Origin of the sequence: Niallia sp. FSL R7-0648, from assembly GCF_038007005.1 — a bacterium.
Taxonomy (GTDB): domain Bacteria; phylum Bacillota; class Bacilli; order Bacillales; family Cytobacillaceae; genus Niallia; species Niallia circulans.
Map to the genome: position 1 here is coordinate 3,228,042 of NZ_JBBOWE010000001.1, position 57,671 is coordinate 3,285,712.

The window sequence follows — 57,671 nt, forward strand, 5'->3', positions numbered from 1 at the left end:
GCCTTATAAAAGAGATCGAGCTTGTTAATGAGCCCATAGTGGAAGCAAGTTTATTTGTTCCTAACGCAATCTGCGGCGGCAATCCAGTGAACAATAGAGCCGGTAATGAGATTAGTCCGCCGCCGCCAACTACGGAATCGATAAATGCTGCGATAAATCCAGCGGCAATTAAAAAGAGTAGCATACCAAGATGTAAGTCTTCCATAAAAGCTCCTTACTTTAACTCGTTTTTTCCAACATAAAAATTAATCTATGGTGAGATTTAAGCTAGCAGTCTTGAGGTTAAAAACCATATATCTTGCATAAACAACTTTGTTATTATTTATTAAGTAAGTACTTCTCGTTTTATCTTTACTTTATCACATTAAAGAAAAAAGGGAAATTCTTCTTTTTTAAAATAAATACAAAATAGTTCAAAGTTTTACCCTTTTACCCTATAATTATACAGGATATTTATTTTAGAGCAGTCATATACACACTCTATCTTATTTTTATCGCACATATTATTGCTTTTTTTGTGAGAAAGGACAAAATTCGATGCACATCTATTCAATTGTTTTAAGTGTAATTATTATACTTAATATCATTTTTGCTTTTCTTGTTATCTTCTTCGAAAGAAAAGATCCTATTGCAACATGGGCATGGCTAATGGTGCTGACCTTTATCCCCATTCTTGGGTTTATCTTATATTTACTTTTCGGGCAAAATCTACGAAATAGAAAACTATTTCAATGGGATGGCCGAAAAAAACTTGGCATAGAGCCAATTTTAGCTTCTCAACTGTTGCAAATAAGTTCTAATCAATTGCGGACAACAAATGAAGTCATTAGAAAAAACCAAGATCTTATTTATATGAATTTATTTAATAATGATGCAGTACTTACGGAGAATAATGCTGTTCAGATATTTACAGATGGTCATAAAAAATTCGATCAATTATTTGAAGATATCAGAAATGCTAAAAAATCTATTCATTTACAATACTATATTTTGAAGAATGATGGGATCGGCTCCGATCTTATTAGCTTACTTGTTGAAAAGGCAAAAGAAGGAGTAGAAGTACGCTTATTATATGATGAGCTCGGCTCAAGAACGTTACGTAAAAGGGTTTTTAAAGAGCTGCGGGCAGCTGGTGGCTTTGTTGAAGTTTTTTTTCCTAGTAAATTTCACCTCATCAATTTGCGATTAAATTATCGCAATCACAGAAAATTAGGAATTATTGACGGGAAAATCGGCTATATCGGCGGCTTTAATGTTGGTGATGAATACTTAGGACTTCACCCGAAATTTGGATATTGGAGAGATACTCACTTACGTATTGTTGGTACAGCTGTTTATGCCATTCAAACAAGATTTATTCTTGATTGGAATCAAGCTTCTCATCTCCATGAAATTCAATATTCGCCTGAATATTTTCCTGGTAAGATTGAAGAAATTATTGGTAATATCGGAATGCAAATCGTTTCAAGCGGACCTGATTCAGAGTGGGAACAAATTAAAAATGGTTATATAAAAATGATCACGTCTGCTAAAGAAAGTGTTTATATCCAAACACCTTATTTTATCCCTGATGCCAGTTTGCTCGATACCTTAAGAATTGCAGCTCTTTCAGGAATAGACGTTAAAATTATGATTCCTAATAAACCGGATCATATGTTTGTTTACTGGGCCACTTATTCTTATATTGGAGAAATGTTAAAAGCAGGAGCAAAGATTTATATATATGAAAATGGATTCATCCATGCAAAAACAATTTTAGTCGATCGAAAAATCGCTTCAGTTGGAACTGCTAATATTGATATGAGAAGCTTTAGACTCAACTTTGAAGTAAACGCCTTTATTTATAGTGAACAGATTGCTAATGAGCTGACAGACGATTTCTTAAAGGACATGGACTTATCCACACATTTAACAGCCGACCAATATTCAAAAAGGTCCTTATGGATCCGTTTCAAAGAATCATTTTCAAGGCTTCTTAGTCCCCTTTTGTAGAGCTTAATATTTTGGTTATTATGTTTTAAAGATAAATCAATTTTATGAATAAAAAACCCAAACAATATACGGAATTTTTCATTAGCGTTTCCGTACAATTTGTTTGGGTTTCTATTTGGTTGGAATGTTTATTTCTTTTTTTAAGCAAAAACCTGTTTTAATTCTTCTTTATCTTTGCTTAACCAGAAATTCATCAGCTTTTTTGCACCTTCTAAATCATGTAGTTTTGCTTGACCGCATTGTGTTTCATTAGCTGCTGGAATTTCAGTAATTTCAATTGCCGTTTTCATCGTTGCCTCTAATAAATCGATAATTTCCTCAACGGTTGGTTCCCCACTTACAACTAAATAATAGCCAGTCTGACACCCCATTGGAGAAATATCAATAATATCAAAATGATTGTACTTTTCTACATGTGCGCGTAAATTAAAGGCAAGTAGATGCTCTAACGTATGAATAACATCTGGCTTCATTGCCTGCTTATTTGGCTGACAGAAACGAATATCATATTTATTAACTACTCCATCACTACCAACTTTGTGTACACCACAATGTCTTACATATGGGGCTTTTACGGCAGTATGATCTAATTCAAAACTTTCAACTGAAGGCATAAGTCATCTCCCTTTCTTCTTCTATCTTTATTATATCTAAAAAGCCGAGTAATTTCATCAACTTAATATATATAATATTTTTCCAGTGGGAATTTTGTGTTAAACAGTGATTACTTTTACTCCTCTCTTCACCCATGTTATACTACATGCAAAGAAGGAGAGGAAACAGCATAATGAAATACGTCTTTTTATTTATTATCCAATTTTATCGCAAAGTAATTTCTCCAATAAAACCGCCAACTTGCCGTTTTTATCCAACCTGCTCTAGTTATGGCTTAGAAGCGATTCAAAGATTTGGCGCTTTTAAAGGAGGGTACTTAACCATTAAACGAATTCTTAAATGTCATCCCTTTCATCCAGGTGGTCTGGATCCAGTACCAGAAGATTGGCACTGTAGAAATCATCCTCATTCGCCAAAAGAGAAAAATTAATAACCGTCTATTACCAAGTCTAATTTTCCAGTCTTTGGATCTATCACTAACCCATGAACTGGAACGCCACTTGGCAATAGCGGATGCCTTTTAATCATTTCTACACTATGGGTAACACTATCTGATACAGAATCAAAACCTGTCAACCATTTTTCTAGATTAATTCCAGAATGTTGTAAAGTTGCAAACGTTTCGTCTGATATGCCTCTTTCTTTCATTTTTTCCACCATGCTATCTGAATGCAATGCACTCATCCCACAGTCATGATGACCTATTACCATCACTTCATCAGCTTGCAGCTCATATACTGCAACCAAAATACTTCGCATAATACTTCCAAATGGGTGAACAACTACTGCTCCTGCATTTTTTATAATTTTCACATCTCCGTTAGAAAGATTTAATGCTTGTGGCAAAAGTTCTAACAATCTTGTATCCATGCAAGTTAGAATCACCATTTTTTTATTGGGAAATTTACCTGTAATAAATTTTTCATATTTTTGTTCCCTTACAAATTCTTCATTATAGACTAACATATCTTGTAATAGGCTCATTTTTGCACTCCTTAAAAAATTCAATTCATAAAATACAAATAATTTCTGTTCTAAAGAAAGAGTCTCCTTATTAATAGTAATGAAAATTTGCCTAATATACAAATTTGAAATAGATGATACTTTCCAACATTGGTACTTCTTTTCATTTGTCCTATGTATGTAATTCCTCCAACCTTCTAATAATACTAAAGTGCAATGACTGTTAACAGTCTCAATTGCATCCTATGTGCAAATAGAAGACATCTCCTAAAAAGGCTTTGGATTAACAACTTAAGAAAAGGAGTGGTATCCTATGGCAAAAGACGTACTTTGTGAAGTAAGGAATTGTACTTTTTGGGAAAAAGGAAACCGTTGTGGAGCCGACCAAATTTATGTTGTAAGTAATGTGGGAAAACATGCGGATACAAGTTATGAAACAGACTGTAAGACATTTGAACCTGAAAATAGCTTAAGCTAAACTTATGGAAATGCAAAGAGGAATCCCAATCAAAACTACTAGGGATTCCTTTTTTTATCGATCTAATCGTACCAAATCAGCATCAGGGTGCTCCCCCTTTATTATTAAATCCTTCAATATGGTCGAACCGAAAGCACTATAAACTGTACCATTTCCTCCAAATCCTAAACAATAATATAAATTCTTTTGCTGTGGATGTTCGCCAATAAAGGGAATTCCGTCCTTTGATTCTCCAAATGTTGCTCCATATACATAGTCAGCTTTTAGTTGCAAATGGGGAAAATGTTCTTTAATACGAACTAATAATCTATCCGCATATAATTGTAAAATCTGATCGTCTCTAGGCGCTTCCATTATTTCTTCATCTAAACCACCCGCTATTATCCTTCCATCAAGGGTTGTTCGCATATAGAAATACGGACGTTTGGTTTCCCAAATTAAACACCGATCCTCCCAATGTGGAAAAGAAGATACTGGGTTTGTAACGATTGCAAACGTTCTATTTATTTTTGTAGGTATGTCTATTGCAAAATTATCTAAATCATACCCAGTTGCATACACGACATGCTTTGCCTTTATACTTGAATCGCCATTGTTAAACAACCAGCAGCCATCTTTATTCTGAGGCTTTGAAACTTCCGTGTTTTCAAAAACTTGAACATTGCTCTTTTGTGCAGCCTCTTTTATTAAGGAAATAATAAACCTTTCTGGGTTCACTTCTGCGTCCCCACTTGTTCTTATTGCCGCATGTTTATTAAATCCATATGCTTTATAAATCATATCCTTTTCTAAAAATTCTACTGGGAATTTATACTTTTTTAGCATCTCATATTCTTTTCTTAGAGAAAATACGTCTGAATCTGTACTTGCGTAATATAAGCTTTGTCTATTTACAAATTGGACATCTTCGTGTAAGGAACTTGCGATACTTTTCAATTCCTTCATCCCATTAAGGCATAATTCGTAAAATCGAACAGCATCTTCTTCCCCAATACTTTCTGCAAAGGAATGCAGCATTTTATCATTAGAATACTGCAATAGCCCTGTGTTGGCAGCAGAGCTTCCATTGCCAACACTACCTTTATCCACTAGAATCACCTGAAGCGATTCCTTTGCAAGCATATAAGTTAATAAGGCGCCTGACATTCCAGCACCAATTACAAGCACATCACAAGTAACATGATTATTCAACTTTGGATAAACGGGTCTTTCATGAACCGTTGTTGGCCAATATAATGATCCATGATATAAGCTCATACGTACACTTCTTTCATTGAATTTTTTTACTAGTAGCCACAACAACATGAACTAGTTAAAATTACAAAGATAAGTCCGATTGTTCCTCTATCCATTTTCTTAATTCTCTTCTGACTATTTTTCCTGAGGCATTTCGTGGAACTTCTGATATAAAAAATACTCTTTTGGGGATTTTATATTTTGCTAAAACGTTTGTACATTTTTCGATAATTGTATTCTCTTGCATACTTTCATCTGTAACAATAAATGCAATCGGTACTTGTCCCCATTCTTCATCAGGAATCCCTATCACTGCCGCTTCTTTTATCCCGTCCATTTCAGTCAGTACAGCTTCGACTTCTGCTGGATAAACATTTTCTCCACCCGAAATAATTAAGTCTGACCGTCTATCTAACACATAGAGAAATCCTTCAGAATCTATATACCCTATGTCACCGGTAAAAAACCAGCTATCTTGTAAATGATTCTCTTTATTTAAATAGCCTTTTGATACATTCGGCCCACACACTTTAATTTCGCCTACCTCATTTGATCCTAAACGCTCTCCTGCTTGATTAACAATTTGTAATTGAGCAGGAAAAAGTGGCTTTCCGGCTGAACCAATTTTTCTAATACTATCCTCTGGCGAAAGGGTAACAATTTGTGAGGCAGTTTCCGTCATTCCATATGAATAATAAACAGAAATCCCTTTATTCATACATCTAGTCAGCAGTTCTATGGAGGCTGGCCCCCCACCTAAAAGCATATACCGAAAATAAGGTGGAAACTTATCATGAGCAGCCTTTTCGATTCGCTCTAGCATCGTGGTGACAACCGATATAATCGTTACTTTTTCTTTCCATAAATCCTCTAATACCCTCTTTTCATCAAAGGAATCATGCAAAACGACTTTCATCCCATAAATGATACTTCTCATTAAAATCGAATATCCACTGATATGAAATAATGGAACGGTACATAACCAGGTATCCTTTTCATATAGGCCTGCATTCAACGTATTTCCCACGGCACTCCACCAGTGATTACCGTAAGATTGAATGACTCCTTTCGGAAGTCCGGTTGTTCCTGACGTATACATTATCGTACAAGTTTCCTCTAAAGACACTTGATCCTTTTCTTTTGGCTCAATGTAGGTACTTTCTGTTATATTTTCTTTATAAAATACAGTCATTTCTTTCTCTTTTTCAAGCAAAGCTGCCTTCTCTTTAAACGCTTCTTCTGAGATTAAATAGGAAACATTCGCATCGTTTAATTGATAAGCCATTTCCTTCGCTGTTAAGCGATTATTAAGAAGAACTGCCTTTGCTCCAATAATTTGCATAGCAAATAAGTGAAGTACAGTTTCTAAATCACTTTTAACAAGAAACCCCACATAATCTGTGTCATTTACTCCAATGGCTGACCAAATCCCTGCACGGTAATAAGCCATTTCATATAATTCTTTAAATGTTAGTCTTTCTTCTTTAAATACAATTGCCTCTCTATCTGGTGTTAACTGTGCTCTATTTTTAATAAAATTCGGAAGTATTTCTGTCATAATTTATTAACCCTCTTTTCTATACAAACAAAGGTGACACTATTATTAGCATGTCCATTAAAACACCATTGCTAAAAACGAGTGTCACCCCAGTATCTATTAATTAATACGAATGAATTGCGATTCCATCTCTTGGATAGCTAGCTTTTCATTCATCCTTTTCCATTAAGGAAAACGCGGGAATTGTCCAAAATCAGGTTTGCGTTTTTCCTTAAAGGAATCTCTTCCTTCTTTTGCTTCATCGGTTGTATAGTAAAGCAAAGTTGCATCACCGGCAAATTGCTGTATACCAGCTAAACCATCTGTATCTGCATTAAAGGCAGCTTTTAAGAAACGAAGGGCAGTTGGACTTTTCTCTAAAATCTCTTCACACCATTTAATCGTCTCTTCTTCTACTTTTTCTAACGGCACTACCGTATTTACTAATCCCATATCTAGAGCTTCTTGGGCATTATATTGACGGCATAAGAACCAAATTTCCCTAGCTTTTTTATGGCCAACGATTCTTGCCAAATAACCAGAACCATAACCAGCATCAAAGCTACCTACCTTTGGACCAGTTTGTCCAAAAATAGCATTATCTGCAGCAATCGTTAAATCACAGACAATATGCAGCACATGTCCTCCACCAATTGCATATCCTTTTACCATCGCAATGACAGGCTTAGGAATAACTCTGATTAGACGTTGTAAATCAAGGACATTTAGGCGGGGAATTTGATCTTCTCCTACATATCCACCATGACCCCTAACTTTTTGATCTCCACCAGAACAGAATGCTTTATCGCCTGCACCAGTTAAAATGATAACTCCTACATCACTATCATCTCTTGCCATTGCAAACGCATCAATTAATTCACTAACGGTTCTTGGCGTGAATGCATTATGTACATGAGGTCTATTAATTGTAATCTTGGCAATACCATTATATGTTTCATAAATGATTTCTTCATATTGTCTGCCAGCTACCCATTCCACTGTCATTCTTTTTCCTCCTTATTAATAGGGCTGAACATCAATGTCAGCTCCTTAAAAACTCCAATACTATTGTACCAAAAATTTCTGGTTTCTCCACATGAATTGCATGACCAGCATCATTTATAGTTAAATGCTTTATTTTTTTATTACAGTCAACCATTTCTTCAGCGATTTGACAAAACTTCTGATCAAGTTCTCCTGTAATTAACAATGTATCTATTGATAAGCGAGAAAGAGAGGACCAATACGAATTTTGTGCACCTGTCCCCATTCCTCTTAAACTATTTGCTAATCCAACTGGGTTATTAGCTAGCCGCTGCTTCCTAATTGCTTTCTTTGCAGCTTCACTCAGCTTCTTTTGACTTTCAAACAATGGAATTTCTTCCCATTTTTTCACGAAGTTTATTATTCCTTGTTCAAGGATAGAGTCTCCCAGTTTCTCATCTTGTATTCGTCTTTGCTTTCTCTCTAAATCCGTTTTTAAGCCGGGAGAGGAACTTTCTAGAATAAGTTTTTTAACTGTTTCAGGATAATTCATACCGTATGCTAACGCTAACCTACCACCCATCGAATAACCTAATAAATAAACAGAAGCCAATTGAAGATGATCAATAAGCGCTCTTAAATGAGTGACACTTTCTTGCATAGTATACTTTTCTATTTCTTCCGGCGAATCCGTCTTTCCATGACCAATAATATCGACCGTAATAACCGTATAGTTCTTCTTCCATAAAGGAATAAATGGCATCCAAGTTCCACTATCCCCAGTAAATCCATGTAATAATAAAAGAGGCTCTCCTTCTCCTTCAACCGTTACATGATAGCTTATATCCTGTAGTTTGATAAACATAGGCTTCACCTTTTTAATCTAATTGATCTAACATCTTTAGAATCCGATTCGTCATTTGCCGATGTTCTAAAAGATTATTTTCCCGATTAGTGCGTATTTCCCATACTCTTAAGCCCTCCGCGAAATCACTATCTTGGAATAATATCTCTAAATGATTCCAACTGTTAACAAGCTGATATTGTCCTTTATACATTTCCACTGCATGCTTAAAGTCAATATTTAAAGGCGTTCCAAATAATAATTCAAAATGTCTCGGCAATTCTACTTGAGGAAGAAATGAAAAGATTCCGCCTCCATTATTATTTATTAATATGACAGTGATTGGAAGCTGATATAGCTCAGAAAGGATTAATCCATTTAAATCATGGAAAAAGGTTAAATCCCCTACAATTAAAAAGAGCGGCTGCTTAATAACCCCCACTCCGAGCGCAGTAGATATCGTCCCATCAATTCCATTTGCTCCTCTATTTGCAATAATGGTTACTTGTTTTTTTTGTTTATGAAAAAAAGTATCCAAATCGCGAATGGGCATACTATTTCCTACAAATAAAACGGCCTTATTGGGAATCATTTCACCCAAGCAATGAAAAAGCTTTGCCTCACTCATTTCTTTAATTTCTGCTGTTTTTGTTAATTCCTTTTTGGTTTTTTCATTAATTTCTATCCATTTATTCAAATAGTGATTTATTGAGCAAGGAGAAACAAACGATGAAAGCTGTTCACAAAAATATCCTTCTTCACAATAAACCATTTCTGTTGTCAGTTGATTGGGATCACGGTAGCCGCTTCCCCCATCTATTACAATCTGTTTTGCCTTTTCATTTTCTCGTAAGAATATAGTTAATGGTTTAGAAATCGGCATGCTTCCAAAACGAATAACGATAACCGGTTTTAATAGTGATTTAATCCTTTCATTTCGCAAAAAAGTATCATAGGTGTCGATGACAACGTCCTTGTCCGCACTCTTACTTCGTAGTTGGGAAAGTGGATCAGCTATAATCGGAAAACCAGTTTTTTCAGCCAATTGAAGTATTTTTAAAGAAAAGTCCTCTTTATCGATTTCTCCACAGATGATAATCCCTTTTCTTTCCTCTTCCGCTTCCAGGCTTGCTGCTAAATCATGAAAATAGGAATCATGAATCGTAAACTCCCCGGTTTTAATCTGGATAGTTCTTGTTTCCTGGTCTTCTGAACGGTAGCGTTCTAAATTATTTAAATCAGGAATTAATGGTTCTCTCAATGGAATATTCACATGCACTGGACCGCTAGGATGCTGTTTTGCCATTGCTACCGCTCTAGCACCCACTGTTTTAGCATATCTTATCATACCTGGACTATTATCAGGTGTCGACATTTCCATAAACCATTTAACATGCTTTCCATAGAGATCTAATTGATCAATTGCCTGCGGTGCTCCCACATCACGAAGTTCATGGGGCCGATCTGCCGTCAGTACGATTAAAGGTATGCGAGAAATCTTCGCCTCTACAATTGCCGGAAAATAATTTGCAGCGGCAGTACCAGAAGTACATACTAATACAGTTGGTTTTTTGGACGCTTTCGCTATTCCTAAAGCAAAAAAGGCAGCTGATCTTTCATCAATATGAACATGCAGTTTTATGTCCTCTTCCTCTGCAAGCAATAAACTGATGGGGGTTGATCTTGATCCTGGACTGATAACAGCATGTTCTACCCCGTTTTTTACCAACTCAGATATTAGCGCATCCAAATAGGCAGTTAACTGTTGCTGATGACTCATTTTATTTTCCTCCTAACGCAGTTAGCATTGGCTTAAATTTAATTGCAGTTTCTACATACTCAGATTCTGGATCAGAGTCAGCTACAATACCGCATCCAGCAATAATGGTTGCGGCATTCCCATCTATTAAGCCCGAACGGATGCTTACTGCAAATTCTCCATTCCCCTGGTAATCAAGCCAACCGATAGGAGCACCATACATCCCTCTATCTAATCCTTCCACCTCTCTAATAACCTTTAAGGCTTCCTCTCGAGGGAATCCACCAAGAGCTGGAGTTGGATGCAATAAGCGAATAAAGGAAATTAAGGATTCTGTTTCTTTTACCTTCCCGCTAACTGGAGTATAAAGATGTTGAATATCTCTCATCTTCAAGATTTTTGGATTGGATGGCATTTCTACCGTACTACAGACTTCCTCCATAGCATTCTTAATCATTTTAACAACATAATTATGTTCTTCTCTATTTTTCGAATCCGAAAGTAAGGCTTGTGCAAAGGTATCGTCTTCTTCTTTGTTTTTTCCCCTCGCAATTGACCCGGCCAGACAGGTAGAAAAAACAGTTGGTCCTTCTTTTTTTACCAATCTTTCTGGAGAAGCTCCGATGAAACATTTGTTTTTTGCTTCTAAAGCAAAAATATAACCATTGCTTTGTTGTTGTATTAAATTTTTAAGAACAAACTCTGTCTCAACATCATTAGAAAAATGCACTTGAGTAGCACGTGCTAACACTACTTTTTTTAAATCTCCATTTAACTCATTTATTACTTTATTAACTTTATCCTTCCATGTTTCTTGATCTATTTCAGTAATCTTTTCAATCAAAGGCAAAGTTGTAGAAAATGCTTCTACTCTTTGATACCTAATAGAATGCTTTTTTAACTCTTCTTTTGCATCATCCTTTTTATCTGATTGAATCATTATATTAGTAGTAATAAATTGACTTCCATTTATTTCACTTAACATAAATTGAGGTACGTAAAAATGTGCTTCCGAGAAGCCATCCCAGACTTGTGTTTTCTCTTTTAATGGATCAAAGGAGAAACCACCTAAAAGGACTGGTCCGATCCCTATTTCATTATATTCATTAAATACTATTGCATTGTCTAACAGCTGTCTCCATTTTTTTTCTACAAATGAATAAGAGTTCTCCCCTAATGAATACTCTATCCCTTCACAAATGCCGATTCCTACAAGCATGTTTTTTTCAGAAGGGTCCTTCCAGAAAAAACGTTTTCCTTTATAAGAACTGTAATTTGAAAAAAACTCCAGAATATCTATTTTCTTTTCTAGTTTCTTCACTTCACTAACTAAGATAGTAGGAGAATCACTTTCCTTTATTATTGTTTGTACCATTATTCCTTTGCTATCATTCATCCCTTTGTAAATCCCCCTAAAACTAATCAAGAATATACGCTTGATTATATTGGTTCAAAGATATACGCCACTTACTATTTTAGCATATTTTACGATACACCTGTCTTTAATATTATGTCAATCATAGTGAATTCTTAATGCACTTTTCAACTATTTATTTTTCTTAAGAAAACGATAACAAATGGAAAACTAGGTTTGATAAACATAAAACAGGGAAATTTATGAACAGGTTGTCTATATATACTAATAGTAGGAACAGATAAGGATGTGTTTACCTTGTTATCAACAGAGCAAATAAGTCATTTAAAAAAAGAATTAGAAGAAAGAAAAGCAACTTTATTAGATAGAACAAACGGATACGCCAGTGAAGAAAATGCCTTGGAATCAGTTGGAGAATTATCTAGTTATGATAACCATCCAGCAGATCTGGGAACAGAATTATTTGAAAGAGAAAAAGATTCTGCCCTAGAACAACATGACCAATCTGAATTAGAAAAAATCAATAACGCCTTAAAGGCAATAGAAGACGGATCTTATGGAATTTGTAAGGTTTCAGGTAAAGAAATTCCTTACGAAAGATTAGAAGCAATTCCGACAGCTCTTACGCTAAAAGAATATAGTGATGAACAAACTATTGCAAATGATCGACCTGTAGAGGAAGATATTCTAGAATTAGCTCATGGTAATGAATTTCGTCATTATGATACTGGCGATGTTAGAGACTACGATGATAGTTTTCAAGAGGTAGCTCGCTATGGAACTTCTGAAACGCCATCAGATTTACGAGGTGATTTCGAAGATTATGACAGTCTCTACGATAGAGAGAACGACGATGATACCTTCCCGGAAGATTATGAAAACTTTACAGCTACAAATATCGATGGAACAGAAAGAGCTGTATATCCATCTAAAGATCAAGAAAAATATGAACAAGCATTAGATGAGGAAGGAATAGAAGCTCCCTTTGGTGATGTTCCATTCCATAAATCAGATGGATATATAGAAGAGGATACTGAAGAAGAGGAGGATTAAGAGACTTTTAAATAAAACTAAAGGTCCAATCAGTGAAGGTGAATATTTTTGGTTTAATTTTCGTTGGGAAATTTATTGGATAATAAAGGAGTCGGAAAAATAAAGCAGCCTGCATGCTCGAAGAGTTTCTATGGGAGTGGCGTGAGAACGGTGTCGTCTAACAGGAGAACTCACCGCTCGCCCCATGGAAATCAAGGTGTATCAGGCATGAATTAAACTACAAACCTTCTTTTTTTAATGAATAAAAAAACCAAACAATTATACGAAGCTTATTAGCATCTCCGTAAAATTGCTCGGTTTTTGGCTGAATTTCTTTATTTCCCAGCCTGCTTCTAAACAATTAAATATAAGGTTTTATACGCCAAATATCCTCTGCATATTCCTTTATTGTTCGATCGCTTGAAAAATGGCCCGACATCGCAATATTTACAATGCTTTTTCGCAGCCAGTCTTGTTTATTCTTAAATGCTTGGTTCACCTTTTCATGAATGCTTGCATAAGAATTAAAATCTTTTAATACAAAGAACTGATCATTCTCAATTAGTAACGAATCAAAAATAGGATCGAATTCACCCACTGGATGATCATAAAAACCATTTTTTAATTGATTCACTACTTCATGAATTCTATCATCATGGTAAAAATACTCCCGAGAGCTGTAGCCACCATTTTGATAAAGCTCTAATACTTGATCTGCATTCATCCCAAAGATGAAAATATTATCATCTCCCACTAATTCATGCATTTCAATGTTTGCTCCATCCATTGTTCCAAGTGTCAATGCACCATTCATCATAAATTTCATATTACCAGTGCCCGACGCTTCTTTACTTGCGGTGGAGATTTGCTCACTTACATCAGCAGCTGGAAAAATATGTTCCGCTAAGGAAACTCGATAATTTTCTATAAAAACAACCTTTAATTTATTTTGTATCCTTTTATCATTGTTAACCTTATGAGCAACTGTATTAATTAATTTAATAATCTTTTTTGCATAATAATATCCCGGTGATGCCTTTGCTCCGAAAATAAACGTTCTAGGCTCCATATCAATGGATGGATCTTCTCTTAATTTATTATAAAGAGACATGATGTGCAAAATATTTAATAATTGTCTTTTATAAGCATGCAGTCTCTTTACTTGAACATCAAAAATAGAGGAAGGATCTACAAGAATTCCATTTTTCTCCTTGATTATCTTTGCAAGTCTTTCCTTATTACTTTGCTTAATTGCTGCGAGATTTTCTTGTAAACTAGCATCTTCTTGATAATTTAATAATTCCCTTAATGATTCTGGCTGATCGACCCATTTATCACCAATTATATTAGAAATTAAGTTTGTAAGCTTAGGATTTGCCTTTATTAGCCACCTTCTATGAGTAATTCCATTCGTTTTATTATTAAACTTTTCTGGATAGAAGGCATAAAAATCAGCCATTTCTCGTTTCTTCAAAATTTCTGTATGAATTTCCGCTACTCCATTTACACTATAGCTACCCACTAATGCTAAATGGGCCATCTTAATCATGCCATGGGCAATTATAGCCATTTTTTCAATTTTCAAAAAATCACCAGGATACTTTTTCCATAACTTCATGCAGAAACGTTCATTTATCTCATCAATTATCATATAAATTCGGGGTAATAGGGGCTGGAATATATAGATTGGCCATTGTTCTAATGCTTCAGATAACGTGGTATGATTGGTGTAAGAAATAGTATTTGTAGTAATCTCCCATGCTTCATCCCAGCCTAATCCTTCTTCATCCATTAATATTCTCATTAGCTCTGGGATTGCCAATACGGGATGTGTATCATTTACATGTAAGCTTATATAGTGATGCATTTCACTAATGTTTTTATATTGCTGCTTATAATTTCGAATAATGGATTGCAAGCTTGCAGAAACTAAAAAGTATTGTTGTTTTAACCGTAATATCTTTCCCTCATCATTGGAATCATCTGGATATAAAAAACCAGATATCGATTCTGTTTCTCTTTTATAACGCATTATATCCTTCACATCTTTTGCAATTAAGGACGACGGTTCAGCATTCCATAATCTTAATGTGTTAACAGTCGTCGTATGATAGCCAATGACTGGTACATCATGGGGAACTGCTGTTACAGTTTCGGCATTTAAATGCCGAAACTGTAACTTTCCATTCTTCTCATACATATCAATATTTCCCCAGAAATAAATATCTACCGCTAAGTCTTCCTTTCGAACTTCCCAAACCTGGCCTTGCTTTAACCATTGTTCTGGCAATTCAAGTTGGTATCCATCAACAATTCGTTGTTCGAATAAACCATGTTTATAACGTATCCCACAACCATGCCCTGGTAAGTCTAATGTAGCTAAAGAATCCAAAAAGCAAGCTGCTAACCTTCCTAATCCACCATTGCCTAGTCCGGCATCGTGCTCCATATCTTCCACTTCAAAAAAATCGATTCCAAGATCTTTCAAACCTTCGATAACAACTTGATCAATCCCTAAGTTAATTAAATTATTATGAAGTAATCTCCCTAATAAAAACTCAATAGAAAGGTAATATACCTGTTTTCCGTTGTTGTTACGACTTTGTTCATTTGTCTGAATCCAGTTTGAGCTTACATATTCTCTAATCATATGCCCTAACGTTTGAAAATGATCACTACTTGTTGTATCTTCAAAGGTCTTTCCATAAGTCATTTCAAGCCTTTGTAAGAAATACCTTTTAAAACTTTCTTTATTAGAAAACATGGGATTCACTCCTCGAGATAAGCTCTGCATATAACTGATTATATTTAAATGCAGATTGAGCCCAACTATTATCCATCGACATGGCATTCTTCATTAGCTTATGCCATACTTCTTTTTCCTCTTTATAAAAATGAAGGCCTCTTCTAATCGTGTAAAGCATGTCATGGGCATTGAAATTAGTGAAACTAAATCCATTTCCTTCCTCTGTCCATTCGTTATAAGAGAAAACAGTGTCATTTAGCCCTCCTGTCTCTCTCACAATGGGGATATTCCCGTATCGTAAAGCAATTAGCTGCCCTAATCCACAAGGCTCAAATTTTGATGGCATTAAAAATAAGTCTGCACCTGCGTACATCTGATGAGCTAAATTTTCATCAAACCCAATATAAGCTTTGCATTTGTCAGAATACGTATATTCCATCTCACGGAAAAAGTTCTCGAATTCAGGATCTCCTGTTCCTAATACGAGAAACTGTACATCTTCTTCCATTATTTCATGAAATATATGTCTAACTAATTCTAATCCCTTTTGACTAGTTAACCTAGTTATCATACAAATTATTGGGATTTCAACGTCTTCCTTCAATCCGAATTTTTTCTGAATAAATCGTTTATTTTCTTGCTTTTTATCTAGAGAAGTAACCGTATAATTTGCTGCAATTACCGGATCTGTTTCTGGATTATATGTTTCTTCATCAATCCCATTTATAATTCCATATAAATCTTTCTCTCTCTGCTTTAATACATTATTCAGCTTCTCACCATAATATTCTGTTTGTATTTCGTTTTTATAGGTAGGACTTACTGTCGTTATCTTATCAGCAGCGATAAGCCCCCCTTTCATCAAATTAACATTTCCATAGAATTCCAGATTATTTGTTGTAAAGTAATAATCATTTAGATTAAATAAATCACCAAGAACTTCTCTTGGCAATATTCCTTGAAACTGAAGATTATGTATGGTAAATACAGTCTTAATATTGCTATACTCTTTTTTCCATTTATAGTCTACATCCAACAGGAAAGGAATCATAGCCGTATGCCAATCATGGCAATGAATAATATCAGGATAGTCTGTTAAATAAGGTAAACTCTCTAGTACGGCTCGATTAAAGAAGGCAAACCGTTCTCCATCATCTCCATAACCATATAAACCACTTCTCTTAAAATACCATTCATTATCAATGAAATAAAAAGTAATTCCATCTACTTCTAATTCTTCAATTCCACAGTATTGATTTCGCCAACCTACTTGAACAAAGAAATAGCATCTTTTCTTAACATTGGCAAGTAAATGTGCTGGAATATCTTGATACTTTGGCATAATTACCGCTACATCCGTACCTTGCTTCTTTAATTCTTTAGGAAGAGAACCAGCTACATCTGCCAGTCCCCCTGATTTTATAAATGGTACACATTCTGAAACTGCAAATAATACTTTCACGAATTCATCAACGCTCCTTGCACTGTTCCTTTTCTGACTACAAAGGGAGAACTTGCAGTACCAGTCATCACAGTACCACTTTCTACAACCACATCTTTATCTAAAATAACTGAGTCCAAGTGGCAATTTTCTCCAATCGTACATTTTTGCATAATAATGCAATTCTTTAAACTTGAACCTCTTCCAACCTTAACCGCTCTAGAAACAATACTATTTATAATCTCGCCTTCAATAAAACACCCATTTGCTATCATGGAGTTTTTCACTTCACCTGTAGTTGTATATCGTGTAGGTGGTTCATCTTTAACTTTTGTAAATATTGGTCTTTCTTTGATAAAAAGCTGATTCCAGACTTTAGCTTTTAATATATCTTTACTTACATGATAGTAACTGGATATTGAATCTATTTTTTCGGCATAGCCGTTATATTCATATTCACATATTTTTAGCTGATTATTCATATCTAAGACAACATCATTCATACATGTATAACCTGTAACAGCTCTAGATTCTATTAAATCAATCAGCTTTGACTTCTTAATTAGATATATTTCTAACGAACTTCCATTATTCGTGATCTCCGTTATATCACAACCAGAAGAGAGATGCCGCTCTAATACAGGATTAAAATTCATATTAAACACAGTAAAGCAATTTGCAACTAGCGCATATTCTTGCTTGCTTCTCTGAAAATAATCCATATTTGCCGCAAAATGATTAAAAGAACCTATTCCATCTGTATTTGTTGCGGTTAAAGATGCTGGGAAAAAGAACAATCCATCTCTCTTTCTATCTAAATCCCAGTTTTTCCCCGAACCTAAATGATCCATTAACGAGCGATACTGATACTTTGGAAAAATAGCAACACTACCTATTCCAGAGTTCACCATATTGGAAAGGACAAAATCAATTAAGCGGTACCGTCCGCCTATCGGAAGTGCAGCAAGTGTGCGATGTGCAGTTAATTCTTCTAAATCTTCCTTATGTGTTGTTGCATCAATAATGCCCAGCATAGATCTTATCATCTTAACCCCTCCTATCTAGTTTGTTAGGAAATCACTTCATTAACCATTTCTTCTGTTACAAGGACTACTTCATTGGAGTCTTTTTTTGGTTTAATGACCATTCCATCTGGTATGGTTATTTCAGAAGGGACAATAGCCTTTTCAATATAAACATTATTACCAATCTTCGCATCAGGCATGATGACAGAACTTCTAATAATTGTCCCTTCTCCTACAGTAACACCTTGAAAAACAATGGTTTTCTCTAAATTCCCACTAATAATACACCCTTCATTCACCATCGACTCTTTCACATGCGCCTCACTAGAAATATATTGTGGTGGATGATTGGGATTTACCGTATAAATTCTCCAATTATAATCAGAAATATTTAATTCACAATTATCATCCAATAAATCCATGTTTGCTTCCCATAGGCTTTGAACAGTTCCGACATCTTTCCAATACCCTTTAAATGGATAGGCAACCACTTTTTTCTGTTTTTCGATGAGTAAAGGAATAATATCCTTGCCAAAATCATGGGAGGAATTTTTATTTAAATTATCTTCTACTAGTAATTCTTTCAGAACATGCCATTTAAAAATATAGATTCCCATCGAAGCTAGATTATTTTTTGGATGTTTAGGCTTCTCTTCGAATTCTACAATGTTCATCTCTTTATTTGTATTCATAATACCAAACCTACTCGCTTCCTCCCATGGTACTTGAATCACGGAGATAGAAGCATCTGCTTGCTTATCTATGTGATATTCAAGCATTTCTTCATAATTCATTTTGTAAATATGGTCTCCTGATAAAATGAGAACATATTCGGGATCATATTGAGACAAGTAGTTCTGATTTTGATAAATAGCACTTGCTGTTCCTGTATACCATTTCACTTCTGATGACTCACTATAAGGAGGTAATACGGTTACTCCTCCATTAACACGGTCTAAATCCCATGCACTCCCTATTCCAATGTATGAGTTTAAAACGAGCGGCTGGTATTGCGTTAAGACGCCAACAGTTTCAATTCCCGAATTGGAACAATTACTTAAAGTGAAATCGATAATTCGATATTTTCCTCCAAAAGGGATTGCTGGCTTTGCTAGACTTTTTGTTAAGGAATAAAGTCTACTCCCCTTTCCTCCTGCTAATAGCATTGCGACGCACCGTTTCTTTCCCATTTCCTTTTCTCCCCTTCCGGTGTTGAACTGGACGTAAAATGATTATACTGAAAGCTGGTATCGTTAGTTGAACAGAATAAGGTTTTCCATGAAATTCTACTTTTTCTGCTTTTATTACCTTTTTATTTATATAATTAGCTCCACCAAATCTATCAGTGTCACTATTTAATATTTCTCGGAAAGAGTTATTTAAAGGAACGCCGATTCTGTAACTTTCATATGTATGATAAGTGAAATTACAAATGACGACTAAATAATCTTCTTCTTTTTCTGCCCTACGTATAAAAGAGAAGATAGACTGCTCTCTATTATTTACATCAATCCAATCAAAGCCATCATTGACATGATCCAACTGATATAAAGGTTTGGACCTTTTATAGATTTTTAGTAATTCCTTCATATACTCATTTGCTTTTTGATGCATCTCATAATCTAGCAGCATCCAATCTAACTGTTCTTTATCCTTCCATTCAGCAAAATGGGCGAATTCATTTCCCATAAATAATAATTTTTTTCCTGGATGTGTAATCATATATCCTAAGAGGAGCCGGAATTGAGCAAATTTTTGCCAATAATCTCCTGGCATCTTATCTACTAACGATTTCTTTCCATGAACAACTTCATCATGTGAAAATGGTAAAACAAAATTTTCGGAAAAGGCATAATGTAGGGAAAAGGAGACTTTATCATGTACTTGCTTTCGATTAACTGAATCAGTTTCCATATAGGTTAAAATATCATTCATCCAGCCCATATTCCATTTGTAGTGAAATCCAATGCCACCATAATGAACTGGTGCAGTTACTTGAGGCCAATCAGTAGAATCCTCTGCAAACATTAGAACTGTTGGATCGTATTGACAAACTGTTTGATTCAGTTTTTGGAGGAAATCGATTCCAAATTGGTTCACGCTATTTTCATTTGAATTTGGCCAATAAATAATATTAGAAACAGCATCAACTCTAAATCCATCTACATGGAAATATTCCATCCAAAAAATTGCATTTGAAATTAAAAAGCTTTGGACTTCATTTTTTCCTAAATCAAAATTGGCCGTTCCCCAAACATAATTTTCTCTATCCACCGGATTCTTATAATCATATTGACTAGTTCCATCAAATTGATAAAGTCCATGCTCATCTTTACAAAAATGTCCAGGTACCCAATCTAATATCACGCCAAGCCCATGTTGATGACATTGATCGATGAAATACATCAAATCCTTTGGCTCTCCAAATCTGCTTGTTGCAGAATAGTATCCTGTACCTTGATATCCCCAGGAAATATCGAGTGGATGTTCTACTAAGGGCAGCACTTCCAAGTGGGTAAATCCTTGTTCCACAACATATGGAATTAATTCATCAGCAAGTTCCCTATAGGTATACAGTTCTCCATCCTCATGGATTTTCCATGATCCTAAATGGACTTCATATATAGCAAGAGGTTCATTTAAATAGTTCTTTTTTGTCTTTTTTTGTTTCCATTTTGTATCATTCCACTTGTAACCTTCCAAGGAATAAACAATGGAAGCTGTATTAGGTCTTACCTCGGAGAGAAAAGCATAAGGATCAGCTTTAAGAAAAACTCTTCCATCAGGTGCAGTTATTTTATATTTATACATAGCACCCGTTAAATCCCTCTCTACATTTAGAAGCCACACACCTTCATTATTAATTTTTTCAAGGGAATAACCTTCACCATTCCAATTATTAAAATCCCCAACCACTTGAATACTTAGAGCATTGGGAGCCCAAACACAAAAACTGGTATAATTCTCTCCATTTTTATGATGAATATGGGATCCAAATAATCTATAGCTCTCAAATAAGTTTCCTTCATGAAATAAATGTAGTTGAAATTCTGTTGGATATACTGTCTCCACTGTCATCCTACTTTCTATTACAAATAATATTAAGTGAGTAAATTTTACACTTTGTACTTTTCAATTCCCTTTTTTTTTGCTTCCAAAACAATTTATGGCATACATTGCTAAAAAATTGGTGATTAATTGGATTTGGCAATCAAAAAATGCAAGAAACGGTCATTACTTTTGTAACCACTGCCAACATCATTATTTTCATTTAATCTCGCATACTAGAATTGCGATATCGATAACTTTCACCAGTGAATATCACCAGATGAGAATGGTGAATAAGACGATCAATAACCGCTTCTGTTAAAATTTGATTGCCAAATACATGGTTCCATTGGCCAAATTGAAGATTCGTTGTAATAATGATGCTTTTTCGCTCATAACACATCGAAATTACTTGGAATAACAGTTCGGCTCCTTCTTTTCCTAACGGAATATAACCCATTTCATCGAGTACTAATAAATCTAATTTCTCAATTTGCCCCAACAACCTGGCTAGTTGGCCCTTTTGATTGGCATCCACTAACTGATTCACTAGACCTGCAACCGTGTAAAACCGGACTTTATGGCCAAATCTAGTTATGGCATTTAAAGAAATCAGTTTACTTAAATATGTTTTTCCTGCACCCACACCACCATATAAAATTAAATTTTCCTTTTCCTTAATGAATAGCCCCTCGTAGATACTCTCTTTTGAAATACTTTTAGGTATTTGAACATGCTGCCAGTCAAACGTTTCATTTCCACCTTGCGGTAGATGTGCTTGTTTCAAGAGTAAATTAATCCGAGTTTGTTCGCGTTGTTCAATTTCTTTTTCAAAAAGCTGTTTTAGGAATGCAATCTGTTCTTCGGACAGATCATCACAATGCATTCGCAAATAGCTTAATTTTAGCCGTTTTGCGTATTCTTGAATCGATTCGCTCATGATCACACCTCCGTTTTAAAGAAGTCATTATAACGATCTGCACCACGTGTGATTTCGGGCATTTCAGGTAATGTGATGGCTGGTGTTATATTTTGATAATCGTTGTCATCAAAGATAAGTGCGTTAAAAGCTTGTTGAATATGCTCTGCTTTTGGATGACCTGTCTTTTGAGCTATCTGTAAAGCTTCTGTAATTTTATCTAGGTTATTAGTTTTCATTAACTCCGATAGGAGAGAGAAAGCAGACTTCTGTTCTTCCTCTGTACACGCTTTTAAATACAGGTTCCACTCATCAGGTAAATGATCATAAATACCTGAATATTTAATTGCGCGTGGCCTTTGAGAAAGTAGTTTTAGATAAGGTTGCCAAACCATTGATTTGGCCTTGCTGCCATAAAGTCGAGAATGAGTGACAATACATTCATGAGTTTCACTTAGAATACGTACTTCATTAAATGTCACTTCGACGACCACTTTCTTCTGTGCAAATCGTGGCGATGTCGAATACAATTTATTATCTATATGTACAATTCCACTTTTATCAGCCTTTGCAGTGACAATACGAGCGCAGTTAAATATTTTTTCGGGCAGTAAAATATGAGCTGCACATGTTAATTCGTGTAAGGATTCTAACGACTCTTGCTTTAGGTAATGCTTCCGTTGACGATTTCTTTCTGCCTTTTCCCATAGAGTTTGATTAAACTCTTCCAAGTCTACAATTGTATTAGCCGGCAATAAGAAATTATTCCGGACATATTTCACCATATTTTCTACATGTCCTTTTTCGTTTCCCTTTGCTGGATTACAGAATTCATATTCAAAACCGAAGTGCAGCACGAATCGCTCGAACATATCTGTTAATTCTCTTTCACCACGGGCATGAATTTTCTTTACAGCGGGCGATAGATTATCAAAGCGAATCGTTTTCGGTACGCTCTTCATATGTTGAAAAATGCGTTGTAATCCTTCTAGAAGACACTCGGTATTTTCCGAAGGAAACACTTGAAAATAAAAGGTATTGGCATCTGGAAATGACATAACGAGAAACGGTAGTTCGATCATTTCATTTAAATATTTAAATGGTGCTTTTCCGAAATCTACTTGTGCTGTTCCAGGAATCGTTTGCAGCGGTAAAGAGGCACCCTCTGCTTCTTTCGCTAATTCCTTTCTCCGGGCTGAAACATAACGTCTTACTGTACGGTCCCCACCTTGAAAATCATGCTCTTCGATTAGTTGGTTATACATACGTTGTGCAGTACGTTGAAACTTCTTTTTTAGCTTTAAATCCTCACGAATCCACCCATCAATAATATGCTTTACTGGATCCAAGATAGGCGAGGGACGTGTTTGTTTGTGTTTTTGGGGGAATTCTTCTTGATCCGCATATTTTTTTACTGTCCGTTCATCGTGCTGTACTTGACGAGCCACCTCGGCATAACTTTTCCCTTTTTGGTTTACTTCATGTCTGATATAATTGATTTCTACCACTTGTAACATCTCCTATGTATCCTCCTGTCAAACGTTGTTGGTCCAACGAGGAGTTTACTTTTATTGGATGATGTTGGCAAGTGGTTTTTTCATGCACAAATTAATGTCCGAAAGGTACATTTTTATAATGCCATAACCAGATTAATTAAATTTGATTAATTTTAATATTCTATCAATAGAAGGTAAATCCTTTTTTGTTTTTAAAATTTTATGATACTATAAATCTTTTTATGTTTAATTGACTCATTTAGATTGTGAACTTTTAACATAGTTTTTTTGATGAAGAGGAATACTAAAGTGAATTTCTAACATAAGGAAGGAAAATGATAATGAGTAAAAGGGAAGAAGAATATTTAAAAGAACAAATAGGGGAAGAAATGAATCCTTTTTTTGAAACAACAGACAAAAAAGTTCTAGCAATTGATCTGTTTAGAGGTCCTGATACTGGATTTTTTTCTGATTTTGATTAAAAAAACCCGGGGAATAGATTATTTACAAGTGAGGATAAATGGAAGAAAATCTGAGACAGGGAAAATTTTAATCGATACAAACTCATAGGTTCTCCTAGAGACTATAGAGAATTTATCGGAAAGAATCTTATAAGAAATAAAAAAACTGATAGCAAATGCTATCAGTTTTTATGACCCGTACGGGATTCGAACCCGTGTTACCGCCGTGAAAGGGCGGTGTCTTAACCACTTGACCAACGGGCCAATGGCGGAGAAGGAGGGATTTGAACCCTCGCGCCGCTTACGCGACCTACACCCTTAGCAGGGGCGCCTCTTCAGCCTCTTGAGTACTTCCCCAAAAAAAATGGCTCCGCAGGTAGGACTCGAACCTACGACCGTTCGGTTAACAGCCGAATGCTCTACCACTGAGCTACTGCGGAATATTTTTATGGTGGGCCTAAATGGACTCGAACCATCGACCTCACGCTTATCAGGCGTGCGCTCTAACCAGCTGAGCTATAGGCCCATATATGGAGCGGGTGATGGGAATCGAACCCACGACATCAGCTTGGAAGGCTGAGGTTTTACCATTAAACTACACCCGCATATTTTATTTGTATGGGGCGACTAGTGGGAATCGAACCCACGAGTGTCGGAGCCACAATCCGATGCGTTAACCACTTCGCCATAGCCGCCATTATACTTATTATTCATTTTAGATTGTACTAAAATGGTGGCTCAGGACGGAATCGAACCGCCGACACAAGGATTTTCAGTCCTTTGCTCTACCGACTGAGCTACTGAGCCATTTTATATGGCGGTCCGGACGGGACTCGAACCCGCGACCTCCTGCGTGACAGGCAGGCATTCTAACCAACTGAACTACCGGACCAGATTGCGGGGACAGGATTTGAACCTGCGACCTTCGGGTTATGAGCCCGACGAGCTACCAGACTGCTCCACCCCGCGACAATATTATAATTTAATATTTATGGAGGAGGAAGGGGGATTCGAACCCCCGCGCGGTTTGACCCGCCTGTCGGTTTTCAAGACCGATCCCTTCAGCCGGACTTGGGTATTCCTCCTCAATAATATGGTGGACCTTGTAGGACTCGAACCTACGACCGGACGGTTATGAGCCGTCTGCTCTAACCAACTGAGCTAAAGGTCCAAGATAATATGTATGGTAGCGGCAGAGGGGATCGAACCCCCGACCTCACGGGTATGAACCGTACGCTCTAGCCAGCTGAGCTACGCCGCCATCATATTAAGAATTATAAAATTGGTGGAGCCTAGCGGGATCGAACCGCTGACCTCCTGCGTGCAAGGCAGGCGCTCTCCCAGCTGAGCTAAGGCCCCATATAATGAGAATAATGGTCGGGAAGACAGGATTCGAACCTGCGACCCCTTGGTCCCAAACCAAGTGCTCTACCAAGCTGAGCTACTTCCCGAAATATAATGGCGCGCCCGAAAGGAGTCGAACCCATAACCTTCTGATCCGTAGTCAGACGCTCTATCCAATTGAGCTACGGGCGCATTAATATAAAAACAATGGTGCCGAGGACCGGAATCGAACCGGTACGGTAGTCACCTACCGCAGGATTTTAAGTCCTGTGCGTCTGCCAGTTCCGCCACCCCGGCATTGTTTTATGGAGCGGAAGACGGGATTCGAACCCGCGACCCCCACCTTGGCAAGGTGGTGTTCTACCACTGAACTACTTCCGCATCTATTTAATTGATAATAAATTGGTGCGGGTGAAGGGAGTCGAACCCCCACGCCTTGCGGCGCTAGATCCTAAGTCTAGTGCGTCTGCCAATTCCGCCACACCCGCTTAATACTATTTTGAATTTTCTAATGGTGAGCCATGGAGGATTCGAACCTCCGACCCTCTGATTAAAAGTCAGATGCTCTACCGACTGAGCTAATGGCTCATTAGATGGTGCCGGCTAGAGGACTTGAACCCCCAACCTACTGATTACAAGTCAGTTGCTCTACCAATTGAGCTAAACCGGCGTAAATATAGTTGTCCAATAATAAATGGTGGAGGATGACGGGATCGAACCGCCGACCCTCTGCTTGTAAGGCAGATGCTCTCCCAGCTGAGCTAATCCTCCATATATAAAGCCTGGCGACGTCCTACTCTCACAGGGGGAGAACCCCCAACTACCATCGGCGCTGAGAAGCTTAACTTCCGTGTTCGGTATGGGAACGGGTGTGACCTTCTCGCTATCGCCACCAGACTTTTCTCAAGACATATTTTATTATACATGTTTTTGAGATTTTTTCAAGTATAATTTTAGAAAATTATTCCCTGAAAACTAGATTATGGTAAGAAGAAAGAAACAAGTAATCATTTTGTCCAGCTCCAACGCCTATCGCCTATCAAACTTCTGATCATCTCCCTACGATAAGTCCACATCGATTCACTAACGTTCATCGTGTTTCCTTTATCTCAGTCGATGCTCCTCCAGTTTGTACGCCGATAAACAGGCGTTTCCGCTTTTCATTTTAGTTAAGTCCTCGATCTATTAGTATCAGTCAGCTCCACATGTCGCCACGCTTCCACCTCTGACCTATCAACCTGATCATCTTTCAGGGATCTTACTAGCTTGCGCTATGGGAAATCTCATCTTGAGGGGGGCTTCATGCTTAGATGCTTTCAGCACTTATCCCTTCCGCACATAGCTACCCAGCGATGCCTTTGGCAAGACAACTGGTACACCAGCGGTGCGTCCATCCCGGTCCTCTCGTACTAAGGACAGCTCCTCTCAAATTTCCTACGCCCACGACGGATAGGGACCGAACTGTCTCACGACGTTCTGAACCCAGCTCGCGTACCGCTTTAATGGGCGAACAGCCCAACCCTTGGGACCGACTACAGCCCCAGGATGCGATGAGCCGACATCGAGGTGCCAAACCTCCCCGTCGATGTGGACTCTTGGGGGAGATAAGCCTGTTATCCCCGGGGTAGCTTTTATCCGTTGAGCGATGGCCCTTCCATGCGGAACCACCGGATCACTAAGCCCGACTTTCGTCCCTGCTCGACTTGTAGGTCTCGCAGTCAAGCTCCCTTGTGCCTTTACACTCTACGAATGATTTCCAACCATTCTGAGGGAACCTTTGGGCGCCTCCGTTACTTTTTAGGAGGCGACCGCCCCAGTCAAACTGCCCACCTGACACTGTCTCCCACCCCGATCAGGGGTGCGGGTTAGAATGTCAATACAGCCAGGGTAGTATCCCACCAATGCCTCCACCGAAGCTGGCGCTCCGGCTTCCAAGGCTCCTACCTATCCTGTACAAGCTGTACCAAAATTCAATATCAGGCTGCAGTAAAGCTCCACGGGGTCTTTCCGTCCTGTCGCGGGTAACCTGCATCTTCACAGGTACTATAATTTCACCGAGTCTCTCGTTGAGACAGTGCCCAGATCGTTACACCTTTCGTGCGGGTCGGAACTTACCCGACAAGGAATTTCGCTACCTTAGGACCGTTATAGTTACGGCCGCCGTTTACTGGGGCTTCAATTCAGAGCTTCGCACTAACGTGCTAACCCCTCCTCTTAACCTTCCAGCACCGGGCAGGTGTCAGCCCCTATACTTCGCCTTGCGGCTTCGCAGAGACCTGTGTTTTTGCTAAACAGTCGCCTGGGCCTATTCACTGCGGCTCTCGCAGGCTTGCACCCGCAAGAGCACCCCTTCTCCCGAAGTTACGGGGTCATTTTGCCGAGTTCCTTAACGAGAGTTCTCTCGCTCACCTTAGGATTCTCTCCTCGCCTACCTGTGTCGGTTTGCGGTACGGGCACCCTAAATCTCGCTAGAGGCTTTTCTTGGCAGTGTGGAATCAGGAACTTCGGTACTATATTTCCCTCGCCGTCACAGCTCCGCTTATGTGGTAATGGGATTTGCCTCATTACCAGCCTAACTGCTTGGACGTGCTAATCCAACAGCACGCTTACCCTATCCTCCTGCGTCCCCCCATTGCTCAAACGATTTAAAGGTGGTACAGGAATATCAACCTGTTGTCCATCGCCTACGCTTTTCAGCCTCGGCTTAGGTCCCGACTAACCCTGAGCGGACGAGCCTTCCTCAGGAAACCTTAGGCATTCGGTGGATGAGATTCTCACTCATCTTTCGCTACTCATACCGGCATTCTCACTTCTAAGCGCTCCACCAGTCCTTACGGTCTAGCTTCAACGCCCTTAGAACGCTCTCCTACCACTGACATCATAGATGTCAATCCACAGCTTCGGTGATACGTTTAGCCCCGGTACATTTTCGGCGCAGAGTCACTCGACCAGTGAGCTATTACGCACTCTTTAAATGGTGGCTGCTTCTAAGCCAACATCCTGGTTGTCTAAGCAACTCCACATCCTTTTCCACTTAACGTATACTTTGGGACCTTAGCTGGTGGTCTGGGCTGTTTCCCTCTTGACCACGGATCTTATCACTCGTAGTCTGACTCCCAAGAATAAGTATTTGGCATTCGGAGTTTGTCTGAATTCGGTAACCCGATGGGGGCCCCTAGTCCAAACAGTGCTCTACCTCCAATACTCTAAATCTTGAGGCTAGCCCTAAAGCTATTTCGGAGAGAACCAGCTATCTCCAAGTTCGATTGGAATTTCTCCGCTACCCACACCTCATCCCCGCACTTTTCAACGTGCGTGGGTTCGGGCCTCCATCCAGTGTTACCTGGACTTCACCCTGGACATGGGTAGATCACCTGGTTTCGGGTCTACAACCACATACTATTTCGCCCTATTCAGACTCGCTTTCGCTGCGGCTCCGTCTCTTCAACTTAACCTCGCATGTAATCGTAACTCGCCGGTTCATTCTACAAAAGGCACGCTATCACCCATAAATGGGCTCTAACTACTTGTAGGCACACGGTTTCAGGATCTATTTCACTCCCCTTCCGGGGTGCTTTTCACCTTTCCCTCACGGTACTGGTTCACTATCGGTCACTAGGGAGTATTTAGCCTTGGGAGATGGTCCTCCCTGCTTCCGACGGGATTTCTCGTGTCCCGCCGTACTCAGGATACACTCAAGAGGGAACGAAGTTTCGACTACAGGGTTTTTACCTTCTACGACTGACCTTTCCAGATCGATTCGTCTACCCCGTTCCTTTGTAACTCCATATAGAGTGTCCTACAACCCCAAGAGGCAAGCCTCTTGGTTTGGGCTAATCCCGTTTCGCTCGCCGCTACTCAGGGAATCGCGTTTGCTTTCTCTTCCTCCGGGTACTTAGATGTTTCAGTTCCCCGGGTCTGCCTTCAGTACCCTATGTATTCAGGTAAAGATTCTATCCCATTACGGATAGAGGGTTTCCCCATTCGGAAATCTCTGGATCAAAGCTTACTTACAGCTCCCCAAAGCATATCGGTGTTAATCCCGTCCTTCATCGGCTCCTAGTGCCAAGGCATCCACCGTGCGCCCTTTCTAACTTAACTTAGTTTCGACCAAAGATAAGCGGCGTATCTCTTCGTCAGCTTCTTCACTCTGCTCCTCACGTACTTTCGTACGCTCCGGTGCTCGTTCGGTCGCTTCCTTGACCTACTTGCTTCTCTTTGCTCTCCAATCTTTGAAGGAGTATTCGTTTAATACGACTACTTTCAAAGAAGTAATTCTCTAAAATAGAGAATCTAAGATGGCGATTACTCGGTTTCTTTCTTGGTTCTTACATAATCTAGTTTTCAAGGAACAATCAGGCTTATTCAGCCTATCATTTTGAGGAATTGCTCCCTCAAAACTGAACAACCAATCGTCAACAATCTTTGATGGAATGTAAATTCCATTTTCCTTAGAAAGGAGGTGATCCAGCCGCACCTTCCGATACGGCTACCTTGTTACGACTTCACCCCAATCATCTATCCCACCTTAGGCGGCTGGCTCCAAAAGGTTACCCCACCGACTTCGGGTGTTACAAACTCTCGTGGTGTGACGGGCGGTGTGTACAAGGCCCGGGAACGTATTCACCGCGGCATGCTGATCCGCGATTACTAGCGATTCCAGCTTCATGTAGGCGAGTTGCAGCCTACAATCCGAACTGAGAATGGTTTTATGGGATTTGCTCGACCTCGCGGTTTTGCTGCCCTTTGTACCATCCATTGTAGCACGTGTGTAGCCCAGGTCATAAGGGGCATGATGATTTGACGTCATCCCCACCTTCCTCCGGTTTGTCACCGGCAGTCACCTTAGAGTGCCCAACTGAATGCTGGCAACTAAGATCAAGGGTTGCGCTCGTTGCGGGACTTAACCCAACATCTCACGACACGAGCTGACGACAACCATGCACCACCTGTCACTCTGTCCCCCGAAGGGGAACGTCCTATCTCTAGGAGTGTCAGAGGATGTCAAGACCTGGTAAGGTTCTTCGCGTTGCTTCGAATTAAACCACATGCTCCACCGCTTGTGCGGGCCCCCGTCAATTCCTTTGAGTTTCAGCCTTGCGGCCGTACTCCCCAGGCGGAGTGCTTAATGCGTTTGCTGCAGCACTAAAGGGCGGAAACCCTCTAACACTTAGCACTCATCGTTTACGGCGTGGACTACCAGGGTATCTAATCCTGTTTGCTCCCCACGCTTTCGCGCCTCAGCGTCAGTTACAGACCAAAGAGTCGCCTTCGCCACTGGTGTTCCTCCACATCTCTACGCATTTCACCGCTACACGTGGAATTCCACTCTTCTCTTCTGCACTCAAGTCCCCCAGTTTCCAATGACCCTCCACGGTTGAGCCGTGGGCTTTCACATCAGACTTAAAGGACCGCCTGCGCGCGCTTTACGCCCAATAATTCCGGACAACGCTTGCCACCTACGTATTACCGCGGCTGCTGGCACGTAGTTAGCCGTGGCTTTCTGGTTAGGTACCGTCAAGGTACAAGCAGTTACTCTTGTACTTGTTCTTCCCTAACAACAGAGTTTTACGATCCGAAAACCTTCATCACTCACGCGGCGTTGCTCCGTCAGACTTTCGTCCATTGCGGAAGATTCCCTACTGCTGCCTCCCGTAGGAGTCTGGGCCGTGTCTCAGTCCCAGTGTGGCCGATCACCCTCTCAGGTCGGCTACGCATCGTCGCCTTGGTGAGCCGTTACCTCACCAACTAGCTAATGCGCCGCGGGCCCATCTGTAAGTGACAGCGTAAACCGTCTTTCAGCTTTTCCTCATGAGAGGAAAAGGATTATCCGGTATTAGCTCCGGTTTCCCGAAGTTATCCCAGTCTTACAGGCAGGTTGCCCACGTGTTACTCACCCGTCCGCCGCTAACTTTAAAAGCAAGCTTTTAAAGTCCGCTCGACTTGCATGTATTAGGCACGCCGCCAGCGTTCGTCCTGAGCCAGGATCAAACTCTCCAATAAAGAGTTGATTAGCTCATTGCTAAACTCTAGCTTTTTATTACTTTTTTTGTTTTACAACATTCGTTATAAAACGATTATTGTTGACGTTTGTTTGTTCAGTTTTCAAAGAGCAATTTAGTTAGCCGCTCAAGAAGCGACTTTCCTAATATAACATCTATTAACTATCAATGTCAATAGTATTTTTAAAATTCTTTTTCGTCATTTACTTTAACATTTCGTGTTGTTTCAGCGACGGATATTAATATAACATTGTTTAAAGTTAACCGTCAATACTTTTTAAAAAAAAATATTCCATTATTAAAAAGGAGTACCATTTCTATAAGAAGAATGTTTTTCTCCAAATAACATACACTTAATTAATATTTAGTGTTTACAATAAACCGTTATAGGATATTATACTTTAAGTTTTTAAAAATCGTAGAATTGTTTTCAATAATTTCCCCTAGCACCTTGTAGCCTTGTTTAATTTCCTGTTCTTTATATAGTGAGAATTAATAATCAACCACGACACTTGACTACAATAAATTAAATACAGGAGAGGAAACATAGAATGGATATTAATATAGATTTTTTATTAAAAATAGGTATTTCCGCTGGTTTCGGATTGATCATTGGATTAGAGCGAGAAATTAAACGTAAACCTGTAGGTCTAAAAACTAGTCTTGTAATAAGTATTGTGAGCTGCTTATTAACTATTATTTCGATTGAAGCAGCCTATAAATTTCCTGGTAGCGATCAAGTTAATATTCAAATGGATCCGTTACGTTTACCGGCTCAAATTGTTTCTGGGATCGGTTTTTTAGGTGCTGGAGTTATACTGAGAAGAGGAAATGATAGTATTTCTGGATTAACTACAGCAGCTTTAATATGGGGAGCAGGAGGCATAGGGATTGCAGTCGGAGCAGGATATTATATAGAAGCTTTAATTGGGGTTGTCCTTCTATTAATTAGTGTTAAATTTATACCATTTTTCATGAGTATGATTGGTCCTCGTCAGTTGAGAGAAAAAGAAATTAAAGTAAAACTAAAAGCTGACCAAAAGGAAAATGTCTCAACTATTATTAAGGCGATACGTAATTTAAGAACAGGAATAAAACATATACGAATTAAAGATTTAGAAACGGGAGAACATTCTATTTACCTTATTATCATAGTTGATCAAAAAAGAGAAATAACAGATGTTTATAGAGATGTTTCTGACATTCATGGAGTGAAAGAAATTGAAATAGAGAGTTTAAATTAATTTCAATCATTAAAAAGGAGAAGGTTCATATACCCCTCATTTGAACCTTCCTTTATAGGTATAGAAATTTCCTTACATATTATTCCTTCATTAACTTGAAATTTTTCAGTATACTCATTTTCAATAAATTCTGCTAATCTTTTAGTTTTATAAAGGGTTCTATTTATTCCAATCCAATAATTCATTCAACCACTTGAAGTTTTTATTTAATTTTGTATAATGTATATAGATATTATTATGGGGGCTTAGCTCAGCTGGGAGAGCGCTTGCATGGCATGCAAGAGGTCGTCGGTTCGATCCCGATAGTCTCCACCATATTTTTCATAACCTAACGGCGATAATAGTCGTTTTTTTTATTTTATTTTCTAAAAGAGAGCAAGCTATTCTCTGAGAGGTTTCCTCTTAATCCCACAATAAATCATTTGTTAGCCCCCTCCTTTTCTTCCCTAATTTTACAGCTGAATTTCCTGTCTATAAATTTTCATTAAATTTTTTTTATATTTTACTGGATTATATAGATTATTTGACGCACATTATGTATAATCAGCCTTATTGAAATTTTTTAGGTAGTATTAAAGGAGGTTATTCATGTTGGGAAAAGCATTAATTATTGGTGCTGGCGGAGTGGCAAGTGTTGTCGCACATAAATGCTGTCAAGTACCAGATGTATTCGAAGAAATTTGCATTGCAAGCAGAACACTTTCAAAGTGTGAAGCAATTAAAGATAAAATTGATGGTGGCAAAACAAAGGTTACTGTTGCTCAAGTTGATGCTGATAAAACAGAAGAAGTAATCGAGTTAATCAATAGCTTTAAGCCAGAAATAGTAATCAACGTTGCATTACCATACCAAGATTTAACTATAATGGATGCGTGTCTAGCTACTGGGGTCCATTACTTAGATACTGCAAACTATGAACCACCTGAAACAGCTAAATTTGAATATAAATGGCAATGGGAATATAAGCAAAAGTTTGAAGAGGCTGGCTTAACCGCGCTCCTTGGAAGTGGGTTTGATCCTGGAGTAACAGGTGTTTTCACGGCTTATGCACAAAAACATCATTTTGATGAAATTAATTATATAGATATTGTTGATGCTAATGGCGGAGACCATGGCTATCCATTTGCTACAAACTTTAATCCAGAAATCAATATTCGTGAAATTACAGCGAACGGAAGATATTGGGAAAACGGCGAATGGATTGAAACACCACCACTTTCTGAAAAAAGAGAATATAATTTAGACCAAATTGGCCCTAAAAACATTTATCTTTTATACCATGAAGAACTAGAATCATTAGCAGTAAATATTAAAGGACTTAAGAGAATCCGTTTCTGGATGACTTTCTCTGATAATTATCTAAACCACTTAAAGGTTCTTGAGAATGTTGGAATGACATCTATTGAACCAATTAATTATGAAGGAAAAGAGATTATCCCATTACAGTTTTTAAAAGAAATTCTCCCTGATCCTGCATCACTTGGACCTAGAACAAAAGGGAAAACCAATATCGGCTGTATCATTCAAGGTACAAAAGATGGAAAGCCTAAAACTTATTATGTATATAATATTTGTGATCACCAAGAATGTTATCGCGAGGTAGGATCTCAAGCAATCTCATATACAACTGGTGTTCCAGCGATGATTGGTGCCATGCTTATCATGAAAGGCCAATGGAAGCGTCCAGGCGTATACAATGTAGAGGAATTTGATCCAGATCCATTCATGGATGCATTAAATAAATATGGATTACCATGGCAGGAGAACTTTTCTCCAACTCTTATAGATTGAGAGGAATGAAATGAAAAAGATTGACTTTACAAAAGCTCCATCACCAAGTTACGTAGTGGACGAGCGTCTTTTAACAAGAAACTTAGAAATTTTACAGTCTGTACAGGAACGTACAGGGGCAAAAATTCTACTTGCATTAAAGGGGTTTTCCATGCACTCTGTATTTCCTCTAGTAGGTAAATACTTAGCAGGAGTAACATCCAGTTCGTTATTCGAAGCTAGACTTGGCTATGAGAAAATGGGAAAAGAAGTACATGCATATGCACCTGCATATGCAGAAAGCGAATTTGATGAATTACTTCAATATACAGACCATATCGTCTTTAATTCGCATAGTCAGTGGAATCGATTTAAAGATAAGGTTCAAAAAGCGGGGAAGAAAATTGATGTAGGTCTTCGAATCAATCCTGAATACTCAGAAATTGAAACACAGCTTTATAACCCATGTGCTCCTTATTCTCGATTTGGTATTACCTTAGATAACTTTAATCCAGAAGAATTAGATGGAATAGATGGACTTCATTTTCATACGATGTGTGAGCAAAATTCGGATACTTTAAAACGCACGATAAAAGTAGTCGATGAGAAGTTCGGCGAATATATAAAAAAAATGAAGTGGATTAATTTTGGTGGAGGACACCATATTACTCGTCCAGATTATGATATTGAAACTTTAGTTGAATCTATATTATTTATAAAAGAAAAATATAATGTAGATGTTTATTTAGAACCAGGCGAAGCCATTGCATTGAATACAGGTTACTTAGTATCCACTGTCCTTGATATTGTTCATAATGGAATGGATATTGCTATACTTGATACATCAGCAACTTGTCATATGCCAGATGTACTTGAAATGCCATATCGACCTAATATTATTGATGCTGGGAAGCCTGGTGAAAATGAATATACCTATAGACTTGGCGGTATGACGTGCTTAGCCGGAGATGTTATTGGGGATTATTCTTTCAAAAAACCACTAAAGCCTGGCGATAAAATTGTATTCTGCGACATGGCCCACTATACAATGGTTAAAAACCATATGTTCAACGGCGTTAATTTACCTTCTATTGCTTCTTATAATGAAGAAGAAGGCTTAAAAGTTGTTCGCCAGTTTGTCTTCGAAGATTACAGTAATCGCTTATCTTAATTGAAATGATTCAAAAAGCGGATGTTTAAAAGGGGTTTTCCCCTTAAACATCCGCTTTTTATTTGTTACGCAACTCTCTATACATCTTTAAAGAAAACACGGTAAGACAATGGTAACTGCAGTTCCCCATCCCTCTTTACTTTTCACTACCATATCTCCTTTATTTTGCTTGAGAAGCTTTAAACATATCGTTAAGCCTATGCCAGTTCCTTTTTCTTTGCTTGTATAATACGGTTCTCCAATCCTAGCTAGTCTTTCTTTACTTATTCCGTCTCCATTATCAATTATTCTAATTCTACAAAAATCATCTTTTTGGTCGAGTATTGCTTTTACTTTCCCTGTTTGAGGTTCAATTGCCTCTATACTATTTTTCAATATATTTAATAAAACTTGTTTAAATTGAGAATTATCAATTGAAGCTATTATTTCTTTATTCTCTCTATTTTCTAAGATGATCTCTTTATTTTGTTCATTAGCCAGGGCATGAAATAGGACTTTTAGATTTTTTAATTCTAAAAATGCTTTTGTAATCGGAAGAGCATTATTATCATTTTCTTTCGCCTCAGGTTTACTTAGTATAAGCAACTCTTTTAAGACTTCATTAATCCGATCAATTTCATCCAGTAATATCGTTTCATAGCCAGAAGCATCGTTTTTTTCCTTCAAAAGCTGGATAAACCCTCTAATAGTTGTCAACGGATTTCGAATTTCATGGGCAACACTGGCAGCCATCTCTCCTACCACTTTTAATTTTTCAGAAGAAATCATTAGTTGTTCATTATGCTTCTGATCCGTAATATCATGTCCAAAATAGATATGATATTCTTCTCCAGTACTATGTATAAGTTCCTTTTTCCCCCATATAATAAAATAGTTCTTCCCGCTGCTATCGACAAATCGATGCGGTTCGTCTGTCTCCATATTAATACGTTTTTCTATATAAGAAAATGGACGCCCTAACCAATTATTGTTTTCAAGCGATAATAGCTTTAAGAAGGAAGGATTCATTTTTACTATTTGTTCCTTCTTATTTTTAACTAATAAATAATTCGGGTTTATATCCATAATAGCTTCGAGTAACTCACTTTGCCTCGATAACTCTGCATTCATATTATTCAGATGTGTCGATTGCATTTGAAAAAAGCTTAAAAATAAAATAACTGCCGCTATCAAAGAGTTAAAACTAGAGAAAAATAATGGAATAAAAATAAAACCACTAAATACACCATTAATATAGATGATTAAAACAGCGATTACAAATTTGATATAAAAGCTTTTATAAATGGGATCCCTAATTTTAAAGGAAATCACCAATAAAATGATAGTGTTCAAATATAATAAAACAATATTTAAGATGAATAATACATTCCACTTTCCGTAAATAGGAAGAATATACTTAGAAGAAAGTAAATTTCCATCCATAACAATAAAATCCTTCACACCAAGGCTAGTAAAATTAATAAAATAGGCAAATAAACTATATAAAATTAAAACGTATAAAAATGGCTTATTAAACAATACTCTAAATCGTTTAAACTCTTTATGTTCACTTACTAAATAATATGAAAAATAATACATAACTGGCATTATACAAATAGTTCCTAGCCGGAATATTTTAAATAAGAGTTCAATTGTCCCCTGACTTAAGAAATCTCCTGCATATAAAACTGCGATATCCATTTGCCAGAAGGAGAGCATACATAAGAAAAGAGATAAGGCTTTTGTTAATTGAGACTGTGAATAAAAAATAATAGTCACAGAAATAATGAGTGGGACTAACGAAACCATCAATAATAATATAGCTTCCACTTTATGCTCCTCCTTTTGTTATCATCGCGCACCCATTATTTCCTCCATATCCATGTGCTGTTATTAAAACGCGATCAACATCTTCTGTAATTAGCTGTGTCACTATTGGATAATCTCGATAATAATCATTTATTTCCTGACTTATGGTTGCAGGAATAAAGCTTTTTTTGATACTTATTAAAGAAGCTATTATTTGAAAAAGCGGCGAAACTCCCATTGCATGCCCGACCGTTCCCTTAATGGATGTAATAGGAATCTTAGATCCTGCAAAAAACCTCTTATATACACCGATTTCAATATGATCATTTTCCATTATTCCTAAAGCTTGACTATTTATGTAGGTTGGCATATTCTCTTGTAAACATTCAGCAACTGCTTTTTCCATAAGCAAACCTGTTGAGTCTGACTGAAAAGGAGAGATAGCGTCCTGTGTTACACTTGTAGCTTCTACTTTTCCTAATATGGATGCATGACGCTGAATGGCTACTTGCTCATTTTCAACAATTAAAACACCTGCTCCTTCCGAAATCGAAAATCCTTTCCCACCTGAAAATGGCCCAAAAGAGGGTTGAGGATTATTTCCAGCTTGTAAAACACGATGTGGAAGGAACCCTTTTATTATAGGATCACAAATTGATTCATCACTAGCACCAACTATGCAAACATCAATTTGATTTGACTCAATTAATATTCTCGCTAAATTTAATGCATCTATACCCGATGTACAACTATTTGCCAATGATAATGCTATACCATTTAACTGCAAATAAGCACTAATGCTAGAAGATAGAGAATTAGCATTCATATTTCCAATAGTATAAGGAAAAAGCCTCTTGCCTTTTTCCAAAGAAAAAGTGGCTTTACTGATTTCTGCTAAGCCACCAGCCGAAGAACCGACAATGACCGCTGTTCGATAGTCTCTAACGCTTATATTGGCCTGTTCTATTGCTTCTTTACATGCATGGAGAATCATACGAACAGGTTTAGACATTTTTTCTTGCCTTTTATGTACCTTGTTTATTTGCTCTTCCCTCACTCTACCTGTGTATATGTATTTCCCTTCATATTTCTCCTGTTTCAACATACTTTTATTACTTTGAAGCACTGTCATAAACTCTACTATATTGGAAAATCCTGCTCCTATTATTCCCATTCCAGTAATAACTGCTTTCATCTTAATTCTCCTATAAAAGTATTCATATATATATTACTATGAAAATCGTTTTACAGCAGTAAATTCCGAGAAATTTCTAAATTGCCACAAAACAAATAAAAAACTGCACGAAAGTATTTCCACCTTATAAGATAAATTGGCTAATTTCTTCGAGAACAAAATAATTAGCTTTATTCTATCCTATAAAGTTAAAATCTAACGTGCAGCCTATTCTAATCCTTTTTACTTACTGATACCCATTTTCTCTATCAGATGCTTCATCTTGGATTTCTTCTCTAAACGACTGAACTGCAGCTTCTCTTCTTTTATTCTTTTGTTGAATCATTTCTTTTTCATCAGAACTCGCATTTACCAGCGTTTCTTCTGCTTTATCGATATTTTCTAACGTGTTTTGTACCATGTCCTGTAATTTTTCTACATTATCAGAACGATTATCAGGGTTTGGCTTTTGATAACTCATGATGATTCCTCCTTCCTAATACACTACGTATGTATTTTGGTTATCTACGGAATTTTTTATACAAAGCTTCTCAACAAATGTAACCTACCATTTATTAACAAGAACTACTTTTCCAACAGCTTTGCCTGATTCTAAATATTCATGCGCTTTACTAATTTCCTCGAAAGAAAATGTTTTTTTATCAAGTAGTGGTTTTAACTTATTTTCTTCTACTATCTTCGTGATATTGCGTAAAATATCCCCATGCTCTATTCGCGAATCCTCATTAAGCATCTTGAGAAGCATAAATGTTACATGTAACGAAAGCCCCTTTGAATGTAAAGGAGTTAAATCATGTGTTGATCTGGCAGCAATGGTTAAGACACTTCCATTTAAAGCTGCTGCTTCAAAGGATTGGTCTAGATTTCTACCGCCGACAGTATCAAAGATCAATGGATAGCCTTTTCCATCCGTATATTTATCAATATATTCTTCCACCGACACATCTCGATAATTAATAATATGATCTGCACCTATTTTTTTAACAATCACTTGCTTTTCTATGGTTGAAACGGTTGTAGAAACAATAGCTCCGGCCCATTTAGCGAGCTGAATGGCAATATGGCCGACCCCGCCTGCTCCACCATGAATAAGGATATTATCTCCTTTCTTTAATCCCCCCTTAGTAAACAATGATTCCCATGCAGTTATCCCAACAAGAGGGATTGCAGCTGCCTCTTCCATAGTGATATTTCTTGGTTTATGTGCTAATAGTCGAGAATCAGCAATCATATATTCAGCCAATGCACCTTGTAATCCCTTAAAACCGCCAGCACATCCATATACTTCATCACCAATTTGAAAGGATTGTACCGCTTCTCCTACTTCTTCAATAACGCCTGCTACATCTCCGTGTAATATAGCGGGAAAAGACGGAGAAACACCTGGTACTGCTCCACTTCTCACTTTAATATCAATAGGATTGACACTAGTAGCTTTTACTTTTATTCGGACTTGGTGTGGCAATAAATCAAGTGTTTCTATTTCCTTCAACTTAAATACCGTAGACTCACCAAATGCTTCAATTATCATCGCTTTCAATGAAAATCATCTCCTTTCTCTCCATATTACCGAATATAAACGATTTTTTCGAAAATTTAGTATTAAAATTTTAATTATTTACTTACCAACTCATAAAACGTTTCTATTTCATTAAAAATGGATATTAGTATCTTATATCTATCATAATAACAATATCATTATCGATATTGATCGAGGAGGATACTAAAATGAAGGACCTTAAAAATAAAGTAGCGATAATTACCGGGGCAGCTTCCGGGATTGGAAAAGCAGCAGCCATCTCACTTGCAAATAAAGGAATGAAAGTAGCACTAGTAGACTTAAATGCTGATGAGCTAGAAGAAGTGAAAGCAACGATTAATAAAAAAGGTCAAGAAGCGATCTCATTAGAAGCCAATGTCGCAGAGCCTCCTTCCATTCAACAGGCTATTGAGGAAACCGTAAAAAAATGGAATAGAATAGATACAGTTTTTATTAATGCGGGAATTAACGGGGCAGTGTCTTCTATTGAAGACCTGACACCCTCTGAATGGGATACAACCATTGAAACAAATTTGAAAAGTACATTTTTAACTGTTAAATATAGCATTCCCCATATGAAAACCAATGGTGGCAGTATTATTATAACAAGCAGTATTAACGGAAATCGCATTTTTAAAAACTTCGGAATGTCTGCTTATAGTACATCGAAAGCTGGACAAGTGGCATTTGGAAAAATGGCGGCATTAGAATTAGCCCAATACAAAATAAGAGTCAATATGATCTGCCCTGGAGCAATCGATACAAATATAGAAAAGAATACTTTTAAAGATGAAGAACACTTAAAAGAAATAACTATCCCTGTTGAATATCCAGACGGGAACCAACCATTGTCCCAGCAATCTGGAAGCGCTCAACAAGTAGCTGATCTAGTTTATTTCTTAAGTTCTGACTTATCTAATCATATTACTGGTACAGAAGTATATATAGACGGCGCTGAATCTCTCTTATAAAATTCAAAAACCTGCCTATTTTGTTATTGGTAGGTTTTTTTATGCTAAAAAGTTGTCATGACTCTATCTGGCTCAATGAGATATTTTTTCTTTTCGCTATGCTAAAATAAAGAAAATACGAAAAAGGAGAATCACTAGATGAATGAAATCATACAACATTTAAAAAAACATCGATCTTATCGTAAATATCAAGATAAAGAAGTAAGTTTGGAATCACTGCACTCAATTATGGAAGCAGCACAAAGTGCCCCTTCTTGGATTAATGGACAGCATGTTACAGCCATCTTGGTTCGAGATAAGGATAGAAAGAGACATTTAGCTGAATTATGCGGGAATCAAAAGCATGTTGAAAATGCTCCGGTCTTCCTCATCTTTTGTGCTGATTTCTATCGAGCAAAGTTAGCTAGTGAAATGGAAGGAAAGGAGTTTAAAGCAATCGATGATGTTGATACGCTCTTAATTGGGGCTACGGATGTTGGTCTGGCCATACAAAATGCCATTACTGCTGCCGAGTCACTCGGGTTAGGAACAGTTCCCATAGGAGGTATTCGTCGGAATTCTTTAGAGGTAATTGACTTCTTGCAATTACCTAGCTATGTCATACCAATTGCTGGACTCTGCCTTGGATATCCTGATGGGGATCCCGGATTAAAACCTAGATTACCTTTACAAGGTGTTCTTCATGAAGAAAAGTATGATAGAAATCAACAGGAAATGCTTGAAAAATATAATCAAACATACAGCGAGTATTTAAAGAACAGAGGGGAAACCCCAGTGGGATGGACCAATCGCATTGCAAACTTTTATGATAAATCCTACTACCCAAGTAATGCTAAAATGATTAAACAACAAGGATTCCTAGCGAAAGATATGCAAGATAACAATTAAAATGAAAGTAGCTATTATTAAAATGGTTCTCATATACCCGTTTTGTAATAGCTATTTTCTTTATTTTATTTAGGGAAACTTATTCCAAAAGTAGTCCCTTTTTCTAACATATGCACTATCCATTTCGCGTTAGAGAGGCAAAAACTTCTTAATTTATCCTTAAAATACTACCCTTTCTTTCATCTAAAAAAGGCAGCTTTCCTCTCCTTCAATAAAAGGAAAAGGAATAACTGCCTCTTTTTTATACCAGTTTAGATTACTTCTGGAAGAATAAAATAATTCGCTAGTTTAGCATTTACATGTGTCTGCCAATGATGTAATGGTACTCCATTCTTCCCTAATATTTTATAGGCATGAACCCACGCACTCATCTCTGCGTTGACACGATAAGACCAATCATGCAACCATTTATCATGATCGAGGTCGCCATTGACATAATCAATAACATGGCCAATTTCATGTGCAAGTGCATAGATATTTTCCAATGAAAATTGATAAGGAACCGTTATATACATATTTGTATTAAAACTAATTTTTTTTGTCGAATCATATACAACTTTGCATCCTAATTCTTCAGCAACCTCTACTACTTTCATAAATTTTTCTCTCGTAACTTTCATTCACATTTTCCCCTTTACCAAAATTTTCTATACCAAAAAATATATATTTATGTTTATTATGTTCAAATTCGGCTATATAACCAATGTAACGTTAATTAAAAATCTTTAATAGGAGTGATAGAAATGGCAGACAACAAAATGAGCAGAGAAGAAGCAGGTAGAAAAGGCGGAGAAGCTACTTCTAAAAATCACGACAAGGATTTTTATCAAGAAATCGGACAAAAAGGTGGACAAGCTACTTCTGAAAACCACGACAAAGAATTCTACCAAGAAATCGGTAAAAAAGGTGGAGAAACCACTGCTGAAAACCACGACAAAGAATTCTACCAAGAAATCGGTAAAAAAGGTGGAGAAACCACTGCTGAAAACCACGACAAGGAATTCTACCAAGAAATCGGTAAAAAGGGTGGAGAAGCTACTTCTGAAAACCACGATAAAGACTTCTACCAAGAAATTGGTCGAAAAGGTGGAAATTCACGTAACGACAATAATTAATAGATACAGAAATATCCACTCACCCATAGTAGGATATGGGTAACAACCAAGTGGAAATTCCACCAAAACTAGTTAAATAACTAAAGTAATGAAGGATAAAAACTGAGAAACAACCATTTAAGTGGCTGACCTGTACAAGATCAATTCTTTGTATTAGGTCAGCCCTTTTACATTATTATATTATATATTATTCAGAAAAGTTATTCAAAGATTTGATTTTGATTTTTGTTAGCACTTAATAAATAACAAACTCCTTTTTCCCGTTTTTAATTCTTTCCATATTATATCTTTGTTCAGATAATTTGTAATTTAATGCTATTATTTCCATACAACATTTGTTACAATATTTTTGTTGAGTTTTACAAATTTCGATAATCTACTCTCTTTAACACGATAAATATAATATAATCTAATATACCTATTAAAATAACATTATTTATGATTTAAAATAACTATAATTGAGATTTTTATAGATTATATTAATCTATTTTTATTGTAAATAGAGAGAGGGAGTAAATCGTGGGCATCATGAATGCAGGTGAGTTTATAGAAACCGTTTATTTTAAAGGTCTCCAAATTTCGTTAATGGCCGCTGGAGATGGAACCGAAGTAATCTATCATAAATTACAACCCGGTTCTAGTTGGGCACTTGGCCCGGAAGAGAATTGGACTGGTCTTGAATTTATATATATACTCTCTGGAAAATTACTTTATCATACGGATGAAAGAACAATCGAATTAAGTACTGGACAATCTTTCTCTGAGAGTCCCATAATGAAATTCACCAATTTTTATTCTCAGGAAGAAACTGAGTTTATATATGTAACAAGTCAGCCAGTTTTTCATAATTATAGCAAACTTTCTAAAGATTTAATGGAATTAGCCATATCTATTGAGGAGAAAGATGGCTATACCGTTGATCATTGTGAAAGAATTAAACATTATTCCATGTTGGTGGGAAAAGCACTAGAATTGTCCACTAAACAAATTACACTGTTAAATCTCGCCTCGTTTTTTCATGATGTTGGAAAGGTTAGAGTCCCATTAGAAATTCTTCAAAAACCTAGTAAGTTAACTAGTGAAGAATGGGAGATTATGAAAAAACATACCACATTTGGAAGACAGTTATTAGAAGAAGCGAACATCCCTCTATTAAATGAAATTGCATTAATTGTTGAACAGCATCATGAAAGATATGATGGAAAAGGTTATCCAAAAGGTCTGAAAGAAGATGAGATTACCATCGAATCTGCAATTATATCAGTTGTTGATTCCTTTGATGCAATGACTACAGACAGAGTATATAAAAAGGGCAAATCTGCCGAAGAAGCTTTTCAAGAAATTTTAAATAACCGGGGTACTATGTATCACCCTAAAGTGGTCGATACTTTTATAGCACTAAAAGAAGAAATAATTAAATATGAAAAAGGAGAGAGCTTATGAAAAAATTAGTATGGAGTTTATTAGCTGTAGTATTAATTGTATCCTTTCAAGTAAAGCCTGCTGAAGCTGCTTACCTACCTGAGTATGACAAATACATCGAAGTCTCTTATGATCAAGCAAGACAAATTGCAGATGCACTTGGACTCAAAAATGTACCACTAGGTGAACAAACTGCCCAGATTTCTTTTGATGTTCAAGAAAAAGTTATCGCGAAAATCGAAAAAATCCTTGGTAAAGAAATTGACCGTTACTATATTTGGTTAACAGTTAACGGCGAAAAAGTCCTCGGAATTGACCCTCCAATTCCACAAGCTTAATACAAAAAAGCATCGAAGGCATAATCGGTTTCGATGCTTTTTTATCCTTATATCCTAATAGCCTTTACTTAGACTTCCATATTTACGTAAAATTAATAAGTAACTTTATCCATCCAAAAAAAGAAATCCATAATGGGATACTAATAATGACTCCCCATTTTAGTCCATTAAAAAAGTTTGTTTGTTCTTCCATCGTTATCCACTCCTTATTAGTAAGTAGATCTATACATTTATTATATCAGAAAACGCTTTCATTATTACTGATTTTCTTATAACCTCTATGCTTATATTATTAATTTGTATACCTTTATAAAATTATTCTCTATTTTTAGCAAGTTTAAACATACAATTTTTAACTAACATGGATAATATCGTAATTTTTAACCACTGCCTTAATTTTAGGTATGAAAAAAACCCGAAATCTCTTTCGGGTAAAATATATTTTAAGAGGGGAAACTCTTAACCTGTTTATAGAATACCGAATAATTATGAACAAATAATGAACAAAAGATTAAAAAATAAAAAAATCTATTATAAATTAAGGGATATATCTTTATAGGAAAATGATTGAAAGTCGAATAGTCCTTTATCTGTTAATTTCAAGGCAGGAATTACCGTTAATGATAAAAAAGATAAAGTTAAGAATGGATTAAAGGTATCATACCCTTGCAGAATTTGGACCTTATGATTTAATATTTTTAGTTGTTCGTACACGGTTAAATAATCTTGATCAGAAATCAATCCAGCTATTGGTAAGGGAAGTGTCGCTACAACTTTACCTTCTGATACTACAACGATTCCTCCCTTTATTTCTTGTAACTCTTGAATAGCAGATAGTAAATCAGCATCGTTTGTGCCAACTGCAACAATATTATGGGAATCGTGAGAAATGGTCGTGGCTATTGCACCTCTTTTAAAGCCAAATCCTTTCACAATCGCTTTTCCAATATTCCCAGTTTGATGATGTCTCTCGACTACTACAAGTTTTAGTTGATCCTTTTCTAATGATGGCTGAAAATAGCCATCTACTACTGGTACTTTTTCGATTACTTCCTTCGTTACAATACTATTAGGAATAATTTCGATTATATGGCATCTCTCAGAAGTTAATGGTAGCTTTAAGTCAGCTGATGACACTTTTGCACAATTTATTGTCGGTAAATTCGTACCCAAATAGGATGGTTTGAAGCGTTCCACTTCTCTTCTTAATTTTCCCTTTTCCACCACACATTGACCATTTCTATATACACTATGAATGGAAAATTCCTCAAGATTATCTAAAAGTAGAAAATCTGCGCGGTAACCTGGAGAAACTGCCCCGATCGAATCTAACTGAAAACATTCGGCAGCATTAATGGTGGCCATTTGAATAGCAATAATCGGATCTAGTCCTTCTTGTATCGCTAATCGTACGCTATGATTTACACTCCCCTCTTCCACTAAATCATCTACCAATTTATCATCTGTTACAAACAAACATCTTCGCGAATTTCTCATTGTTATTGCAGGTAATAAAGCCTTTAAATCTTTCGCAACCGTTCCCTCTCTTATCATCAGATACATTCCTAAATCTAACCGATCTTTTGCTTCTTGTAGTGTGGTTGCTTCATGATCATTTCGAATTTCAGCTGCGCTATATACATTTAATTTCTCTCTTTCAATTCCAGCAGCATGACCATCCATTAAACGATTTTGTTTTTTTGTCAAAATAAATTTATCTATCATATCTGACTGCGTTTCATAAACAGATGGAAAATCCATTATTTCTGCTAAGCCAAGTACTCTATCATGTGAATAAAAGGGTGCTAAATCCTTTGCATATAGTGTTGCTCCATTTGAATCCTCTGGAACTGCAGGAACACAAGATGGTAACATGACACGAATATCTATCGGAAGATCTTCTGATGCATCCAGCATATATTGAATCCCCGCTGCCCCTGCCACATTTGCAATTTCATGCGGATCTGTGATAACAGTCGTTACACCATGCAATAATAATATTTTGGCAAATTCTTGCGGTGTAAGCATACTGCTTTCTATATGTACATGGCCATCAATGAGGCCCGGAACGATATATTTGCCTTCGGCATCAATTATTTGTTTCCCTTTATAGCTTCCAATTCCTGCTATTCTATCATCTGCAATTGCTACATCCCCATCCATTAGTTCACCTGTAAAAACATTAACAATTTTACCATTTGTAATTACTATATCAGCTGGCTCTTTTTTGGCAGAAATTCTAATCCTTTTCTCCAATTTAGCTCTCAAGTCTGAATCCCCCTTTTTTTATTCTGAATATTCACATTTTTAAAATTAAGCCACTACCACTTGAAAAGAATGAAACTATTTTATAATTTCTTAAAAACTCTACTATAAAGAACTTTATTTCCTGAAGTAAATCAAAGAATAACCAAAATAGAAAGGGTATAATGAAGAATTATTTACGAAAGCTAGATGATAATAACTTAACTTAAATATATTTTTATTATTTTAATATATGTTGGTTTAATTTTCAATGAGTAAGAGTAATAAAACATATACATGCTTTCTATATTCCTTAAACAAAATATAAAATTAGTGGTAAGATAATTACGTGTCATTACTATCGTTAGAGTTGTTAAGAAAGGAGATATTTCTTTATGTATAAAGATTTAATTCTAGGCATGCTTCGGGCTGGCATTTTCGGCTTTGGTGGTGGTCCTTCTGTTATTCCTCTGTTTCGTCACGAAGCAGTAACAAAATATAAGTGGATGGCTAATGATGAATTTGGGGATGCTTTAGCAATTGCGAATACACTTCCTGGACCTATTGCCACAAAATTAGCTGCCTATATAGGTTATCATCAAAAAGGGATAATCGGAGCAATCATAAGCGTAATCGTTCATATACTACCGACTTGTTTAGCAATGGTATTCTTATTTTCCTTTATCTCTATCCTCAGTCATTCACCAATAATAACAAGTATGATTGGAGCAGTCGTTCCTGTCATTGCCGTTATGCTTGGCTTAATGGCATATGAGTTTGGAGAAAAGGCGGTCAAAGGATTAGGAATCTATGCTGGAATTGGATTAACACTTGTCTGCCTTCTATTGCTACAAGTATTTTCCATACATCCAGGTATTGTTGTACTTATTTTTCTTATCTATGGAGTATTCCATTTTAAATTAAAAGATAAACTTCTACATAACAAAGAAAGAGGCATATAAGATGATTTTTGTAAGTATTTTCCTCAGTTTTCTTGTGGCAAATTTATTAGGTTATGGCGGTGGTCCTGCTTCTATTCCTTTAATGTATGAGGAGATAGTTAATCGATATAATTGGTTATCCAACATTGAATTTTCCAATATGCTCGCTTTTGCTAATGCTCTGCCTGGACCAATTGCTACCAAAATAGCTGCATATGTAGGCTTTGGAGTTGGAGGATGGGGTGGATTTATTGTTGCTTTATTGGCAACTATTCTCCCTTCAGCAGTTGCTCTTATTTTTTTATTAAAATTAATGAAAAAACATCAAAATTCGAAGATTGTCAAAGGCATGACGCTTCTTGTACAGCCTGTAATAACAGCATTAATGTTGGTTTTAACCTATGAAATGTTTCAAGATTCCTATCATTCCATCGGTATCATTCAATCTGTTTGCATTGCTGTCATTGCCTTTTTATTACTGCAGAAGTGGAAGGTACATCCTGCCCTAGTTATAATAATAGCCTTTCTATACGGAGGATTCATTGCTCCTCATTTAAGCTAAAAAGCTCTTTAAAAGAAGGGTTGGCAATTCATATCATAGAAAAAGATAAATACATGAGCTATGAAAGGTAAATTAATATACGAAATAGCCTGAATGAGGCACTCAGGCTATTTCTATTCCTATTAACTTTCATACAAAGCTCGCAGCTGGTTCCACTCCTTTATTCTATTCAACTCCTCTAAATGTTGATTATAGGGATGATCCTTTACATACAGCTTTGTGGTATATCCTTGAAGCGTTTCTAGGACAGCAGGTTTATCATCAAAATAGTAGTCTAATTGAAGCTCCTGGATGATACAAATTTTCTCGTGATCTTCCATTCCACAAAAAAAATGACTATCAATCACCGGAAACCCTGCTTGCTTCATCCAATCTTTCGTCTTTTCGGCAAATTGTTTTTTTCGTGCTGTAATATAATAAACCTCATGACCATTACTAACAAGTTCATTTAGTGCTTCAATGGCATCTGGAAAAGGAGGACAATTTGTAAAATATATTTCTTCTCTAAGAGAGTTCCAAAGCTGCTTTCCTTCAGTAGCATTTAATCCAAATGGTTCGTGAATTTCAACTGTTTTTAATGCATGGAATTCTTTTAATGGAATATTTTTCTTTAACTTATGATTATAAAGTTCAAAAGCATGTTGTCTTAAATTGATAAGTGTATCGTCTATATCAAAACCAAACTTCATTATTTCCTCCGTAGAAACACTATTTAATTATATCGGGATAAGCAGTTATTTTCATATCCGCGCCCACCCATTCCGTCTTCTCAAATCTTAAGGAAACTGCTTCATCTACTGTATCAATATCTTCCCCTTTAAATGGTGTAAAGGAATTGGCACCACCTACTATTTTAGGAGCAATATATACTAAATACTTTTGAATAAGTTGCTGACGCATAAAACTTGCATTTACTTCACTTCCACCTTCAAGAAGAATATCTGTAACTCCACGTTTATATAATTCCTTTAAAACTATCTCCAAATCTAATTTCCCCTGAATAGAAGGAACTGTGAATAATTCTACACCCTTTTCTTTTAAAACAGCTGCTTTCTCTGATTGAAGGGTAGCACTTGTAGCAATGATTGTTTTTGCTTCCCTACAATCAGTAATATTAGCATCTAGGGGTGTTCTTAAATTTGCGTCCAAAATAATCCGAATTGGATTCTTTGATGGCCCCTCTAATCGAGTTGTTAATTTAGGATTATCAGCGAGCACAGTACCAACACCAACTAAGATTGCATCTACTTCATTTCTTAAAAGATGCACTTCTTTTCTTGCTTCTTCTCCTGTAATCCACTGACTATGTCCTGTATGGGTAGCAATTTTGCCGTCTAAGGTCATTGCTACCTTAGATATGACAAAAGGTTTTTCATGTATCATATTATGAATAAAACGTTCATTTAATTGCTGGGCTTCTTTTTTTAGAACACCAACTTCTACATCAATTCCTGCTTCCCTCAAGATGTTAATACCTCGTCCAGCAACTTGCGGATTTGGATCTTCTGTGGCTACTACCACTCTTTTCACTCCAGAGTCTTTCACTAAAAGTGCACAAGGTGGTGTTTTCCCATAGTGTGAGCATGGCTCTAGCGTCACATAAAGAGTTGCATCTTTTGCATGGTCTCCAGCCATTTTAAAAGCATGGACCTCAGCATGTGGCTCTCCTGCTTTGCGATGGAGGCCAGTTCCGACAATTACTCCGTCCTTTACAATGACAGCTCCCACAACTGGATTTGGATTTGTCTTACCAAGTGCAGATGCTGCAAGGTCTAACGCCATTCTCATATAATCTTGATCATGCTTCATACCTTATTCTCCTTAAATGGTCACTGTATTTTTCAAGGGAATATGACCAGATTTATTCACTTTCGTGTTTAAATAATTCTCATTATAAGTTGAGACATCCCCCCATAAGGGAATATTTTCTTCTGCTGTAAGACCAAGTTTTTTAAGTGCATCAAGCTTCTTTGGATTGTTAGTTATTAATTTAACTGGTTTTTGTCGAAGGGCTTGAAGTACTTTAATCGGTGCTTCATAACTTCTTAAATCATCAGGAAAATCTAGTGCGAGATTTGCCTCCACAGTATCTAGACCATTTTCTTGTAAAAGGTAAGCAAGGGATTTAGTAAATAGCCCAATACCTCTTCCTTCATGATTAGCTAAATAAAAGAGAGCTCCATTTCCATTCTCTACAATCATGCGCATCGATTCTTTTAATTGATATCCGCAATCACAACGTTTACTACCAAAAATGTCGCCAGTATGACATATACTATGCATACGTATTAATGCATTTTCTGCATTTTTGAAGTCACCGTATACTAAAACAGAGGATTGTTGATAATCCGCTAAATGTAAACTCGGTAAAGAACGAAGTACTTCCTCTTTCGTTTCATCCTTCTTTATCGGTAACCATGTATACCATTGAAATGTCACTACTTGATCGTCCAATTGAACTGGTAATTTTACTGGTCCAACTAAACTTAAATTCTGTTCTTCATTAAATGCGATTATTTCCATCTTATTTTGAAGAAGATCGATAACATTTTGATCCATTACAAAATCTCCTTTATCTTCTGTTATGTTCTTATTTTTATTTCTTATCGGTATAGAATTTTTGATTATTAAAGTTCTTTACACTTACTATATGTAAAATATAAAGAATGTAGACAAACTGATACTTACGATACGTAAGTAAGTTTATTATTATAAGAAACGCTCGTCAAGGAATCAGCTCGATTTAATTAACTTAAACCAATTGGATTACTCAACTTTCGCCCTTCATCTTTTTATGCGTATAATCATATAGCAAATCTTTTTTTCGCACAATTCGTAACTACTTCCCTCAATTAAGAAGAAGCAAAGCCCTATACATTGATTTTTTCCTTCAATTACTATATAATGTGACTGATTAGTCACATATATTAGAAAAAGATGACCAATAAGTCAAGGTGTACTTCCTATACGTCCAGGAGGAAATTACGTGAAAGAAAAAGAAAAAATAATTATAGATTCTGCCATAAAGTTTTTTGCTCAAAAGGGATTTTCTTCTACATCAGTGCAAGAAATTGCAAGTGATTGCGGTATATCAAAAGGAGCCTTTTATTTATACTTTAAATCAAAAGACTCTCTTCTTTATAAAATTATGCAATATTACTACGATGAATTGATTACTACTATGGAAGAAATAAGTCAAAGGCGAATCCCTGCAAGAGAAAAATACATCGATCAGCTTACCTTTATGTTTAATCATGCTTTAAAACATAAAGAGTTTATTGTCATGCAATCAAAAGAACAAGCTATTCCCTTAAATAATTCTATCAAAGATCTGTTAGTAAAAATGCAGTCCGAGCTTCAAAGTTATAATCTCCAAGGACTCCACTCTATTTATGGGGAAGAGAAAAAGCAATACCTTTTAGATTTGCTTATGATCCAAGATGGCCTTATTCATTCTTTTTTAAAACTTGTGATTTTAGAGCCTATTAATGTCTCAACAAGGGATATTTCCATCTACTTATTAAAAAGATTAGATTCAATTATAACAGATATGGACAAAAATAATGAGCATCCACTCTTTTCTACTTCTTTTCTAAAATATATAATTAAAAAGCCTAAAATTAACTTTATGGAACATAGCCATCAAGATATACTAGATGCTATTGCCTCCATCCAACGTAAGATTGAGCATGGAGCAAACAAACAAGAGATAGAAATAACACTAGAAGTATTAATGGCAGAGATTCATGCTGATGAACCAAGAGTACCCATAATTAAAGGCATGCTCTCTAACTTGAACGACTATAAAAACTTTGAAGAAGAACAGAAAACAATTGCTTCTTTTTATCATATCCAACTTTAAAAATATCCTGATAAAAAACTTTCATTGATTATGAAAGTTTTTTTATTGGTCAATAATGCAAAGGATAACAACTATTATGAGGTGTTTACTTTGCCTAATTCTATCCTTTCTAGATTTTTAAGATTACCGTTAAGTATTCGTGTTTTATCGATTTCCTTAACTATTATAATCCTATTCGGCTGCTTTATCACTTTAGTGGAACCAGAAACATTTCCCACTTTATTTGAAGGCATTTGGTGGGCCATTATTACTACCTCTACCGTTGGATACGGCGATTATGCTCCTATTACCGTTCTTGGGAGGATAACCGGCATGCTGTTAATCTTAACAGGCGTCGGATTTCTCTCTACCTACTTAGTAACATTGGCAACAGCAGCTGTGGCTAAACAAAACGCGTATCTGGAAGGAAAAACCACTTATAGAGGACAAAACCACTTGATAATTGTCGGCTGGAATGAACGGTCCAAACTAATCATCCATTCTATCATTAAAGATCGCGAAAACATTCCAATTACTTTAATCGATGAGTCCTTAGCAACAAATCCAGTTCCAGAAACTATTCATTTTGTAAAAGGGAATTCTAATTTAGATAGTGTCCTATTGAAAGCGAATATCATGACTGCTAGTAAGGTCATTTTAACAGCAGATCAAAACAAAGAAGAATTACAAGCAGATATGCACACTATTTTAACTTTACTTGCTATTAAAGGACTAAATGCAAATGTACCTTGCATCGTTGAAATACTTACTGCTGAACAAATACAAAATGCTAAAAGAGCTGGTGCAGATGAAATAATTGAAACAAACAGCCTTACTAGCTTTGTTATGCACAACAGTTTAAATTCACAAGATACGATGATTGCATTTTTAGAGCTTTTAAATCAATTGAAGGATAAAAAGCTTCAATTTATTCCAGTGAAGAATATAGAGGAAGAATTAGTTGATTATCTGACTTTAAACAATTTTTTATTAGCTGAGGGTAAATTATTATTAGGGGTCAAACGTGGGGGAACTAGTTATCTAAATCCAAAGTCTTCATTTGAATTTGAGGAAAAGGATGAGTTAATTATTATTACTTAGAAATGTTGTTAGCTAAATGAGTACAGGAAGTTGTCATGAAAGCAGATGAGAAAAATTCTTTTTTAAATTATGGTTTTTCGAGGCTGTCGCTCGCTTAAAACTGTTTCGAACCGCCTCCTCGAAAAACCAATTTTTTTCTCTTTCAATAAAGAGCTAAGTCTTTATTACAACCTGTTATGCTTCTAAAAATGTTTTACATGCTTCTACACACTCTTTACAGATTTCTGCACAATATTGACAATGGCGATGATCGTGTTTCTTACATTCATTTGCACAATCCTCACAAACAGAAAGGCATATTTCTGCAAATTCTTTTGCATATGGAGATTTTCTGATAATTGCCTGCTCTAAATAACTACAAAATTGAATACTTTCCCTATTCATATGAATACAATCAAGCATTGGTGCTACCTGCTCTTCTGTTAAACATTCATTTAAGCAATGATTACAAACAATCATGCATTCCTGTAATGATTTAATCAATAACTGTTCTTTTTCAACAAGCATTCCTATTTCCTCCTTCTATTACCCCTTTCTATTTATTTAACCTCTCTTAAAACCTTTAAACATCTTGAATTAAAAATGAATAGAGAAGTAAGTATGTTTTCCTAAATAAAAAAGCTGTCGAATACTCAAATACGAGTATATCGGCAGCTCAATCCATTCTATCTTATAGACGACTTTCTAACTCTGCTTTTTTCTCTTCAAAGCCAGGTTTACCTAGTAAAGCAAACATATTTACTTTGTATGCTTCAACCCCTGGTTGATCAAATGGATTTACTCCTAATAAATATCCACTAATCGCACAAGCTTTTTCGAAGAAATACACAAGATATCCAAATGTATATTCATTCATTTCTGGTATTGTTACAATTAAATTTGGCACACCGCCATCTGTATGTGCAAGTAACGTACCTTCAAATGCTTTATTATTAACAAAGTCAACAGTTTGTCCAGCTAAATAATTTAGCCCGTCTAAGTCATTTTCTTCTGCTTCGATAACTAATTCATGACGAGGCTTATCTACTTTAACAATTGTTTCAAAAATATCGCGACGGCCTTCCTGCACATATTGTCCTAAAGAGTGAAGGTCTGTTGAGAAGTTTGCTGAAGAAGGATAAATACCTTTTTGGTCTTTCCCTTCACTTTCACCAAACAATTGCTTCCACCACTCAGAGAAGTATTGCAATCCTGGCTCGTAGTTGATTAACATTTCAATTGTTTTTCCTTTGTTATAAAGAACGTTACGAACTGCAGCATATTGATAGGCAATGTTATTTTTTAATTCAGATGTACCGAAATCTGTTCTAGCCGCTGCTGCCCCTTCCATCATTGCTGTAATATCCGCACCGCTGACAGCGATTGGTAATAAACCAACTGGTGTTAAAACAGAATAGCGTCCACCAACATCATCTGGGATAATAAATGATTCATAGCCCTCTTCTGTAGCAAGAGTTTTTAAAGCTCCTTTTGCTTTATCAGTAGTAGCATAGATTCTCTTTCTCGCTTCTTCTACTCCATATTTTTGTTCCAACAATTTACGGAAAATACGGAACGCAATTGCCGGCTCAGTAGTTGTTCCAGACTTAGAAATAACGTTAATAGAGAAATCTTTATCTCCAAGGAAGTCAATTACATCACTCATATAAGTGGAGCTAATATCTTTTCCAATAAAGATAATTTGTGGTGTTTGTCTCTTTTCTTTTGATAAAGAATTATAGAAGCTATGATTTAACATTTCAATTGCAGCACGTGCTCCTAGGTAAGAACCACCAATACCGATTACAAGTAAAACCTCTGAGTCGCTTTTAATTTTTTCTGCTGCTTTTTGAATGCGAGCAAATTCTTCTTTATCATAATCTACAGGAAGATCGATCCATCCTAAAAAATCACTTCCTTGTCCAGTTTTTTCATGCAAGGAATGATGGGCAACTTTAACTGCATCTTCTAAATATGTAATTTCGTGCTCTCCAAAGAAACTTAATGCCTTTGAGTAATCAAAACGAACGTGTGTCATAAATGATCCTCCAATATAATTAATTTATACTCCTCTTCCACTTTATCGGAAGTAGAAAAAGTAATCAAGAAAGAACTTGATATGAAAACGGATACAAACTGTTTTTTTTAATTTTTTCACCAATTATTCCATTTCTTCTCTATTACAGAAAGACGAACAAACAATTCATGCTAACTGTTTGCTCGTCTTTCTTCATTTTTTATAAAGAGGCTTTATAAATTGCTAAAACATCCTCTGCATCTAACACTTTAAATTGGCCAAATCCACCATTCGTCATTGCTTTTTCAACCATTAACTCAAGTTTACTATCATCAATGTCGTAATCAGCTAAACGAGAAGGTGCACCAAGGTCATTCCAGAATGCTCGTAATTTCTCAATTCCTTCTAGACCAGCTTCTTCCGCTGTTTTCCCTTCTGGGTCTACCCCAAATACGCGAACAGCTAATTGCTTAAAGCGTTCTGGTTTTACTGCTAAATTATGCTTCATCCAATTAGGGAAAAGAATGGCAAGTCCTCCACCATGAGGAATATCATATACTGCAGAAACAGCATGTTCAATGTTGTGGGTAGCCCAATCACCACGATATCCCATATTAAGCATACCATTAAGAGCCATCGTTCCACAATATAATATTGCAGCACGATATTCATAATTTTCTAGGTCGTTTACAAGTTTTGGCCCAAACTCTATAACCGTTTTCAATACAGATTCACACATATAATCCTGTAATTCTGTGTGTTCTTCTAAATGGAAATAATGTTCAAACACATGTGACATCATATCTACAATTCCGTATATTGTTTGATCTTTCGGAACTGTATATGTATTTTCCGGATCTAAAATAGAAAATACCGGGAATGTAAATGGACTTCCCCAGCCAACTTTCTCTTGTGTTTCCCAATTAGTAATAACAGAGCCAGAGTTCATTTCAGAACCAGTGGCTGCAAGTGTTAAAACTGTGCCAAATGGTAACGCTGCTTTAGGCATAGCTTTTTTTGTGATGAACTCCCAAGGGTTCCCATCAAATTTTGCTCCTGCTGCAATGGCCTTAGTACAGTCAATAACGCTTCCTCCACCAACTGCTAAAATAAAATCAATGCCTTCTGTTTTACATATATCAACTCCACGTTGTACAGTAGTTAATCGAGGATTGGGCTCTACACCAGATAATTCAAATACCTCTTTGCCATTTTCCTTTAAGATGGTCATTACATTATCATATAGACCGTTTCTTTTAATACTTCCTCCTCCGTATACTAAGAGGATTTTTTTTCCATAGGAAGCTAATTGATCTTTTAGTTGTGCCAATTGCCCTTTACCAAAAATAAGTTTTGTCGGGTTATAAAAAACAAAGTTTTCCAAATGAATGCCTCCCATTCTGTTTTTACATTAGTAAAAAGAAATACTAATTGTACGCTTATTATTAATCAAACTTATGAGAAAATCAAAAGATTGAGCTTAGTACTGACAAATAGTATGTGTTTTCTCTATCATTCATTATTCGTTAAATTTTCCCCAAATGCATACTTTCGTAAATTCTACTAAGAATAAGAAAGATTCCACTATATTTTTTAAGGAGGACATAAAATGAGCGCAATCCAAAGAGTTGCATTAATATTAACGATTATAGGAGCAATAAATTGGGGATTAATTGGCTTTTTTCAATTTGATTTAGTGGCAACATTATTCGGCGGCCAAGGATCGGTCGTTTCTCGTATTATTTACGGTTTAGTCGGAATTGCAGGATTAATTAACCTTGGTTTATTATTTAAGCCATCTTCTGCAGCTGAAAGAGAGTCTATCCCAAAAACAGCTAGATAAATAAAAATGGATAAACAAAAACAAAGCCGAACAATTCAACTTGCTGAATTGTTTGGCTTTTTTGTAAGGAATGGTTCGTTTTTATTTAGTTTAGATCCTGGATATCCTCATTTAATACTTGCTTTATACGCTCTATCGCCCAATCTAGCTCTTCCTTCGTAATCGTTAATGGTGGAGCAAAGCGAATGACGGAATCATGGGTTTCTTTGCATAACAGTCCTACTTCTTTTAACTTTTCACAATAAGTTCTAGCCTCAACCTTTAATTCAACCCCTATAAACAATCCTCTTCCGCGTATTTCTTTTATTATTGGATTTGTTATTTCCGATAACTTTTGAAGAAAGTACTCGCCTAATTGCGCCGAACGATCGGTCAAATTCTCTTCTAAGATTACATCTATAGCT

At 36.5% G+C, this 57,671-nt stretch carries 47 protein-coding genes, 22 tRNA genes and 3 rRNA genes (2 of these 72 cut by a window edge); 19 read left to right on the forward strand and 53 right to left on the reverse strand.

Annotation, left to right across the window (positions count from 1 at the left end):
- Positions 1-205, reverse strand: the 5' portion of a protein-coding gene (locus NSQ89_RS15840; protein WP_341132907.1) for a sulfite exporter TauE/SafE family protein. 566 nt of this gene lie to the left of the window's left edge; only the first 205 of its 771 coding nucleotides appear in the window; the start codon lies at positions 203-205; its stop codon lies off the left edge, out of view.
- 332 nt (positions 206-537) lie between these two features.
- Between NSQ89_RS15840 and cls the strand changes: the two genes are divergently transcribed.
- Positions 538-1,992 (forward strand): cardiolipin synthase, encoded by a 1,455-nt coding sequence (gene cls / locus NSQ89_RS15845; protein ID WP_047944538.1) that lies wholly within the window; start codon positions 538-540, stop codon positions 1,990-1,992.
- Between the two features lie 140 nt (positions 1,993-2,132).
- On the opposite strand, the gene NSQ89_RS15850 is transcribed toward cls, so the two are convergent.
- A complete protein-coding gene (locus NSQ89_RS15850; protein WP_047944539.1) occupies positions 2,133-2,606 on the reverse strand; it encodes an S-ribosylhomocysteine lyase in 474 nt (157 codons plus the stop codon).
- Between the two features lie 173 nt (positions 2,607-2,779).
- On the opposite strand from NSQ89_RS15850, the gene yidD reads away from it, so the two are divergent.
- A complete protein-coding gene (gene yidD, locus NSQ89_RS15855) occupies positions 2,780-3,037 on the forward strand; it encodes a membrane protein insertion efficiency factor YidD (protein ID WP_047944540.1) in 258 nt (85 codons plus the stop codon).
- Here the strand turns inward: yidD and NSQ89_RS15860 are convergent.
- Complete coding sequence (locus NSQ89_RS15860; RefSeq protein WP_047944541.1) at positions 3,034-3,591, reverse strand: beta-class carbonic anhydrase; 558 nt, start codon at positions 3,589-3,591, stop codon at positions 3,034-3,036. The two genes, yidD and NSQ89_RS15860, sit on opposite strands and share 4 nt — an antisense overlap.
- A 292-nt stretch (positions 3,592-3,883) precedes the next feature.
- Here NSQ89_RS15860 and NSQ89_RS15865 point away from each other — a divergent pair, with 292 nt between their 5' ends.
- The gene (locus NSQ89_RS15865) at positions 3,884-4,048 is read left to right on the forward strand and encodes a DUF1540 domain-containing protein (protein ID WP_082138439.1); all 165 of its coding nucleotides are present in this window, start codon (positions 3,884-3,886) and stop codon (positions 4,046-4,048) included.
- A gap of 54 nt (positions 4,049-4,102) precedes the next feature.
- Here NSQ89_RS15865 and NSQ89_RS15870 read toward each other — a convergent pair whose 3' ends face one another.
- From NSQ89_RS15870 to NSQ89_RS15895, 6 genes are all read right to left on the reverse strand, one after another.
- The gene (locus NSQ89_RS15870) at positions 4,103-5,305 is read right to left on the reverse strand and encodes an NAD(P)/FAD-dependent oxidoreductase (RefSeq protein ID WP_341132908.1); all 1,203 of its coding nucleotides are present in this window, start codon (positions 5,303-5,305) and stop codon (positions 4,103-4,105) included.
- Positions 5,306-5,366: 61 nt separating this feature from the next.
- On the reverse strand, positions 5,367-6,842 hold the full coding sequence (locus NSQ89_RS15875) for an o-succinylbenzoate--CoA ligase (protein WP_095258017.1): 1,476 nt from the start codon (positions 6,840-6,842) through the stop codon (positions 5,367-5,369).
- Between the two features lie 165 nt (positions 6,843-7,007).
- A complete protein-coding gene (menB, locus tag NSQ89_RS15880; RefSeq protein ID WP_047944543.1) occupies positions 7,008-7,826 on the reverse strand; it encodes a 1,4-dihydroxy-2-naphthoyl-CoA synthase in 819 nt (272 codons plus the stop codon).
- A gap of 37 nt (positions 7,827-7,863) precedes the next feature.
- Positions 7,864-8,670: a 2-succinyl-6-hydroxy-2,4-cyclohexadiene-1-carboxylate synthase gene (gene menH / locus NSQ89_RS15885; RefSeq protein ID WP_341132909.1), complete on the reverse strand. Its 807-nt coding sequence runs from the start codon at positions 8,668-8,670 to the stop codon at positions 7,864-7,866.
- A 13-nt stretch (positions 8,671-8,683) separates the two neighbouring features.
- Positions 8,684-10,429, reverse strand: a complete 1,746-nt coding sequence (gene menD / locus NSQ89_RS15890) for a 2-succinyl-5-enolpyruvyl-6-hydroxy-3-cyclohexene-1-carboxylic-acid synthase (RefSeq protein WP_341132910.1) — start codon at positions 10,427-10,429, stop codon at positions 8,684-8,686.
- Between the two features lies 1 nt (position 10,430).
- Positions 10,431-11,804 (reverse strand): isochorismate synthase, encoded by a 1,374-nt coding sequence (locus tag NSQ89_RS15895; protein ID WP_061798785.1) that lies wholly within the window; start codon positions 11,802-11,804, stop codon positions 10,431-10,433.
- Positions 11,805-12,071: 267 nt separating this feature from the next.
- Here NSQ89_RS15895 and NSQ89_RS15900 point away from each other — a divergent pair, with 267 nt between their 5' ends.
- Positions 12,072-12,836, forward strand: coding sequence for a TraR/DksA C4-type zinc finger protein (locus NSQ89_RS15900; RefSeq protein WP_309325578.1), 765 nt, complete (start codon positions 12,072-12,074; stop codon positions 12,834-12,836).
- Positions 12,837-13,176: 340 nt separating this feature from the next.
- Here NSQ89_RS15900 and NSQ89_RS15905 read toward each other — a convergent pair whose 3' ends face one another.
- The 7 genes from NSQ89_RS15905 to istA all read right to left on the reverse strand — a co-directional run bounded on the left by NSQ89_RS15905 (position 13,177) and on the right by istA (position 23,511).
- Positions 13,177-15,579, reverse strand: a complete 2,403-nt coding sequence (locus NSQ89_RS15905; protein WP_341132911.1) for a glycogen/starch/alpha-glucan phosphorylase — start codon at positions 15,577-15,579, stop codon at positions 13,177-13,179.
- Positions 15,569-17,023 carry a glycogen synthase GlgA gene (gene glgA / locus NSQ89_RS15910; RefSeq protein ID WP_144545027.1) on the reverse strand — a complete coding sequence of 485 codons (1,455 nt, stop codon included), beginning with the start codon at positions 17,021-17,023 and terminating at the stop codon, positions 15,569-15,571. The genes NSQ89_RS15905 and glgA overlap by 11 nt, the downstream gene beginning before the upstream one ends.
- Positions 17,020-18,048, reverse strand: a complete 1,029-nt coding sequence (locus NSQ89_RS15915; RefSeq protein ID WP_095258014.1) for a sugar phosphate nucleotidyltransferase — start codon at positions 18,046-18,048, stop codon at positions 17,020-17,022. The genes glgA and NSQ89_RS15915 overlap by 4 nt, the downstream gene beginning before the upstream one ends.
- 23 nt (positions 18,049-18,071) lie before the next feature.
- Positions 18,072-19,217 (reverse strand): glucose-1-phosphate adenylyltransferase, encoded by a 1,146-nt coding sequence (locus tag NSQ89_RS15920; RefSeq protein WP_047944551.1) that lies wholly within the window; start codon positions 19,215-19,217, stop codon positions 18,072-18,074.
- The gene (glgB, locus tag NSQ89_RS15925; RefSeq protein ID WP_341132912.1) at positions 19,165-21,105 is read right to left on the reverse strand and encodes a 1,4-alpha-glucan branching protein GlgB; all 1,941 of its coding nucleotides are present in this window, start codon (positions 21,103-21,105) and stop codon (positions 19,165-19,167) included. Before glgB ends, NSQ89_RS15920 begins: the two co-directional genes overlap by 53 nt.
- A 193-nt stretch (positions 21,106-21,298) precedes the next feature.
- Entirely contained in the window at positions 21,299-22,015 is a 717-nt protein-coding gene (gene istB / locus NSQ89_RS15930) for an IS21-like element helper ATPase IstB (protein WP_341132107.1), read from the reverse strand.
- Positions 22,016-22,017: 2 nt separating this feature from the next.
- Positions 22,018-23,511 carry an IS21 family transposase gene (istA, locus tag NSQ89_RS15935; RefSeq protein ID WP_341132106.1) on the reverse strand — a complete coding sequence of 498 codons (1,494 nt, stop codon included), beginning with the start codon at positions 23,509-23,511 and terminating at the stop codon, positions 22,018-22,020.
- A 320-nt stretch (positions 23,512-23,831) separates the two neighbouring features.
- Between istA and NSQ89_RS15940 the strand changes: the two genes are divergently transcribed.
- On the forward strand, positions 23,832-23,972 hold the full coding sequence (locus NSQ89_RS15940) for a hypothetical protein (RefSeq protein ID WP_176474108.1): 141 nt from the start codon (positions 23,832-23,834) through the stop codon (positions 23,970-23,972).
- A 171-nt stretch (positions 23,973-24,143) separates the two neighbouring features.
- Here NSQ89_RS15940 and NSQ89_RS15945 read toward each other — a convergent pair.
- The 24 genes from NSQ89_RS15945 to NSQ89_RS16060 form a co-directional block, all read right to left on the reverse strand.
- Positions 24,144-24,215: transfer RNA gene (locus NSQ89_RS15945), tRNA-Glu, on the reverse strand.
- Positions 24,216-24,217: 2 nt separating this feature from the next.
- A tRNA-Ser gene (locus tag NSQ89_RS15950) sits at positions 24,218-24,308 on the reverse strand.
- Between the two features lie 8 nt (positions 24,309-24,316).
- Positions 24,317-24,391: transfer RNA gene (locus NSQ89_RS15955), tRNA-Asn, on the reverse strand.
- A 9-nt stretch (positions 24,392-24,400) separates the two neighbouring features.
- A tRNA-Ile gene (locus tag NSQ89_RS15960) sits at positions 24,401-24,477 on the reverse strand.
- Positions 24,478-24,482: 5 nt separating this feature from the next.
- Positions 24,483-24,556 (reverse strand) — tRNA-Gly (locus tag NSQ89_RS15965).
- 14 nt (positions 24,557-24,570) lie between these two features.
- Positions 24,571-24,646: transfer RNA gene (locus NSQ89_RS15970), tRNA-His, on the reverse strand.
- A 36-nt stretch (positions 24,647-24,682) separates the two neighbouring features.
- Positions 24,683-24,758: transfer RNA gene (locus tag NSQ89_RS15975), tRNA-Phe, on the reverse strand.
- Between the two features lie 8 nt (positions 24,759-24,766).
- A tRNA-Asp gene (locus NSQ89_RS15980) sits at positions 24,767-24,843 on the reverse strand.
- Positions 24,844-24,846: 3 nt separating this feature from the next.
- Positions 24,847-24,920: transfer RNA gene (locus NSQ89_RS15985), tRNA-Met, on the reverse strand.
- 23 nt (positions 24,921-24,943) lie between these two features.
- Positions 24,944-25,036 (reverse strand) — tRNA-Ser (locus NSQ89_RS15990).
- 9 nt (positions 25,037-25,045) lie between these two features.
- A tRNA-Ile gene (locus NSQ89_RS15995) sits at positions 25,046-25,122 on the reverse strand.
- A 13-nt stretch (positions 25,123-25,135) separates the two neighbouring features.
- Positions 25,136-25,212, reverse strand: a tRNA-Met gene (locus tag NSQ89_RS16000).
- A gap of 22 nt (positions 25,213-25,234) precedes the next feature.
- A tRNA-Ala gene (locus NSQ89_RS16005) sits at positions 25,235-25,310 on the reverse strand.
- Positions 25,311-25,325: 15 nt separating this feature from the next.
- Positions 25,326-25,402 (reverse strand) — tRNA-Pro (locus NSQ89_RS16010).
- An 8-nt stretch (positions 25,403-25,410) separates the two neighbouring features.
- Positions 25,411-25,487, reverse strand: a tRNA-Arg gene (locus tag NSQ89_RS16015).
- A gap of 16 nt (positions 25,488-25,503) precedes the next feature.
- Positions 25,504-25,592 (reverse strand) — tRNA-Leu (locus NSQ89_RS16020).
- A gap of 9 nt (positions 25,593-25,601) precedes the next feature.
- Positions 25,602-25,676: transfer RNA gene (locus tag NSQ89_RS16025), tRNA-Gly, on the reverse strand.
- A 22-nt stretch (positions 25,677-25,698) separates the two neighbouring features.
- Positions 25,699-25,783 (reverse strand) — tRNA-Leu (locus NSQ89_RS16030).
- Between the two features lie 24 nt (positions 25,784-25,807).
- Positions 25,808-25,883, reverse strand: a tRNA-Lys gene (locus NSQ89_RS16035).
- Positions 25,884-25,889: 6 nt separating this feature from the next.
- Positions 25,890-25,965 (reverse strand) — tRNA-Thr (locus NSQ89_RS16040).
- A 25-nt stretch (positions 25,966-25,990) separates the two neighbouring features.
- Positions 25,991-26,066 (reverse strand) — tRNA-Val (locus NSQ89_RS16045).
- A 9-nt stretch (positions 26,067-26,075) separates the two neighbouring features.
- A 5S ribosomal RNA gene (gene rrf / locus NSQ89_RS16050) occupies positions 26,076-26,192 on the reverse strand.
- 268 nt (positions 26,193-26,460) lie between these two features.
- A 23S ribosomal RNA gene (locus NSQ89_RS16055) occupies positions 26,461-29,396 on the reverse strand.
- A gap of 354 nt (positions 29,397-29,750) precedes the next feature.
- Positions 29,751-31,298: ribosomal RNA gene (locus NSQ89_RS16060) — 16S ribosomal RNA — on the reverse strand.
- Together the 16S, 23S and 5S rRNA genes with 21 tRNA genes alongside form the textbook arrangement of a ribosomal RNA operon.
- A 550-nt stretch (positions 31,299-31,848) precedes the next feature.
- On the opposite strand from NSQ89_RS16060, the gene NSQ89_RS16065 reads away from it, so the two are divergent.
- From NSQ89_RS16065 to nspC, 4 genes are all read left to right on the forward strand, one after another.
- Positions 31,849-32,541: an MgtC/SapB family protein gene (locus tag NSQ89_RS16065; RefSeq protein WP_047942178.1), complete on the forward strand. Its 693-nt coding sequence runs from the start codon at positions 31,849-31,851 to the stop codon at positions 32,539-32,541.
- 239 nt (positions 32,542-32,780) lie between these two features.
- Positions 32,781-32,856: transfer RNA gene (locus NSQ89_RS16070), tRNA-Ala, on the forward strand.
- 276 nt (positions 32,857-33,132) lie between these two features.
- A complete protein-coding gene (locus NSQ89_RS16075) occupies positions 33,133-34,332 on the forward strand; it encodes a saccharopine dehydrogenase family protein (RefSeq protein ID WP_047942343.1) in 1,200 nt (399 codons plus the stop codon).
- A 10-nt stretch (positions 34,333-34,342) separates the two neighbouring features.
- Complete coding sequence (nspC, locus tag NSQ89_RS16080; RefSeq protein ID WP_047942180.1) at positions 34,343-35,482, forward strand: carboxynorspermidine decarboxylase; 1,140 nt, start codon at positions 34,343-34,345, stop codon at positions 35,480-35,482.
- Positions 35,483-35,569: 87 nt separating this feature from the next.
- Here nspC and NSQ89_RS16085 read toward each other — a convergent pair whose 3' ends face one another.
- The 4 genes from NSQ89_RS16085 to NSQ89_RS16100 all read right to left on the reverse strand — a co-directional run bounded on the left by NSQ89_RS16085 (position 35,570) and on the right by NSQ89_RS16100 (position 40,005).
- Positions 35,570-37,291: an ATP-binding protein gene (locus NSQ89_RS16085; RefSeq protein ID WP_053215670.1), complete on the reverse strand. Its 1,722-nt coding sequence runs from the start codon at positions 37,289-37,291 to the stop codon at positions 35,570-35,572.
- Between the two features lies 1 nt (position 37,292).
- Positions 37,293-38,465 carry a beta-ketoacyl synthase N-terminal-like domain-containing protein gene (locus NSQ89_RS16090; protein ID WP_341132913.1) on the reverse strand — a complete coding sequence of 391 codons (1,173 nt, stop codon included), beginning with the start codon at positions 38,463-38,465 and terminating at the stop codon, positions 37,293-37,295.
- A gap of 226 nt (positions 38,466-38,691) precedes the next feature.
- Positions 38,692-38,925 carry a small acid-soluble spore protein Tlp gene (tlp, locus tag NSQ89_RS16095; RefSeq protein WP_047942182.1) on the reverse strand — a complete coding sequence of 78 codons (234 nt, stop codon included), beginning with the start codon at positions 38,923-38,925 and terminating at the stop codon, positions 38,692-38,694.
- Positions 38,926-39,009: 84 nt separating this feature from the next.
- On the reverse strand, positions 39,010-40,005 hold the full coding sequence (locus NSQ89_RS16100) for a zinc-dependent alcohol dehydrogenase family protein (protein WP_341132914.1): 996 nt from the start codon (positions 40,003-40,005) through the stop codon (positions 39,010-39,012).
- 188 nt (positions 40,006-40,193) lie between these two features.
- Between NSQ89_RS16100 and NSQ89_RS16105 the strand changes: the two genes are divergently transcribed.
- Together NSQ89_RS16105 and NSQ89_RS16110 are read left to right on the forward strand one after the other, a co-directional pair.
- Positions 40,194-40,976 carry an SDR family oxidoreductase gene (locus NSQ89_RS16105; RefSeq protein WP_095322202.1) on the forward strand — a complete coding sequence of 261 codons (783 nt, stop codon included), beginning with the start codon at positions 40,194-40,196 and terminating at the stop codon, positions 40,974-40,976.
- Positions 40,977-41,114: 138 nt separating this feature from the next.
- On the forward strand, positions 41,115-41,864 hold the full coding sequence (locus tag NSQ89_RS16110) for an NADPH-dependent oxidoreductase (RefSeq protein ID WP_047942185.1): 750 nt from the start codon (positions 41,115-41,117) through the stop codon (positions 41,862-41,864).
- A gap of 251 nt (positions 41,865-42,115) precedes the next feature.
- On the opposite strand, the gene NSQ89_RS16115 is transcribed toward NSQ89_RS16110, so the two are convergent.
- Positions 42,116-42,484 (reverse strand): hypothetical protein, encoded by a 369-nt coding sequence (locus NSQ89_RS16115; protein WP_341132915.1) that lies wholly within the window; start codon positions 42,482-42,484, stop codon positions 42,116-42,118.
- Between the two features lie 123 nt (positions 42,485-42,607).
- Here NSQ89_RS16115 and gsiB point away from each other — a divergent pair, with 123 nt between their 5' ends.
- The 3 genes from gsiB to NSQ89_RS16130 all read left to right on the forward strand — a co-directional run bounded on the left by gsiB (position 42,608) and on the right by NSQ89_RS16130 (position 44,739).
- Positions 42,608-42,979 (forward strand): glucose starvation-inducible protein GsiB, encoded by a 372-nt coding sequence (gsiB, locus tag NSQ89_RS16120; protein WP_047942187.1) that lies wholly within the window; start codon positions 42,608-42,610, stop codon positions 42,977-42,979.
- 528 nt (positions 42,980-43,507) lie between these two features.
- The gene (locus NSQ89_RS16125) at positions 43,508-44,422 is read left to right on the forward strand and encodes an HD domain-containing phosphohydrolase (protein WP_217275771.1); all 915 of its coding nucleotides are present in this window, start codon (positions 43,508-43,510) and stop codon (positions 44,420-44,422) included.
- Positions 44,419-44,739, forward strand: coding sequence for a hypothetical protein (locus NSQ89_RS16130; protein WP_047942189.1), 321 nt, complete (start codon positions 44,419-44,421; stop codon positions 44,737-44,739). Before NSQ89_RS16125 ends, NSQ89_RS16130 begins: the two co-directional genes overlap by 4 nt.
- A 531-nt stretch (positions 44,740-45,270) precedes the next feature.
- Here the strand turns inward: NSQ89_RS16130 and ade are convergent.
- Positions 45,271-47,007 (reverse strand): adenine deaminase, encoded by a 1,737-nt coding sequence (gene ade, locus NSQ89_RS16135; protein ID WP_047942190.1) that lies wholly within the window; start codon positions 47,005-47,007, stop codon positions 45,271-45,273.
- 371 nt (positions 47,008-47,378) lie between these two features.
- On the opposite strand from ade, the gene NSQ89_RS16140 reads away from it, so the two are divergent.
- Positions 47,379-47,945 (forward strand): chromate transporter, encoded by a 567-nt coding sequence (locus tag NSQ89_RS16140; RefSeq protein WP_341132916.1) that lies wholly within the window; start codon positions 47,379-47,381, stop codon positions 47,943-47,945.
- A gap of 1 nt (position 47,946) precedes the next feature.
- Complete coding sequence (locus tag NSQ89_RS16145; protein ID WP_061799016.1) at positions 47,947-48,486, forward strand: chromate transporter; 540 nt, start codon at positions 47,947-47,949, stop codon at positions 48,484-48,486.
- 122 nt (positions 48,487-48,608) lie between these two features.
- On the opposite strand, the gene NSQ89_RS16150 is transcribed toward NSQ89_RS16145, so the two are convergent.
- The 3 genes from NSQ89_RS16150 to NSQ89_RS16160 are packed head-to-tail and all read right to left on the reverse strand — an operon-like array spanning position 48,609 to position 51,045.
- Positions 48,609-49,175, reverse strand: coding sequence for a 5' nucleotidase, NT5C type (locus NSQ89_RS16150; protein ID WP_341132917.1), 567 nt, complete (start codon positions 49,173-49,175; stop codon positions 48,609-48,611).
- A gap of 19 nt (positions 49,176-49,194) precedes the next feature.
- The gene (gene ribD, locus NSQ89_RS16155) at positions 49,195-50,295 is read right to left on the reverse strand and encodes a bifunctional diaminohydroxyphosphoribosylaminopyrimidine deaminase/5-amino-6-(5-phosphoribosylamino)uracil reductase RibD (protein WP_047942194.1); all 1,101 of its coding nucleotides are present in this window, start codon (positions 50,293-50,295) and stop codon (positions 49,195-49,197) included.
- A gap of 12 nt (positions 50,296-50,307) precedes the next feature.
- Positions 50,308-51,045 carry a GTP cyclohydrolase II gene (locus NSQ89_RS16160; protein ID WP_047942195.1) on the reverse strand — a complete coding sequence of 246 codons (738 nt, stop codon included), beginning with the start codon at positions 51,043-51,045 and terminating at the stop codon, positions 50,308-50,310.
- Positions 51,046-51,472: 427 nt separating this feature from the next.
- Here NSQ89_RS16160 and NSQ89_RS16165 point away from each other — a divergent pair, with 427 nt between their 5' ends.
- Both NSQ89_RS16165 and NSQ89_RS16170 read left to right on the forward strand, forming a co-directional pair.
- Positions 51,473-52,348, forward strand: a complete 876-nt coding sequence (locus NSQ89_RS16165; RefSeq protein ID WP_047942196.1) for a TetR/AcrR family transcriptional regulator — start codon at positions 51,473-51,475, stop codon at positions 52,346-52,348.
- Positions 52,349-52,438: 90 nt separating this feature from the next.
- Positions 52,439-53,428 (forward strand): potassium channel family protein, encoded by a 990-nt coding sequence (locus NSQ89_RS16170; RefSeq protein WP_341132918.1) that lies wholly within the window; start codon positions 52,439-52,441, stop codon positions 53,426-53,428.
- 174 nt (positions 53,429-53,602) lie between these two features.
- Here NSQ89_RS16170 and NSQ89_RS16175 read toward each other — a convergent pair whose 3' ends face one another.
- The 3 genes from NSQ89_RS16175 to NSQ89_RS16185 form a co-directional block, all read right to left on the reverse strand.
- Positions 53,603-53,935, reverse strand: a complete 333-nt coding sequence (locus NSQ89_RS16175; protein ID WP_047942197.1) for a four-helix bundle copper-binding protein — start codon at positions 53,933-53,935, stop codon at positions 53,603-53,605.
- A gap of 163 nt (positions 53,936-54,098) precedes the next feature.
- Positions 54,099-55,445, reverse strand: coding sequence for a glucose-6-phosphate isomerase (locus NSQ89_RS16180; protein WP_061799020.1), 1,347 nt, complete (start codon positions 55,443-55,445; stop codon positions 54,099-54,101).
- A gap of 199 nt (positions 55,446-55,644) precedes the next feature.
- Entirely contained in the window at positions 55,645-56,808 is a 1,164-nt protein-coding gene (locus tag NSQ89_RS16185; protein WP_061799022.1) for an iron-containing alcohol dehydrogenase, read from the reverse strand.
- A gap of 225 nt (positions 56,809-57,033) precedes the next feature.
- On the opposite strand from NSQ89_RS16185, the gene NSQ89_RS16190 reads away from it, so the two are divergent.
- Positions 57,034-57,267, forward strand: a complete 234-nt coding sequence (locus NSQ89_RS16190; protein ID WP_047942200.1) for a DUF378 domain-containing protein — start codon at positions 57,034-57,036, stop codon at positions 57,265-57,267.
- An 85-nt stretch (positions 57,268-57,352) separates the two neighbouring features.
- Here NSQ89_RS16190 and NSQ89_RS16195 read toward each other — a convergent pair whose 3' ends face one another.
- Positions 57,353-57,671, reverse strand: the 3' end of a protein-coding gene (locus NSQ89_RS16195; RefSeq protein WP_341132919.1) for an ornithine--oxo-acid transaminase. Its footprint extends 905 nt past the window's final position; only the last 319 of its 1,224 coding nucleotides appear in the window; the start codon falls outside the window, past its right edge; its stop codon occupies positions 57,353-57,355.

What these genes read in the sequence shown, in the direction of transcription:
- cls (WP_047944538.1), top strand. Translation starts at nt 538, where the DNA reads ATGCACATCTATTCAATTGTTTTAAGTGTAATTATTATACTTAATATC.
- NSQ89_RS15850 (WP_047944539.1), bottom strand. Translation starts at nt 2,606, where the DNA reads ATGCCTTCAGTTGAAAGTTTTGAATTAGATCATACTGCCGTAAAAGCC.
- yidD (WP_047944540.1), top strand. Translation starts at nt 2,780, where the DNA reads ATGAAATACGTCTTTTTATTTATTATCCAATTTTATCGCAAAGTAATT.
- NSQ89_RS15860 (WP_047944541.1), bottom strand. Translation starts at nt 3,591, where the DNA reads ATGAGCCTATTACAAGATATGTTAGTCTATAATGAAGAATTTGTAAGG.
- NSQ89_RS15865 (WP_082138439.1), top strand. Translation starts at nt 3,884, where the DNA reads ATGGCAAAAGACGTACTTTGTGAAGTAAGGAATTGTACTTTTTGGGAA.
- NSQ89_RS15870 (WP_341132908.1), bottom strand. Translation starts at nt 5,305, where the DNA reads ATGAGCTTATATCATGGATCATTATATTGGCCAACAACGGTTCATGAA.
- NSQ89_RS15875 (WP_095258017.1), bottom strand. Translation starts at nt 6,842, where the DNA reads ATGACAGAAATACTTCCGAATTTTATTAAAAATAGAGCACAGTTAACA.
- menB (WP_047944543.1), bottom strand. Translation starts at nt 7,826, where the DNA reads ATGACAGTGGAATGGGTAGCTGGCAGACAATATGAAGAAATCATTTAT.
- menH (WP_341132909.1), bottom strand. Translation starts at nt 8,670, where the DNA reads ATGTTTATCAAACTACAGGATATAAGCTATCATGTAACGGTTGAAGGA.
- menD (WP_341132910.1), bottom strand. Translation starts at nt 10,429, where the DNA reads ATGAGTCATCAGCAACAGTTAACTGCCTATTTGGATGCGCTAATATCT.
- NSQ89_RS15895 (WP_061798785.1), bottom strand. Translation starts at nt 11,804, where the DNA reads ATGAATGATAGCAAAGGAATAATGGTACAAACAATAATAAAGGAAAGT.
- NSQ89_RS15905 (WP_341132911.1), bottom strand. Translation starts at nt 15,579, where the DNA reads ATGTTTTCTAATAAAGAAAGTTTTAAAAGGTATTTCTTACAAAGGCTT.
- NSQ89_RS15915 (WP_095258014.1), bottom strand. Translation starts at nt 18,048, where the DNA reads ATGATAAGATCTATGCTGGGCATTATTGATGCAACAACACATAAGGAA.
- NSQ89_RS15920 (WP_047944551.1), bottom strand. Translation starts at nt 19,217, where the DNA reads ATGGGAAAGAAACGGTGCGTCGCAATGCTATTAGCAGGAGGAAAGGGG.
- glgB (WP_341132912.1), bottom strand. Translation starts at nt 21,105, where the DNA reads ATGACAGTGGAGACAGTATATCCAACAGAATTTCAACTACATTTATTT.
- istB (WP_341132107.1), bottom strand. Translation starts at nt 22,015, where the DNA reads ATGAGCGAATCGATTCAAGAATACGCAAAACGGCTAAAATTAAGCTAT.
- istA (WP_341132106.1), bottom strand. Translation starts at nt 23,511, where the DNA reads ATGTTACAAGTGGTAGAAATCAATTATATCAGACATGAAGTAAACCAA.
- NSQ89_RS15940 (WP_176474108.1), top strand. Translation starts at nt 23,832, where the DNA reads ATGAGTAAAAGGGAAGAAGAATATTTAAAAGAACAAATAGGGGAAGAA.
- NSQ89_RS16065 (WP_047942178.1), top strand. Translation starts at nt 31,849, where the DNA reads ATGGATATTAATATAGATTTTTTATTAAAAATAGGTATTTCCGCTGGT.
- nspC (WP_047942180.1), top strand. Translation starts at nt 34,343, where the DNA reads ATGAAAAAGATTGACTTTACAAAAGCTCCATCACCAAGTTACGTAGTG.
- NSQ89_RS16090 (WP_341132913.1), bottom strand. Translation starts at nt 38,465, where the DNA reads ATGAAAGCAGTTATTACTGGAATGGGAATAATAGGAGCAGGATTTTCC.
- tlp (WP_047942182.1), bottom strand. Translation starts at nt 38,925, where the DNA reads ATGAGTTATCAAAAGCCAAACCCTGATAATCGTTCTGATAATGTAGAA.
- NSQ89_RS16105 (WP_095322202.1), top strand. Translation starts at nt 40,194, where the DNA reads ATGAAGGACCTTAAAAATAAAGTAGCGATAATTACCGGGGCAGCTTCC.
- NSQ89_RS16110 (WP_047942185.1), top strand. Translation starts at nt 41,115, where the DNA reads ATGAATGAAATCATACAACATTTAAAAAAACATCGATCTTATCGTAAA.
- NSQ89_RS16115 (WP_341132915.1), bottom strand. Translation starts at nt 42,484, where the DNA reads ATGAAAGTTACGAGAGAAAAATTTATGAAAGTAGTAGAGGTTGCTGAA.
- gsiB (WP_047942187.1), top strand. Translation starts at nt 42,608, where the DNA reads ATGGCAGACAACAAAATGAGCAGAGAAGAAGCAGGTAGAAAAGGCGGA.
- NSQ89_RS16125 (WP_217275771.1), top strand. Translation starts at nt 43,508, where the DNA reads ATGAATGCAGGTGAGTTTATAGAAACCGTTTATTTTAAAGGTCTCCAA.
- NSQ89_RS16130 (WP_047942189.1), top strand. Translation starts at nt 44,419, where the DNA reads ATGAAAAAATTAGTATGGAGTTTATTAGCTGTAGTATTAATTGTATCC.
- NSQ89_RS16140 (WP_341132916.1), top strand. Translation starts at nt 47,379, where the DNA reads ATGTATAAAGATTTAATTCTAGGCATGCTTCGGGCTGGCATTTTCGGC.
- NSQ89_RS16145 (WP_061799016.1), top strand. Translation starts at nt 47,947, where the DNA reads ATGATTTTTGTAAGTATTTTCCTCAGTTTTCTTGTGGCAAATTTATTA.
- NSQ89_RS16150 (WP_341132917.1), bottom strand. Translation starts at nt 49,175, where the DNA reads ATGAAGTTTGGTTTTGATATAGACGATACACTTATCAATTTAAGACAA.
- ribD (WP_047942194.1), bottom strand. Translation starts at nt 50,295, where the DNA reads ATGAAGCATGATCAAGATTATATGAGAATGGCGTTAGACCTTGCAGCA.
- NSQ89_RS16160 (WP_047942195.1), bottom strand. Translation starts at nt 51,045, where the DNA reads ATGGATCAAAATGTTATCGATCTTCTTCAAAATAAGATGGAAATAATC.
- NSQ89_RS16175 (WP_047942197.1), bottom strand. Translation starts at nt 53,935, where the DNA reads ATGCTTGTTGAAAAAGAACAGTTATTGATTAAATCATTACAGGAATGC.
- NSQ89_RS16180 (WP_061799020.1), bottom strand. Translation starts at nt 55,445, where the DNA reads ATGACACACGTTCGTTTTGATTACTCAAAGGCATTAAGTTTCTTTGGA.
- NSQ89_RS16190 (WP_047942200.1), top strand. Translation starts at nt 57,034, where the DNA reads ATGAGCGCAATCCAAAGAGTTGCATTAATATTAACGATTATAGGAGCA.